The following is a 46,626-nucleotide window of genomic DNA, read 5'->3' as shown; positions in this document are numbered from 1 at the left end:
CTCTTTATCAGAATATTCACCTTCTTGCTCCAGCACTGCGCGAACTGCGCTGAGCTTATCTTCGGGGATAAGCATGAGTTTGCTTTTAAGGCCTTTTGCTATCAGTTCCAGGGTATCCAGTCTGGGATTTCCCTTGGATTCCAGGCGTTGGTATTGCTGGCGCGAGACCCCAATGCGTAGCAGCATATCGCTTTGGTTAAGGCCGAGCGCCAGTCGTCGCTTTTTGAGTTGTTGCAGCAGTGGGTTCATTTTTGTAAACGCATAGGTTGCTTTTTAGATAATAAGCAACAGGTTAGATGCTTTTCAATGCCGTAGCAACGGATATGTTGCTATATTATCCATTGTTTATCCGTGGACAGGCACAGTTTGGCCTCGCTTTACTAAAAGGATTGATCAAGACCCATCTGCCAGAAGTCAATTTCAAGCCGAGTGGCATTGCTAAATATGGTGACCAGCTCATCGAAGCGCTCGTCGGTTACCGTGGATAGCCGTGCATCCAGCCAATTAACTTCATCGTGCATGGCGGCCTGAAAATCGTCGCTTTCGTACATGGCAATCCAGGCATCGAAGGGGTTTTCTTCGCCGCGCCGGGTATCGCTTTGATCGTTTAGCCAGTTGACGATTTCGCCGTAACCCACCAAACAAGGGGCGAGAGCCACGTGCATATCGAGCAGGTCGCCCCTGCTGCCGGTATCCAGCACGTAGCGTGTATAGGCCAGAGTCGCCTTGGCTTCCGGCAGTCGCGACAGTTCGTCTTCGGAAATGCCCCACTGCTTGCAATAGTCCACATGCAGGCCGAGCTCCACGTCGACAATCATCTTCAAGCCGTCAAAGCTATGACGCAGCTCTGCCATGTTGCGGCTCTTGTACACTGCCAGGGCATAGGCGCGGGCAAAGTGGATCAGAAACAGATAATCCTGCTGCAGGTAGTGGCGAAAGACAGGTTGTGGCAGGGTGCCTGCGCCGAGCTGGCTCACGAATTCGTGTTGGGTATAATCCTGCCAATCCTTCTGGCAAGCGGTCTTGAGATCATCAAAACGGTAGGCCATAACGTCCTCCAATGAAAATGTGGTTATCCGGGTTTACCGGTGCCCCTTCAGGCAAGTTGATGTAGCCTAACAAACCCTGTGGTGCTTGCCAGTGCTTGGCGCATTTATAGGCAGACACTCTCTCGGGCAATATGTAGTATCGATCACGGTGAGCTGTTGGTTTTGGTGCTGAAGGTTGGTTCAAGAGGAGATGTATACAAATGAGTGCACAAATTATTGAGCGCGGAGGAAAGCCGGAGTATGCCGTGCTGCCCTACGATGAATACTTAGCACTGTTAGAGTTGGCGGAAGATGTGCGGGATGCAGAAGATGCCAGAGAAGCGATACGTGAGCTCGTCAGCGGTGAGGACGAAGCGATACCCGCTGAGATTGCTGATCGTTTAATTGCCGGAGACGAGCACCCACTGAAAGTCTGGCGGGAGTATCGTGAGCTTACCCAAGAAGCACTAGGTAATGTTGCCGGTGTCGGCAAGTCTTATGTCAGCCAGATTGAGGCGGGTAGTAAGACCGGTTCAGCCAAGGTGCTGAAAGCATTGGCGGAAGTTCTGCGCGTGGATATAGGAGATCTATTGGTAGAGTGATCGCCAAGTTATCTATGCGGGTATGAATGGGAAACACTTCGGACATGCCCAATCAATCAAGCACTTCACTGATTCGGCGCTTTTATTATGTGCTCAGCTACAGACCGGCATTGGTCAATATCTCCAAACCACAAAAAGGCCCTGATGCTTGCGCAGCGAGAGGTGTCAGTTTTTGTATATGACGCTGTTCAATTGGAGGGGCTTAACTTCACGCTGCCTGAAGTACAAACGTTGATGCAAGGAGTAACTGTTGGTGGGCACCGGTTCAGTGACCAACAAATAGCGGTTAATCAGGCGGATGCATGGAAGGAGCTGTTTCGGTTAGTTCGAGATAAGCAGTTTGAGTTAACGCCACGCTGTGCTTGCAACTTGCACCATATCGCCGGAAAGGAGGAGGCGTTGGAATGGGGGCAGTTTCGGTCTGGAGGCGTACTCATTGCAGGAACGGATTATGAACCTCCTGCTGCCGGTGATCTCCCTGGTCTTTTTACTCAAATGATCGACAGGCTTGCGCGCTTTGATGACGTGTACGATCAGGCCGTTCATCTATTCCTTACCATGGCTCGCTGTCAGTTTTTTTACGACGTCAACAAGCGCATGGGCCGCTTTATGATGAACGGCCATCTTCTGAACCATGGGTACCCGGCCATCAATATTCCAGCGTCTCGCGAACTGGAGTTCAATGAACTGATGTTGGAATTTTATGGTTCGAGTGACCAAGAAAAGATGAACAGATTTGTGCGAAGTTGCATGGATGAAAGAGCCGTACGGATTATGAAAGAGAGCTGATTGCACATGATCGTCATGGACAGGCACAGCTTAGCCGCTCCAGATTGAATTTGTATGCGGCCTCACGGCAAAGGGATAGCCTGCTGTCGTTACGTTCCCCCAGGATAAGCATTGCCTGTGTTGCGATTCCTGTTGAGCGGGGTTGTGGGCAAATGTCGTAGGCAGGTGTGAGCGTCAAGCTATTCCCATCCCAGAATACAGCATGGTTCCTGGCGTGGTCATCGGTAGTTCCGGTGAATATATTGGAATGGCATCCGATCGTTCCAGATACGAGCCACCGTAGTTGAAGTTATAAACGCCTGAGTTGCTTGAGTCTCTATACAGCGCCCGGCGACCACGGGCTCTGTCGCACCGGGGAGCCAGACCCATACATACAGCTCATCCACTGAGCCTTTAGAAGTCATCTTTCACTTCCTCCCTCGGCTTGCGAACACTTTTAGGGAGTAGGGTGGCTTTTGCCTCAGCTTGCGCAATCAATGAATTAAGTCTTGCTTGCGCCTTTGTGCCTGAGGCTTCAGGTGTAAACAAGTTGACTCCTGCAATAGAGGCGACTTCAAAGGCGATTCCCATTTCCCCCTTAAGCCCCCCTTTTTCGAGGCGACGAACAAAGCTAGGCGATGTCCCGGCCCTCTCTGCCAGCTCTTCAACAGACATGCCTTTCTGCTTACGGCCATTGCTAATAAGCAGGCCCAGAAGTCGGCAAGCCTCCCTAGTGTATGTAGAATAGTTTCGCGGCTTTACTTGCTTCATTTCGCTCACCTGTGAGCTTTATAAGCGCTTAATTGGTCGCACATGAACTATGTTAGTCTAATAAGTCTGAGTTTTAATGCAATAACCATGGACAGGCACAGCTTAAATCACACCCCATCCGTCGCCCGCCCCTCCACATAAGGCGACCTGGCACCACCTTCCCCCTCCATCTGCACACTAATTCTGGGCGCCGCAACATCAATATACCGTTCCTCCATCCGCCGTTTGAGTAGCAGATTAAATGCTCTGGATACATCCCACTGAAACTCCGGCTTGGTGCGCATCCGCATCCGTAGCACTGGGCAGCCTTCCTCAAAGGAATGAATGCCCTGCATTTCAAGAGGCGACCAGATCAGCCACCGCATATCTGGCAGTGTGCGCAGTTCTTCGGCGGTTTCCGTCATCAACAGTATTGCGTCATCAATGGGCAGCTCCCGGGGAATTCGGATCTTGAGCAGCGCAATACCAAACTGGCGCGACATGTTGTGAATCGAACTTATCTTGCTAAAGGTAATATGGTGAACAACTCCTTCAAGATCCCGCAGGCGCACGGTACGTAAATTGAAGCCTTCAACCGTGCCCATAAAACCATTAATCTCCACAAAATCGCCGACCGACATGGAGTCCTCAACCACAATGAACAGGCCGGTGATTAAATCCTGAACCAGCGTTTGAGCGCCGAAACCAACCGCCAGGCCGATAATACCGGCACCCGCCAGCAGCGGCGTTACATCAACACCCAAAGTGGATAGTCCCACCAGTGTGGCAACGATCAGAATGGTGATTAGCAGGGTGTTCCGTGCAATGGGTAGAATCGTCTGCGCTCTTGCCGGGTTGATCCTTTTTTTGCGATCCCCGCCGCGCATGGCTCTTTCCAGGAGCTCGTCTATAAAAATCCAGGTGAGGTTGGCAATGAACCCAGTTAGAGCAATGCCAATTAGGCTGCCGGCCAGGCCCAGGCTCACCGGTGGTTTTTCGCCCAGGCCGAATAAAGACAAGCCCCATATTTGCAAGATCAGCTCGAAAAACAACAGCCAAGCGGCGGTTTGGATCAAGCGGTAGCCGAATCGCACCAGCCGGCGGCTGAACGTGCTAAGGGCGTGATGCTTAGGCCGGCTTTCCTGTATGCCGATCAGTCCTTGAAGGGCGAGTGTCAGGGCCAGCAATAACGCGCAAACCATGGCCTTACCCAAGGCTGCATCCGCCTCCCCGCCATTCACAAAAACGGCGACGACAGAGGCACTGATAGCCAACAGCATGGGGATATGCCAAAGCCGCGCAAGCAGCGCAGTTACTTCCCGCCATACGCCTTGGTTCTTGCGCTGATTGTAGGGGCGGTTGCGAATCAGGTGAGTAACAGGGCGTCGGTTTCGGACAATAAGGTAGAAGCTCAGAAGAGCAGCGATAACGCTGAAAACCAGAGCAAGAGCGCTAGCCAGTTCCGGGCCTATTTGCTGAGTCAGCTCGGTGGTGCCCAGTGCGTCTTCAAGGGCGAACAGCACGCCAATCACGAACAGGGGCCTCAACATTCTGCGGCGCAGAATCAGAACGGCCGCCAGCCGGTGGCCGCTTGAAAAAATGGAAATCAATACATCAAAAAGCGAGGTAAGCCCGCGGGCGCTCAGGGCCGCGTATGACAGTATCAAGATAGTGGTTTGAGCCCCTTCAGACATGCCGAAGGTGGGCAACCCCGCCAGCAACGCAGTAAAGGTGACCAGCCAGGGCGAAATCCGCCGTACAAAATGGGCGATTAACATCCACGGCCTGGCATGCCTCGGCATTTGCAGCGGCCAGCCTCGCCATAAGAAAAACATTGTGGCCAGGTGGGTGAGTCCCCATAGCGCGGCAATCCATAGAACAAGCCCGGCGGTGGTTTCCGCGATCACCCGAAACGACGCGCTCTCCATAAGCTTTTCAGCCGCGCCGTATGCGTTACGAAAGTTCGCTTTCCATTTGCCCAAGGGGTTTTTGGAGGAGCTGTCTGCGCTGGCTGCTTCATCAAAGAAAACGGCAAGAGCGCCCAGCAAGCCCTCTCCACCGGAGGCCTTTTGGGCAGCTTTTGATGATTCCGCCTTTAGCCCCTGCTGTATGGATTTGAGTTGTTGCACTAATGCGTTTCGGCTCTCATCGTTTTGCAGGGCCTGAATGGTTACCTCCAGCGACGCATCAAGCTCTTCGGGCGACGCTTCTTCTTTTTCTGCCTGCCCTGAAAACCCGGGTATGCCGGGGAGCGAGAAGGGTTGTGCCTGGGCGGCGCCCACTGCAGAAAACAGCAAGATAAAGCCGAAAAAAAGTGGGGTTAACCTCAAATCTCTACCTCTTTAAATAAGTTTGGTATCTCGGCGTCTCACCGTGGGTAACATACACTTTCTCTGGCCGGCCACCAATATTTGATACAATGCAGCAATACCCGCAACGCAGGATGCAAAGCATGCACTACAGCTCAATACTCACAGACGTGATTAAAGTGGCGGATGAAGCCAGCACCAGAGTGCTCCATATCTATCAGTCTGATTTCAAAGTGAGCTACAAGGAAGATGAATCGCCCATCACTGCTGCGGATGTTGCCAGCCACGAAATTATTGTAAAAGGCCTGCGCAATATCAGCCGGGATATTCCCATTCTCTCCGAAGAGGGCGCCCAGGCAACCTGGGAAGAGCGCAGGCATTGGCGCCGGTTCTGGTTGGTTGACCCTATTGATGGCACCAAAGAGTTTACCCAGCGCACCGGGGAGTTTACGGTGAATATCGCGTTGATTGAAGATGGCGAACCGGTGATGGGCGTTGTTACCGCGCCCGCATTAAAAGAAGCGTTTTGGGGCATTAAAGGTGAGGGTGCCCATAAGCGCGACCGAACCGGGCGCATTCACGGTATTCAAGTGGCAGAGCCCCAGGCAACCAGGCGAGTGGTTGCCAGCAAAAACCACCTGAACGACGAAACCCGGGCTTTTATTGAAACCCTGGGGCCGCACAACACAATTCAGGCTGGCAGCTCTCTTAAATTCTGTCGTATAGCCGAAGGCCATGCAGACATCTACCACGCATGGGGCCCACCAGCGAGTGGGACACAGCGGCAGCACACGCTGTACTGCTTGCGGCTGGCGGTAATGTGAATGCTCTGGATGGCAAACCTTTGCGGTATGGCAAAGAAGATGTACTCAATCCGTTTTTTATCGCATCAGGTAAATAACCCCCACCATCCGCAGGGAGAGCAGATAATGAAATGGTACGCACTTCAACACAAGCCCACACAAGGTGATCGTGCTGTTGAGAATTTGCAGAACCAGCGCATTGACTGCTTTTACCCGAAGGTGCAAGTCGAAAAAATTCGTGCTGGCAAACGGGTATCCAAATTGGAGCCACTGTTCCCGGGTTATTTATTCGTTCATTTGAGTGAGAAAGACCCTGCCTGGGCAAAACTACGCTCCACCCGCGGCGTACTTCGCATCGTAAGCTTTTGTAATAAACCGGCTTTTATCGCGGATGACATTATCCAGGTGATCAAAGACAGCCTGCGGCAGGTTGAAGAGCGGGGCGGCATCAAAAGTGGTGAAAAAGTAGACATTGACGACGGCCCCTTCAAAGGCCTGAATGCTGTTTTTCAGAGCTATGACGGCGATGAACGCGCCATCGTGCTGATCACGTTCATGCAAAAACACCAGGCCATCGCCGTGCCTCTGACTAATATAAAACGATAGCGTCTGGCTTGTCTTTTTCCTGTTGCAATGCTTCGATTTCGGCTTGGGGGTCGTAATGTTGGTGTTGCGACCGGTGAGCAACGTAGTGGGTGACCACCTCCCGAATGGGCTCACTGATCGTGGTATCTGCCAGCGCTGAGAATTCCTTCTTCAGCTTGTTGCTGATCTGGCCATTGTTCATTTCGATGGACCGGATTATTCGGTCAATGTGTTCGTCCGGCCCTTCAAGGAAGTCCTTTACTCGTTCCCGGGCCTTCACATGGGCTTGATGTGACTGGATCTGGTTGCGCATTTCATATTCAATTGTTTCGTGGATGATATGGAACAGATATTCCGACTGCTCCGTGAGGTCTGGATACCGCCAGGCTGGCCGCAGGGTGTCGCTGCCTGAGAATTCGAAATCCGAGACCACACCATCTGGATAGGTCTTACGCTCACCAAATCGAATGTCGCTGGTAGTTTGGTCCATCAATGGTCGGGAATACTGTTCCAGTATCCGGTCATAGGAAGAGCGGCTGGTAGTGCTCTTGGTGATCGTGGCCGATATGGGCAACAGCAAGGGCTCCGGTAGTGCGGAATCGCGCCGCAATGTGTCATTGATCAGGAAGCGTGAAATACGGCCATTACCATCCGCCATTGGGTGAATAAACACAAAACCGAAACTGGCGACAGCTGCACGAATGATTGGATTTTTGCTCTTGGTCTTCTCCATGAAGGTTTGCAGGCCCTTGAGCATCGGTTCCACGTCATCGGCATCAGGTGCAACGTAGTGAACATAGGAGCCCATTTCCTGTGTACCCGACCCCACGAAGACAGGTGACTGGCGCAGTCCATGCCGAATGGTGCTGGTGCCGAGTATGTTGTCATGCAGCTCGGTCAAAGCCGCCGAGGTCAGGGGCGCTTCAAACCGACCGCAGTATTGACCCATTGCCAGTGCAAACCGATGAATTTTGCTCTTTTGGTCGCCTTCATGCTCGATGGCAAAACTGGCGCGACTCTCGCGAATGGTCAGCCAGACTGCGCTTCGGGTCATCATATCCGCGCCGTAATCGTTTTCCATGTCCTGAAGACGTTCGGCGCAGTTGTAATCTTTGATCAGATCCAACATTTTGGTTCGTCGGATGATTGGGCAGAAGTCCGGTGTGCCAGGGAGGTTGTCGTTGATCCGCCAACGGGCGTTTTTGATTGGCGTGTCGGCTGTAACGACTTGGTCTGGGTTAAGCAGGTTGCGGTAGCCGCCGGATACTTGCGGCACCGGTAGAGTGTCACCCGTTAGCCATTCGTAGAGAAAGCCGGCCTTGCGTGCGTACTGTCCGCTCGGCTCAGAGGCAATCCAGGTTGCCAGGGCCTGTTTGTCGATGTTGGCAAAGGCGTGGCTTAGCAACTCAAGGTGTATGCCTTCGTGCTTGAGGGCAAACGCCAGGTGAGCCACCGGGTTGTTGTCCGGTTGTGAGCTGGGCCGATAGGTTTCATATCGAACGCCATCCTGGACATTGGTTTTCCGATCACGTCCGATCTGGCTGAGAATTGACAATCTCTGGGTAACCGGTAGTTTGAAATGGTCTTTCAGCCATGCGTAGCCTGCCCACGAATTCACACTGTTCACCTTGCCGTTTGGCGCGTCATTCCCGTTATTTTGATCATACTACCGCAATATCAATTAGATTCTACCGGGAAACCGTTATTTTGATAATTAACAGGCCGGTACAGGCCCGGTAGATGAGGATGGACTTCCCTTCATAAAACGATAGCGTTCAAGTCGTTGTTTCAGGAAGCGCTTCGTCTGCTAAGTTTTAACGACATTTTACAGACTTTAGTCCCAGTTTCGTGCATTTTTTAACCTGTATTAACCTATGTCACTTGTCAGACCCTCTCAGTACCGTACAATTGGCGCGATTTTTGTGAACCAGTGCCGGCTTGTACTGAAACCCGACAGGGAAACGTTGGGGCAGTAGCGTGCCTGATGACCGCTTTATCAGCACAAACAGTGCACGCATCCCCCTGGTTTGAGCCAAGTGATAGCTACGCACGTTTTAAGCTTCAGCAATCCGCAGACCGTGAAGATTTGGATGCGACAGTCACAACGTGGCCGTTAGCCCGTAGCAATGCGAAATCCGACTGGGCAACGAATCCAATTGGCGGTACGGCCTCATTTTTTATCAACGGCAGTACTGATCCCCGTTTTGTTCGCGGGTTTGATGGTGGCGTGCGTGAAGCTGGGCAGGTTGGTGTTAATCTCGAATATATCGGAGACGCCGTCGCCATAGGGTTAAGCCCCTCCTATGCGATAGACCCAACCGATGATGAGGCCGTGCGTTTTGATGGCAGCTACCTGGCTGCAACGCAATATAACTGGACCGTAGGTGCCGGCTTTATTGATCGCTGGTGGGGGCCGGGCTGGCAATCCAGCATGATACTTTCCAGCAATGCCCGCCCAGTTCCGTCGGTTTGGCTGAACCCGTTCGAGGGCATCAACGCGGTTTTTCAGGCTTACGATGGGGAAGAGCGGGCAATTGTATTGATCAACTTCATGCAGAAACAGCAACGGGTGAAAGTGCCGGTGTCGGCAATACGGAGCTAAGCTGGGAGCCTTAACGCCCGGTAACGGAAATGACCAGGCATGCACTGTATAGTGGCAGTCTTTCTGACTCTGAAATGGATGTCGCCAAACTCTACATGCTTATCATAAGGCATTTCGCCGGACTTTAGTTTAATGAATAACACGCAAAACATGATTCCTGGTGGGCAACGGCCAGATTATTCTGATGAAATCAATCTGGTTGATTTGGTTGCCACGTTTATCCGCAGGCGCCGGGTTTTTTACGCTGTTTTTATTGCTGTCACGCTAGCGGGTTTAGCGTACGCATTGTGGATGCCAGACGAGTACGAGTACACAAGCCTTATCCAGATCGCTCAGAAAGACAGCGAAGGGTTTGTTCAGTCACCAGAAACGACAATTGCCACACTGGAGAGCCGCTGGTTGCCAGAAGTGCAAACCCTCTATCGCGAAAAACACGGCAAAAAACTGCCCTTTGATGTGGCTTTCAATAATCCCGAAAGCACCGGCCTCATTCGTTTCAACAGTCACGCAGCGAAGGAAGAAGGCAAAGCCGTTGGCGCAGCCCACAGCGCTTTGATAAGCAGCGCTAAAGACCATCAAGATGTGCTGATCAAGAGTGAGCGGCAGAGCCTGAAACGCCAGATAGAGTCTCTGGAAAGCGCCATTAAAACATTGCAGGGTGAGAAAGACGCTGGGGGAGCCATTGCCAGTGCCATTGAGCGGCGCTCAAAGCTGGAGGGTAAGCTTGAGGGGCTGAAGGGCGTTGAGGTGCTGGTTACCGGCCATCAAAGTGCTGAAAAAGTAGCCCCAAAGCGTAGCCTGATTGTTGTGCTGTCAATATTGCTCGGTAGCATGATGGGTGTTTTTGTGGCCTTTATGAGCGAGTTTGCCGCCACAGTGAGAGAACAGTTGGCAACCGAGAGCGCTGACTAGCTGTTATTCGGGATGGATAACAGCTTGGCTTTTTGACAACCTTTGACAACCTTTGACAACCTTCAGCGCGACATGTCGGTTCTAGCTCATATATCAGACCTTTTGTCACTTGCTTGTCACACAAGATGCCGTAAAATCGCCACGCTTCAGACATGGAACATTCACACACTGACAGGGATGAAGTTGGGAGCCTTTTTTCTCCTCTTTGGTTTTCCTGTTATTGCTGGCAGTTTATTTCTATGACCTTAAAACACTGGGCCTTGGTCGGTGGGGCGGTAGCGTGCCTGAGTAGCAATTTAACCGCAGCCGCGCCTTGGCTTGAGCCGGGCGACGCGCGTGCCCGGTATGCGGTTCAAAAGCTTGCCGACCGTGGGCACCTTCAGCGCCCTGTGACCAGTTGGCCAATAATGTGGGGCTCCATAACCAATGGCCTGAATGAGGCAAAGAGCCAGCCCGGCTCAGTGACCGGGCTGGCGCGTAATTACCTGGAGTTCGAGCGTAGCCAGCAAGCATCTCCTGGTTTTCGTGCCGAATTTGAAGTGTCTGGCACCAATGAAGTGGCCATGGTTCAGGGCTTTGACCGCGGGCCAATGGCCGAGGGCGCAGTAAAGCTTGATGTGCAGTGGCAGGGGCAAAACTGGGCATTTGGCCTTAGCCCAGCCTATGCCCACAACCCCGATGATGATAAACATGCCCGATTTGGTGGCTCCTATCTCGCAGCAACCGCAGGCAACTGGGTGTTTGGTGCGGGTGCTATTGATCGCTGGTGGGGGCCCGGCTGGCAATCCAGTCTTATTTTATCCAACAACGCCCGGCCACTGCCCTCCGTATGGCTGAATCGCAAAGATGCCTCTGCGCCTGAAAGCCGCTGGCTGAGTTGGATTGGCCCCTGGCAATTCACAGTCTTTGCCGGGCAGTATGAAAAAGAACGCACAGTGCCAGAAGCCAAACTGATCGGCATGCGCTTGAACGTCCGACCGCTGGATGGTCTGGAATTGGGCTTCTCCCGGGCGATTATGCTTGGTGGCGAAGGCCGGCCCGAAGGCGCCTCTACCATCTGGAATGCGCTGATCGGCAAGGACAACGGCCAACTGGAAGAAAATGACCCGGGTAATCAACTTGCCGGCATAGATGCCCGTTATGGCTTCGCCATAGGCAGGCAGTCTATGGGTGTGTATGGCCAGATGATGGGCGAAGACGAAGCCGGCGCTTTCCCCGCACGCAAATCCTGGCTTCTGGGCACAGATTGGACCAGTCAACTGTTTAGCGGCGATCAGCAATGGTTTATAGAGTACGCCAACACCCTCGCTGATGACTTCCTGGGCGACGCCATGCCCAACATCACCTACGATCATTCTCGTTATAACAGCGGCTACCGCTATTACGGTCGCACCATGGGTGCCAGCTTTAGTGGAGACGCAGAGGCCATTACGTTAGGCGGCTTTCACTTCTTTGATGATGGCCGCAATTTGTCAGCCAGCCTAAGCTTTGTAGAGTTCAACAAAGATGGAATGAGCCGGACACCGGTGATCGATAAAGACATCAAGTTGATGGTTCCCGCTGAAAACGCCAAACAGGTGATTGCAAAAGCCGGATACGGCACCGAATTGCTAAACGGCTGGCTCGATATAAGTGCGCAGTTTGCTGATAAGAAACTTGAGCTGGTCAACCCGGCAGACAATAAAGCAGGCCAGTGGTCTGTTGGTGCCAGTTGGCGCTACCGTTTTTAACACGTTTCATCGAATCGGTAATTTCAAACTCTTTTTCAAAACATACACTGGATACCCGCTGTGAACTTTAAGCGCTTTCTCTTTTCTTTGGCATTATTCATGCCGTTATGTGCTTCCGCTCAATCGATAACACCTGCCCAGATCCAACAGTTTAAATCTTTGCCCCAAGCCCAACAGGAGGCTTTGGCTCGGCAATACGGGGTGGATCTGGATCAGATTCAAGGAGGGGCTGCGCAAACCCGCCCGGAAGTGAATCAACAAATTTCGGTTGTCGAGCCACTTGAGAAAGGCGCAGGGCAGAATGAAGAAGATCAGGGGGCCAGCAATCCATCTAAAGAAGAGCAGGCTTTCAGCAAGAAAAACTATGGCCTGAAACCGTTTGGTTACGAATTGTTTGAAGGAAAGCCCAGCACCTTCGCGCCTGTGACCGAGATACCGGTGCCTGCCAACTATACACTGGGCCCTGGTGATGAGTTAAAAGTTCAACTTTGGGGCAACGAAAATCGTCAGTTGTCACTGACCGTGTCCCGTGATGGCACTATAGAGATGCCCGAAAGAGGGCCGGTTAATGTCGCGGGCATGAGCTTTCAGCAAGCCAGAGAAGAAATCAGCAGGCTGGTTGCAGAGCAGTACATTGGGGTGAAAGCGGCCGTATCTTTGGGCGAGTTGCGCAGCATGCGAGTGTTTGTGCTTGGTGAAGCACGCACGCCGGGGTCGTTCAGTGTGAGCTCCCTGTCGACCATAACCAACCTGCTGTACGTATCTGGCGGTATTCGCTATACCGGCTCTCTGCGTAATATACAGTTGAAGCGAAATGGCAAGGTTGTCAGCACTCTGGATCTTTACGACTTACTCCTTAAAGGCGACACCAGTGGCGACGCACGCCTACAGCCTGGAGACGCAGTATTTATTCCGGCAGTGGGCCCGCGGGTAGGGATAGATGGAGAAGTGTACCGCCCCGCCCTTTATGAAATTAATGGCGCAACCACTCTGGAAAAACTGGTGAATCTGGCAGGAGGCCTCACATCGCAAGCGTATCCGCAAATTACTCGCATCGAACGAACAAACCAGGATTTCCTGCGCATAATTGCTGAAGCCGACCTAACCAGCACAGAGGGCAAGGGTGCAAAGGTAAAAGCCGGTGACCGAATTTCTGTGGCGTCTATTGCTGATGTAACAGGCCAGTACGTTGAAATAACCGGCGCTGCGACCCGCGAAGGCAAGTTTGCCTGGCTGCCCGGCATGCGAGTGAGTTCCATAATCCGCAACCTGGACGCGGATTTGCTGCCAATCGCCGACACTAATTTCGCAGCTTTGGTCAGAACGAATCCCGAGTCCCACAAAATTTCCGTGCTAAGCCTGGAACTAAAAGCCGCCATAGCCAACCCCGGCGGCGCAGAAGACCTGATGCTGCAGGAAAAAGACCAGCTGCTGTTATTCGCTGATGAGGGAAGAAGTGAACTCACGCAAGGCACGGGTAGAAAAGCGAACGAAGTTTACCAGAGCTACAGCCGAGATACCTTGTTTAACCCCGTAGTGAAGCGCCTGAAAGCCCAGGCAACGCCTTCGGCGCCTCAGCAAACGATGATCATCAGTGGGCCGGTTCGCTACCCAGGTGAGTACCCATTGCCAGCAACCGGAAAAGTGAAAGATGCCCTTGTTATGGCCGGTGGGTTGAAGGATTCTGCACTGATGCTAGATGCAGAGTTAGCCCGCAGGAATCTGAACAACGATGGGGTAGAACACACTCAGCTGCGCACAGTCAACTTGGTTGATGCGATGAACGACCAAACTGACCTTCAGCTTCAAAGCCGTGATCGGTTGATGGTCAGATCCATTCCACTGTTTGGCGCCACACGCACCATCAAACTGGCAGGTGAAGTGGTCTACCCCGGAGAGTACACGTTTAGCGACGGCGAGACTCTCGTAGACGTTCTTAAACGCGCCGGAGGGCTTACCAGTAATGCGTTCCCACGCGGGTCGGTATTCACCCGTAAAAAATTACGCGAACTGGAAGCGCAACGCCTAGCGGAAGCTGAAAAGCGCCTGCAAGGCGACCTGTTAGGCGTCCAGCTAGAAGGAGATAACCTCGGCGGCCAGACTGCACAGCGTGTAGAGCAGGTTCAAGGTTTGTTGGGCGATGTGCAAAATAGCCGACCAGTAGGGCGCATGGTGATTGATCTTGCTTCTGTGTTGGAAGACAGCAGTTACCAGTCCATTCGCCTGCAGGATGGCGACACGCTGCACGTGCCCATTATTCCTCAGGCCGTGAGTGTGTTCGGTGAAGTGCAATTCCCCACCAGCCACCTGCACACAGCGGGCTTAACCGTGGACGATTACCTGGAACGCTCGGGTGGCCCTACCCGTCAGGCAGACGAGAGCCGGGTGTACGTGGTGAAAGCCGATGGCTCCGTGATGTTGCCGGAAAAAAGCGCATGGTTCGGTGGGCGCAGCCAACTGTTGCAACCCGGCGATACGGTTATCATGCCGATCGATGTGGATCGCCTGAACCAGCTTGAGCTTTGGACCAACGTTAGTCAGATCGTTTACCAAATGGCTCTGGGTGCTGCGGCTGTGGGGAACCTCTGATGAATCAGCGCGTAGAGTTCGAGCAGACAAGCCAGTACGCAGATGATGAAATCGACCTTAGGCAGCTTTTCGCCACCTTGTGGGCTGGAAAGTGGATCGTTATCGCGTTTACAACCCTGTTCGCAGTGGGCGGCGTGGCCTTTGCCCTTATGAAACCGAATATCTACCAGGCGAGCGTGCTGGTAGCTCCGGCTAATGATGAAGGTGGCGTTAAAGGCCTGAGTGGTCAATTGGGAGGCTTGGCCAGCTTGGCAGGCATAAATTTGGGCGGAGGCGGTTCCAATCAAACGGTTATCGCTAAAGAAGTACTGCAGTCCCGTGCATTTTTGACTGATTTTATACGCCGACATCAACTTGCGGTTCCATTGAAAGCCGTTGATGGCTGGAACAAAGAAAAGCAGCAGTGGCAGTACAATCGCGAAGTATACAGTCCAGAGGCGGAAGAATGGTTGAAGGACGACAAAGGCGAAAGCTTTGCGCCCACTGATTGGGATCTTGTGGAGGCCTTTAAAAAGAATCACCTGAATGTGAGCGAGAACAAGGACACTGGAATGCTCACTATCAGTATCAAAAACCTGTCGCCAACCGCTGCAAAAGATTGGGCAGGATTATTAGTAGCCGATATCAACGAGCACATGCGCCGGGAAGACGTAGGCACTTCCGAAGCACGTATTGCCTATCTGGAAGGCAAGCTGGAAGAAACCAGTATCGCCGGTATGCAGCAAGTGTTTTACCAGCTCATCGAAAGCGAAACCCGAACTGTTATGCTCGCCAATGCCCAGCCTGAGTATGTATTTAAAACTGTAGATCCGGCTGTAGCGCCGCAGGAAAAAAGTGAGCCGAAAAGAGCTTTGATTGTTGTGCTGGCTGTCATGCTTGGTGGCATGCTGGGTGTATTTTTTGTTTTCGTCCGTGCCTTCATAAAATCCGATAAACCTGAAGAAAAACTATGAAACTCCTGATCACCGGCGGTGCCGGCTTTATCGGCTCCGCAGTCATCCGCCACATTATCAAAAACACCCAAGATAAAGTGGTCAACCTCGACAAACTTACCTACGCCGGCAACCTGGAAAGTTTGCGCGAGGTGAGCGAAAGCGAACGCTACACCTTCGAACAAGTAGACATCTGCAACCGCGCCGAAGTAGACCGCGTACTGGCCCAACACCAACCAGACGCCATCATGCACCTGGCCGCCGAAAGCCACGTAGACCGCTCAATAGATGGCCCAGCAGAGTTCATCGAAACCAACATCGTAGGCACCTATACCCTGCTGGAAGCCACCCGCCAATACTGGCAGGCCCTGGAAGTCGAAAAGAAAGCCAATTTCCGCTTCCACCACATCAGCACCGACGAAGTCTACGGCGACTCCCCACCAGCCGATTACGCGAGCGCTGAGGCCAACTTCCCCTCTCCCCCAGCGGGAGAGGGGCCAGGGGAGAGGAGAGCAATCTCTGCCTCTCTTCACAGAAGAGACAGCCTACGCCCCAAGCAGCCCATACTCAGCCAGCAAAGCCAGCTCCGACCACCTTGTAAGAGCCTGGCAACGCACCTACGGCCTGCCGGTACTGGTCACCAACTGCAGCAACAACTACGGCCCATACCACTTCCCAGAAAAACTCGTCCCGTTGATGATCCTAAACGCTCTGGAGGGCAAGCCGCTCCCGGTCTACGGCAAAGGCGACCAGATTCGCGATTGGCTCTATGTTGAAGACCATGCCCGCGCCCTCTACAAAGTGGTCAAAGAAGGCAAGCCAGGCGAAACCTACAACATTGGTGGCCACAATGAAAAACAGAACCTTGAGGTAGTCCACACCATCTGCGATATCCTCCAGGAACTCCGCCCGCAGGAAACCAGCTACCGAGACTTGATCGCCAACGTAAAAGACCGCCCCGGCCACGACATGCGCTACGCCATAGACGCAACCAAAATCCAGAAAGAACTCGGCTGGGCCCCGGAAGAAACCTTTGAAACCGGCATCCGCAAAACCGTTCAGTGGTACCTAGGTAACTTGGGCTGGTGCCAACGAGTACAAGACGGCACCTACCAGCGAGAGCGCTTAGGGCAAACAGGCTAACGTTAATATTATCGGCAAACATTCCCTCTCCCCCGGCGGGAGAGGGCCAGGGAGAGAGAGCATCTTTAAAACTTCCACCCCCGCATCAAAATCCCAAAGGAGCAAAATTTGAAAGGCATCATCCTCGCAGGCGGTTCCGGCACCCGCCTGTACCCCATAACACTCGGCACCTCCAAACAGCTCCTGCCAGTGTACGACAAACCCATGATCTACTACCCGCTCTCCGTGCTCATGCTGGCGGGCATCCGGGACATCCTCATCATCACTACCCCGGAAGATCTGGCAGGCTTCAAACGTGCCTTAGGTAACGGCGAACAGTTTGGCGTTAACCTCAGCTACGCTATACAACCCAGCCCGGACGGCCTGGCACAAGCCTTCATCATTGGCGAAGAGTTTATCGGCGACAGCAGCGTATGCCTGGTACTCGGCGACAACATTTTTTACGGCCAGGGCTTTACCCCAAAATTGAAACAAGCCGCTGAAAGAACAGAAGGCGCCACCGTATTCGGTTACCAGGTAAAAGACCCGGAACGCTTCGGTGTAGTAGAGTTCGATGACCAAAAACGCGCCATCTCCATCGAAGAAAAACCTGAAAAACCGAAATCTCACTACGCCGTAACCGGTCTCTACTTCTACGACAACCGGGTAGTGGATATCGCCAAACAGGTAAGGCCCAGCCACCGAGGCGAACTGGAAATCACCGACGTAAACCGTGCTTATCTGGAACAAGGCAATTTAAATGTAGAAGTACTGGGTCGTGGCTTCGCCTGGCTGGACACTGGCACTCACGAAAGCCTGCTAGAAGCCGGTCAGTTTGTAGAAACGATCGAAAAACGCCAAGGCTACAAAATTGCTTGCCTGGAAGAGATTGCTTTTAACCAAGGCTGGCTCGACAAAGAACAATTTCTTCAGCAAGCAGACCAGCTCAAGAAAAACGGCTACGGCCAATACCTTCTGGACATATTGGAAGACGCTGAATGATCCCCGTCACCAAGCCCTACCTCCCCAGCCGAGACAAGCTCAACCAGTACATAGATGGCATCTATGAGCGCAACTGGCTGACCAATAACGGCCCACTACTGCAGGAACTCACCCGCCGGCTGGAAGACTACCTGGGCGTGGAAAACTTGCTGCTTGTCTCAAACGGTACCCTGGCACTGCAGATTGCTTATCACGCACTGGGTGTCAATGAACCCGTAAACGGTAAACCGTCTGAAGCCATCACCACACCCTTTACCTTCATAGCCACTGCAAGCTCCCTGAAGTGGGACGGCATAGAGCCAGTGTTCGCAGATATCAACCCGCAAACCTGGTGTCTAGACCCGAACAACATCGAAGCGGCCATCACCTCGAACACACGCGCTATCGTACCGGTACACGTATTCGGTAACGCCTGCGATGTAGAAGCCATCGATGTCATCGCTCAGAAGTACAGCCTAAAAGTCATCTACGATGCCTCCCATGCCTTCGGTGTGAAGTATAAGGGCGAAAGCCTGCTCAAACACGGCGATGCCGCCACCCTCAGCTTCCACGCAACCAAGCTGTTCCACACCGGTGAGGGTGGGGCGATTGTGTTTAAGCGCAAGGAAGACCTAGAGCGGGCGAAGACGATGATTAACTTCGGCATCACAGGGCCGGAGGCGATTGATGATTTGGGTATCAACGCCAAGATGAATGAGTTGCAGGCGGCGATGGGGCTTTGTGTGCTGGATGAAATGGACCAAATTGGTCAAGATCGGCAGGAAGTAACTGAAACGTATGATAGTCGCCTGGTTGGCAAGGTTCAGAAACAACAAACTCAACCCAACACAACCTACAACCACGCCTACTACCCAGTTGCATTAAAGGACAATGAACGCTTAACCAGAGCAATGTCCTCGCTACGTGATTGTGGAGTACTAGCGCGCCGGTATTTTTATCCCTCGCTCGAATCCGTAACCTGCTTGGGTGTTGGCTTCAAAGATTGCCCTGAGTCTAGAAATTTGGCCGAACGAATTGTGTGCCTGCCGATTTATTCCGGGCTGAGCACTGAAGACATCAGCAGAATCGCACAAAAGGTTGTAGAGGTGGGGGAGTGAATAAACCATCGTCCGGAGCTTTCTTTAGAAATTCAATTGGCTCGGCTCAGGTCATTGCTTTCCTGGAGCAAAAATACTCTTTCCAGGCAGAGCTTGCCGGTCTTGGTGATGTGCCATTAGAAGGCACCTGTGATTCGCGTAACGGCGGCCACAGACAATTGGTTTTCTCTACTCGTGAACATTTTTCCAAGGCTAAAACGCTGACAGAATCGTTAGTTTTGATCGATGATATTCCGGATGAAACCATTCAAGGGTCTAATCAATTCTGCCAGATATCTGACCCAAGAGCTGCATTCATAGATGTGCTGGAATGGCTAATCACTTCTGAAGGTTTGGATGCCCACCAACGTGGTTTCACGAAAGAAGCGACCATTTCAAACGACGCACAAGTAGCGAGCTCCGCAGTTATTGAGCCGGGGGTAGAAGTAGGTGCCGGAAGCATCGTCAGTGCCGGTGCGGTGATTAAAACCGGCACCCGCATTGGCAAAAATACGGTCATTCGGGAAAATGTGGTAATCGGCAGTGATGGCGTCACTGTATACCGTGCGAAGGATGGCAGGCTACTGAAGTTTCCTCATGTGGGCGGTGTGTGTATTGGTGACAAAACTGAAATTGGAGCCAATACCGTGGTGGCCGAGGGCATCTTGGCACCAACCTTTATTGGCAGTGAGGTTGTCATTGGTAATCTGTGCAACATTGGCCATGGCGCGATTGTAGAAGACAGTGTTTGGATGTCTGTAGGTACACTGTTAGGTGGACACACGACTGTTTGTGCCAGAGCCACCATAGCCATGGGCGTTAGCGTTCGTGACAATTTGGTGATAGGTGAGGAAGCGTCGCTGGGTATGGGGAGTGTTGTGGTTAAGGATGTCGAAGCACAGCACTCTATGTTTGGTAATCCAGCTAAGCGAATGGTAGGCCTGAAAACCGGCCCCAAGCGATAGATCAGGAGTAGTTATGCCCGAGAGCCTGAAGTTTGCCTTCAAAGGCAACAGGAATTATGTCCAAGGAACCAGTCTATTTAACGCATTGGTTCATGCGGCAGGCCAACGAGGTCTGACTGAGGGCATGATCAATGTTTCTTTCAAACGCATGATTCACAGCCCAGTCTGTGTGCTGGAGCAACGCTCACCCACCACGGACGATCCAGTAGCTGCAAAAATTTCTGGTAAAGATGGCGAAAGTTTTGGGCTATGCATCAACGAATCGTCGGAAACAGAGGTAGCTGACCGGCAGGAGTTTGATGAGCCAGAGGTGTGCCGGGGTGCAGTGCTAGGAGAAAAAAGCATCGTGCAAGAAAATCCCCACCATCAAGATCGAATTGAACTGTTGGTATCACTCTGCAAGAAGGTGCACCAGGAGTGTATTGACGATTCCAAAAAATGGGTTTTCTCCCGATATGATGGCCAGTTTCCCATTCCAGCTCCGGATAAGGTGGAACTCCGAATCACGAAACAGGTGGGTACGCGGCTGACATGCAGTGATGTACTGGTTAATGGCGAGAAAATCGGAGATATGTACTTCTCATGACAAACTCAGTGACTAAGGGGCAAACCATGCTAGGCATTCAGTCTATCGCCAGTTACCTTCCGAAAGGGCGCGTTGATAATCTGGAACAGGCGGATCGGTTTGAGACAGATCGGGAGTTCGTGGAACAAAAAATTGGTGTGACCACACTACCGAGATTTGAGGCAGAGGATTCTGTTGTTAGCGCGAGCATCGCCGCCTTCAAGAGCTTGTGTGAGAAAGTGAGTGTTGACCCAGCCGACATTGAATGTGTGGTTTTGTGCACCCAAAACCCGGATAACGGCGGCTTGCCTCACAACTCGGCTTTGGTTCATGCCGAACTCGGTTTATCGGAAGACTGTGCCTGCTTTGACATTGGCCTGGGATGTTCCGGATACGTGTATGGCTTAAGTGTGGTTCAGGCGTTCATGGCGGCGAACGGCATGAAAAAAGGGTTGCTGTTCACTTGCGATCCTTATTCCAGAATCCTGAACCCTGAAGATAAGAATACCTGCCTGCTGTTTGGAGACGCGGCATCCGTTACGCTCATCAGCGATTCACCCCGTTACACATTGTCCAGCGCTAAGTTCTCAACCAAAGGCGCTGGTAGTGAGGCGCTTCAAAAAAACAGCAACCTGCTCGAAATGAATGGCAGGGCTGTTTTCAATTTTGCTTTGCAAGATGTACCCAAACAGATCAAGCGAGTTCTGGAAAGTGCAGAGTTGAAGATGGAAGACGTTGATCTTTTTCTCCTTCACCAGGGTAGCCGCTTTATGCTGGAGAACACCATCAAGCGGGCTGGAATACCGGCTGAAAAAGCACCTATTAAACTAGCTGAAACTGGTAATACGGTATCCTCCTCCATACCACTGCTACTCGAAAAAGAGCTCGATAGCAGCCCGGGAACGATCCTTATGTCAGGATTTGGTGTTGGGCTGTCTTGGGCGACTGCAATTTACACACAGGTAAAGTAAGAGCTAAAGGAAACTGTTATGAATCGCGAAGAAGCTGTAAAGGTTGTTATGTCGATGCTGGAAAAGAATGTCGAAGGGCTGGAAATGTCTGAAGACAAAATGGGCGAAACGCTCGAAAATCTTGGTGTGGACTCTCTTGATGTGATGCTGGTGGTTATGGATGTGGGAGAGGCTGCAGGTGTAACTATCAGCGATGATGAAGCTGAGGCTTTGGATACGCCTGAAAAGATTGTTGAGTTTATTGCAAAACAATAGTTTTTGTTCACTAGCGGGGCATGTCACACGCCCCAGTGTTTCTCAATTTTTTTCGGGACTAAAGTTTATACCGTAAAAGCTTTCTTTAAACTGTGAAAATAGTACAAAAAGGTTAAGTGACGGAAGTCAGTCGCACCCCCTATAGAAGTATCTCGGAATTTCTTGACATGTATATTTTATCAAGCCCAATTATATCTTCCTTTGGAAGATAAAGGCATGAGTTCCCTAGGCTCCAAAACCACCACCGGAATTCTCTGGAATTTCAGCCAACAACTGGCCACACGCGGCGTTGGTATACTCGTCACGTTGCTACTGGCACGCTTTCTAGTGCCTGAGGATTTCGGGCTAGTGGCCATGATGGCGGTATTCCTGGCACTTGGTGGCTCCCTGATGGATTCCGGGTTTCGAGAGGCTTTGATTCGCCTGGAGAGCATCACTCAGGAAGACTATGCCACCGCATTCTATGCCAACCTGCTGTTGGGCCTGATTTCTTATGGAGTGTTGTTTGCAGCTGCCCCAGCCATCGCGGACTTTTATGAAGAGCCCCGGCTGGTAGATTTAATCCGGGTAGCATCGCTGAGCGTCATCATTATGTCGTTTCAGGTTGTGCAGGTTGCGAGCCTTAGCCGCACGCTCAACTTCAAGGCACAACTCAAAGCAAGTTTCCCGGCAAGCGTGATATCCGGTGTTACTGCGGTATACCTTGCCTATATCGGGTGGGGCGTGTGGGCGCTTGTCAGTCAAACTCTACTGAATGCATTTTTGCACACAGCATTGCTCTGGAAGATGGAAGGCTGGCACCCAACTAGACAGTTCAGTTGGCCTTCTGTAAAGGGCATGTACAATTTCGGGTATAAACTGTTTTTGTCTGGCGTGCTGGATACGGTTTTTCAGAACCTGTATGTAATCGTGATAGCAAAGGTGTTTTCAGCACCGATTGCAGGCCTGTACTTCTTTGCCAACAAGCTCAAAGAGCTGATCGTTCAGCAGTTAGTTCGTTCAATTCAGGCAGTCACTTATCCTGCGTTGGCATCGGTCCAGAATGACAATGCTCGGCTCAAGCAGGGCTACAAGAAAATAGTCATCTTGATGACCATGATGCTATTTCCCGGCATCCTGTTTACCGCCGCTGTGGCTGGCCCTATATTTGATATATTTCTGCCTGAAAAGTGGTCGCCGGCAGTGCCATATTTTCAGCTGCTCTGCGTTGCATCTGTCATGCTACCATTGCATTCAATTAATCTGAATATATTGAAAGTAAAGGGGCGGTCGGACCTGTTCCTGTATCTTGAAGTTATCAAGAAGTCGATAAGCGGTTTAGTGCTGATTGCAACCTATCGCTATGGTGTTCACGCAATCATTATCGGACAAGTTGTCACATCAGTAATCAACTATATTCCAAATAGCTACTTTTCGAGCAGACTTCTTGGTTATGGTGTAGGTGAGCAAGCGCAAGATTTTGTTCCTACATTGGTGATTAGTTTTATCGCTGCCGGTGTTGGCTATGCTTTTGTTAGAAGCTTTGAATGGCACTCTTTGGTGCTCATTATCTGCAGTTCGCTTTTAATGCTGTTTGTTTTCCTGATTTTCAATGTGCTGTTCAATAAACAGCGGTTTGAAGTAACAACTCAGTACATTTTTAGTGTTTTTCCTTGTAGGAGGTTCAGAAAGGCTTAATGGACACGTTAGAACTGAAGATTGGCTCTCCAGTACTCAGGCCGCCAAAGCCGCCGAGTGAGTCAGAAATTATCGGCGGTTGGAAGTCATTCAATAGCAAACCTGTTGTGTCGATTCTCTGCCATTGTTTCAATCATGAAAATTTCATTGAAGATGCGCTGAACAGTTTCTTGATGCAGAAAACGGACTTCCCCTGGGAAGTGATTGTTCATGATGATGCATCAACCGACAATTCAGTAGCGATCATAAGAGAGTATGCAGAACGGTACCCAACCATTATTAAGCCGGTACTTCAGGAAGAAAATCAGTTTAGCAAAGGACTAAAGCCGACCTTTTTTACCTCAAAAATGGCGCAGGGTGAATTCTTCGCGTTTTGTGAGGGTGATGATTATTGGCTTGACGAAAAAAAACTGCAGGTTCAGGCCGACTTTCTAAGAGCTAATCCAGAGTATGCAGTGTGCGGACACGATGCATTTATATTCGAAGGTGATGAGATAATTAAAGCATCGAAGCTTCCTGAGTATGCTAAGCGAGACGCAACTGGCGCGAAGCTATCTCGTGGATGGTTTATCCTGACGTTGACCGCCATGTTCCGAAGCGATTTTGATGTTTTCCCGGAGGAGCACTCCAAGATCCTCAATGGTGATGCTTTCTTGTTCAGCCGACTTGGTAAGATCGGTGGTTATAAGTATATGCCCGAATTGTTGCCAGGTGGCTATCGTACCCATGCCGACGGTATTTGGTCGCTGGTGGGCGAGCAAAAAAGAACTGCTCATAGTTTGAACAGTATGTTTTGGATTTCACAGTACTATCGGCGAGTTGGAAGTCACAAGTTAAGTATTCACTATGCGCAGCGGAGCGCTTTGTATGCTCTTGAGGGGGCCGAGGGAATGTCGCTGCTGGAGTTTCTTGCTTTTAATTACAGCCTGTTAAGGCAACTACTTCGAAAAAAGGCTGGCTGGTTGTATGAGTATTTGAGAAAACTCAAGCATGGAAAACTTCTTTAGCTGACTGTCTCCGACTAGCGAACGTTCAGCACACCATGGACAGGCACAGCTTCTTGATGGACAGGCACAGCTTCTTGAAAGGCACCGACTTCGCCAAGGTGTCCAGAAAGGCAATCAGGCAAACGGTGAACAGACTGAATAACTGACTACGAAAACGGCTGGGTTATCACACACCGGCAAAAGTTTTCTGGGGCGAATACTCAGGAGGCTTGGATACGAGCGGTGCTGCACTTAATACTTGAATCCAGGGGTGAAAGTGTATTTTTTCTTCTGGTAATGTTTATTAAAGTTTAAGGTTGTAAAAGTTAGGCTTTAAGCTTAGTGAGTTTATCTTTGATAATATATTTTTTGTTTTATATCTATACAATTAGTTGTTATGCAGTCTATCGGTTCTCTAGTGATCCTAGGAGAGTGTATTTTCTATTATCTTCGTTTTCTTGTGTTTGGCTATTTGCAGGTCTGCGCGGGAGTGTCGGCCAAGATACACTTAACTATACGAGACACTTTGAAAGGTTAATTTCTTGGCCTGAGAGGGTGGAGTATTTTGGTTATATGGAGCCATTTTTTGCGTCGTTAATGATTGTTTTTTCGGCGGTTTTTGATGATGTTTTTGCTGTATTTTTGTTTTTTTCATTTATACAGGCAGTACTTATTTTTAAGATTGTAGGAAAGATGCATCATGGTGTTTTTTTCTTTTCTTCTTACATCTTGATATTTTATGTTTCTTTGAATCTTAATGTGTTGCGAGCAGGGCTTGCATTACTACTTTTCATTCAATCCCTGTTGTTTTGTAAAACAAGAAAAGGAGGGGTTTATCTAGTCCTTGCTTTGGCGACGCATGTCAGTGTTTTCGCTTTATTACCTTTATATCTTATAAGATCTAAGGCGAGGGTTAGGGATTATTTTTTTGTTATTTTGACTTGTGCAGTTTTTGGTTGGCTTGCATGGATTTTTATGGGTGATTACCTCATATTTAAAATTCAGGTTTATGTTCTAGATATAGATTCTGGTTTTCATGTTTCCGTCTCAATGATTGCTTTGATATTTTTTGGTTTTTTTATGCTTCTTCTTGATCGTAATTTTTCATCAGAAGCAATTTTTGCCTACGTTATAATGATGGTGTGGATGGTTTTAACAACAAAGTTCTCGGTTTTTCATCGATTCTATCAAATGGCCTTTCTTGTGTTTTTATTTTTGGTGTTTGAGAAAAGAGTTTTTCGTTTTTCTGAGTTTAAGGTGAGACCATTTTCTGTGTATGCTATGTTGCTTGTAATTTATTTTACTGTGTCAACCGCAATTGGAATGCTGAATGAGGGGCAGCGGGTATACGATAGTGGAAAAGGAGATTTTGAATACACAATTGTGCCATACAGCCTTTTTTGGTTGGACAATTGAGGTTGTTGGAGATTTGACCAATTTGGCATATATGGTGATAAATAATAGTTTATCTAAGCCCCATTAGGTAGATGCTGTGGGAAATTTTAGTAACGTTATTTTAAATCTGTTACTTGTAAATTCGAATAAATTAAATTCGCTAGTTTTGGGCTCATAATAATGGAAGAAAAGGCCTCAGTAATAATTCCGGTCTGCAATCGTGAATTCGAGTTGTGCCGCGCAGTGCTCTCTGTTTTAAACCAAACGCATCAGAATATCGAGGTTGTTGTCGTTGAGAACAACTCCAAGTACCCTGAGCTGTTGCGTTCTGTTGTTGATGAATTGAACGATGAGCGCATCAAATTTCATTCACTCAAAGAATGCAAAAACGCAAACGTTGCGCGCAACTTCGGTATGTCGGTTGCAATGGGTGATTACATAGGCTTTCTGGATTCTGACGATGAATACGAGTCTGATCATATCCAGGCATCTATTCAGTTCATCAAAGAAAACGACCTGGATTTTTGTTTTGGCTCTATGCGAGTGTTTGATGGCAAGAGATTCAGATTAGGGCCGTCACGGCCCCTTGATCCAAATGAGAGTGGTCCGGATTACCTTTTTGAAGGCAAAGGATTCGAGGCTCAAACCGCTACCTATGTTTTAACGCGTAAAGCAAGTGAAAAGGTTCATTGGGATAATCATCTGGATCGACACCAGGACTGGGACTTTTTCTTTCGATTGGTTGAGGTTTGTAGAGGCGACGCAAAGATTGATCCTACTGTTATCGTCCACTGGGCGCCGGGGCGAAAGGTTCGGCTGCCTGTGAGTTCTGTGGCTCGATTTTATGGGCGGTGGTGTGGGGAGATGACTCCGGTAATGAAGCAGCGGTTTTTGTTTTCTAAGGTGCGTCAGTCGATTAGGTTGAGAAATCCTGGACTTCTGATGTGGGCTGTACCTAGATTGGTTTTTATGTTCACACCTTTTTCCGATAGATGCGCTGACCGGCGGCTATGAAGCGTCGAGAGTTCGGTTCCTAAAATTCACGCTTGTATAAACGCAGTAAAATAATCCTGTCTATGAAAATACTCCATGTTATATCCTCACCTGCAGCTGGCGGTGCGGAGACGTATGTACGAGATCTTTCGATTCTAATGCGTCGAAAAGGGCATGAGGTTCACATCGTGTTTTTGCAAACTGCGGCGGAGAGCGGAAGGGATCCTGATTTTGAGAGAAAGTTTCTGAGCTCGTTGTCTTCGGAGTCGATTACCTATTCCTTCATAGGCAAGGAGACTCGCAGAAAGCCTTGGCTTGGAGGTCTGCGGCTTCGTAGGGCTGTACAATCTTTTAACGCAGATGTCATTCACTGTCATCTTTACTATGCCCTGCTGTTCTCATTCTTTGTATTTAGAGTTCCTGTTCTTTATACGCATCATAGTTTCAAGCTTGGTTTGTCAAAGTTTGTTTATCGTCTGTTTGATCGGAAAGTGAGCGCTTATGTTGCAATCTGCAGCGCATGCAAGAAATTATTGGAAGGGCAAGGCAGAAAGGTAGTTCAGATAAATAATGCGGTTTCGAGGGGGCGAATCGCAGTAACAGAGTACCCCTGTCCGAACCCTGAGTCTGAAATAACTTGTGTTTTCGTGGGTAGCTTGCGCGCTCCGAAGAATTTGTCGCTAATGTTGAATGCTCTTAGCGCACTTGAGAATCGTAACGTTCGATTATTTGTTGTCGGCGAAGGGCCGGATAGAGATATGTTAAAAAAATTGGCCACCTCGCTGGGTATCGATCATCAAGTGAAGTTTCTTGGGAATAGGTCAAACGTTAGCCAAATTTTGGTTAAGAGCGATGTGTTTCTTATGTCCTCGGTCTGGGAGGGTTTACCGATCGCATTGATTGAGGCAACCCTGACTGGCTTGCCGGTGATTGTCACGAATGTTGGTGGGTGTGCAGAAGTGGTACACCAATGTGCTAATGGATTTGTTGTGGATAGTCTGGAAGTTGAGGACTACGCGAGTGCGTTGAAAAAAATGGTCGGAGATGCGGAAGTGAGAGCGGCTTTTTCTCGCAATGCTTTGGCGTTCTCTTCAGTTTATGAAATCGAACGGGCAGTTAACCGGCATTTGAATCTGTATAACAGTTTGACGTTGTCCGTTGTTCGTTAAGAGTGAATTTTTCTGTGGTGTCACTTTGTTAATTCTTATTTTGGCGCTCTTTTTTCTGGCCTTTTAGGTATCTTCATTGTTTTGAAGACTAGAAACTATATGGGTTGGCCGATAGCGGTTTTTCGGTTTGTATAAAAGTTATTTTTGGGGTGTTAGGCGTCTATATCAGCCTGTCTTGCTCAGATGCGGATGCCCAAAGATTCGAGTGTTTAGCATGGGAATGGTCACAGTCGCCATTTTTTGAAATTTTAATGAACATAAATGTTTCAAAGTTATATCTCATAAGCTCAATCACAGCAATTTTCTACAGTTTGCTTGAACGAAATATTGCGATCCCTATATTTATAAACGTTTCCCTGTCAATCCTGATGTTTTTTTATTCTCTGGGCCCTGCAAGGCGATTTTGGGTGATCATAGGCTGAATGGCTTTTTCGCCCGGATACTGGCGGTGCATCCGGTTATAAATATTAATTCCGCCATCGTACCAGGTTTTTTGTGATTGCCTGGGTTTTGGTTTATCCCTTTTTGCCAAGATTCAGATTTGGCAGGGCGGGCCAACGAACATTGATGATACGTAAATCTTAAGGGTTATCGAATGACGATGGTTAAAAGTGGATTTGATGATATTGCTGGGAGCCAAAAACGCTGGCTAATCACCGGCGTAGCGGGCTTCATAGGCTCCAACCTCCTCGAACACCTTCTTAAGCTCAACCAAAAAATAACAGGCCTGGACAACTTCGCCACCGGCCACCAGCACAACTTGTATGAAGTCCAGTCTTTGGTAACCCGGGAACAATGGGCCAATTTCACCTTCATAGAAGGCGATATCTGCAACCCGGAAGATTGCGCCAAAGCCTGCGAGGGCGTGGATTACGTTCTGCACCAAGCCGCCCTGGGCTCGGTACCGCGTTCTATAAATGACCCGGTTACCACCAACGCCGCCAACATCACCGGCTTTCTCAACATGCTGGTCGCTGCTCGGGATGCCGGGGTGAAGAGCTTCACCTACGCCGCCAGCAGCTCCACCTATGGCGACCACCCGGCTTTGCCAAAGGTGGAGGAGAATATCGGCAAACCGCTGTCTCCCTATGCCGTTACCAAGTACGTAAACGAACTTTATGCGGATGTGTTTGCCAGGACCTACGGCTTCAAAACCATTGGTTTGCGTTACTTTAACGTGTTCGGCAAGCGGCAGGACCCGAACGGTGCCTATGCCGCCGTAATCCCGAAATGGACTGCGGCTATGGTGCGCGGTGAAGATGTGTTCATCAACGGCGATGGCGAAACCAGCCGGGATTTTTGTTTTGTGGAGAATGCCTTGCAGGCCAACCTGCTTGCGGCCACGGCGGATGATTCTGCCAAGAACGAGGTTTACAACGTGGCGGTGGGGGATCGCTCTACGTTAAATGATTTGTTCGCGGCGCTGAAGATTACGCTGGCGGAAAATGGTGTGGTGTATGAGAAAGAGCCGGTTTACCGTGATTTTCGACCGGGGGATGTCCGGCATTCCCAGGCGGATATTGGGAAGGCGGCGTGTAAGTTGGGGTATGCGCCGGAGTATCGGATTGGAGAGGGGATAGCACGGGCTATGCTTGGTATTTGCAGAATTGAGTGTAAGACTGCATTAATTTTTTCTGCTTTATCGGGACATAGTTCACACTACGCTTGTACACCTTTAGAACTCTTTAAGCCGAGAAACAATTATGAGCTTGAAATATCGGCCAGAAGTGGATGGTCTTCGCTGTGTTGCTGTAATGCTGGTTATTCTCCATCACCTGAATTTGCCGGGTTTTAGTGGCGGCTTTGTTGGGGTAGATGTGTTCTTCGTGATCTCAGGTTACTTGATCACGGGGATCATTCTGGCGGAAGTGAAAACAGGCAATTTCACCTTTGGTAGTTTCTACAAACGCCGGGTTATCCGCCTTGCTCCGGCCTACTTTACGGTGCTTCTGGTAACGGCTGTTTTTGCCTGGCTATTGATGCTGCCTGCAGAGCTGGAGAATTTCTCCGTTAGTGCACTGTATTCCACCTTCTTCGGTGCTAATTTTTATATGTGGGATGCCGTAGGTGGGTATTTTGGAGCGGGAGCAGATACTACACCACTGCTGCATTTATGGTCTCTAGCTGTAGAAGAACAGTTCTATGTGGTTTGGCCGGTGACTTTGTTGTTGCTGTACAAACTTCTCGGGGGAGGGCGATATCTGTTTGCCGCAGTGGTGGTTGCATTGATACTAGGTTTGGCGGTGTCTGAGTATGGTGCAGTTCATTATCGAGCGGCGGCATATTATTTGATGCCAACTCGCGCCTTTGAGCTTCTTATTGGTACAGCGTTGGCATTCGTGCCGCTTTCATTGCTTGATCTGGTGCCCCGGTTAGCGCGTGTTGTGTTTGGTCTGCTTGGGCTTGGGCTGGTCATTTATGGGAACGTATTTTTTACAGAAGCTACCTGGTTTCCGGGGTTGAATGCTTTGTTCCCGTGTGTTGGAACTGCATTGCTGATTGCTTTTGCTCGTTTTGATGACCCGTTGCTCGGCAGACTGCTGGCCAGTAGAGTGGCTGTAGGAATTGGTAAAATTTCATACCCTGCTTACCTATGGCACTGGCCGATTATTGTGTTTCTGAACCTCCAACTGGTGGAACTGACACCATTAGTTTGTATCGCAGTGATTATCGGAACGCTTATGCTTGCGGCCCTGACGTATCAGTTTATTGAAAAGCCAGTGAGGGAGTTCCGTCGGGTTAGCTGGCCAAAGGTGGTGGGGATGGGGTTTGCTCTACCAGCAGTGTTGTTTAGTTCTGCGGCGTTGTCTGCCATTCATTGGCAGGGTATTCCTGAGCGGTTTGATGAAGAACTCAATCGAAAATCTGCTGCGGTACTTACCTATGCTGATGCGGTGCGTGGGCGATGTAATGAAGGGCCCGTAAAGTCACCGCTTGGGCCTGACGAGTGTGTTCTGGGAGCTGAGAAAACTGCGGTGGATATTCTCCTGGTGGGAGATTCACACGCCAACCATTTCAGCGGAATGGTCTCTGTGCTGGCTGGTGATGCAGGGCTACGAGGATACGACGTAACGCAGAGTAATACGGCATTTCTGATTGGCGTTGAGCGGTTCTATCGCCAAGGTGATCAAGTAGTGAGACAGGGTGATTTCAGAGCGAGAAATGTCGTTATTGAGCAGGAGCTGTTGCCTAACCGTTACGATTATGTGGTCTTGGGCGGTTCGTTTTTGGGCCACTACAGCGGCGGTTTGTTCAGTGTAGACCTGACAGCCCCCGAAACACCGACGCCGGCGGTTTTTCGGGAAGCGATGGTTCGCACAATTACGGAGATTATCAGGCATGGTTCTATACCGGTTTTGATTAAGGGTAACCCCGTCTTTAGTTTTGATGTTTCCAACTGCACTTTGAATAACCTTCGGTTTGGCCTGGACAAAAACTGCAATTTGGCACGAGAAGATTTTGATGAGAGGTTCCGTGAGTGGAGTCAGTTTGTTGGCGAGTTGTCGGAACAGTTTGACCCTTTAGTGGTGATTGATCCGGCACAGGTAATGTGTGATAAACACCGGTGTTATTCTGAATTGGACGGTGTGCCGCTCTATAAGGATAGTGGGCACCTGAACTACGAGGGGTCGAAGCTTACTGGGAAACTGTATGTCGAGCAGTTTGGAAATCCATTTACTTCTGTACTTAAAGGCGATTCCGACCAATAAGTAGGTGTTGAGAGTAAAGCGTGACTTAGGGGTGAAGTGGAAAGCTCTGTTAATTATAGGTTTTTACGGATATTACCTTTAGAAGTATCTGCTTGCGTGGCGGATCTTTCGAGGGAAGAACTCGCTCTCCTCATAGATATAATCTGTAGAAATTTTGAACGAAATGGACTTAAGCATGAAAAAAATTGCTGTTATCGGCCTCGGCTACGTAGGTCTCCCTCTCGCCGTAGCCTTCGGCGAAAAACGCCCGATTGTAGGCTTTGACATCAACGCTAAGCGCATTGCCGAGCTGAAGCAGGGTGAGGATTTTACCCGCGAAGTATCCGCCGAAGAACTGGCCGCAGCCTCCCAGCTGTCGTTCACCGATTCCCTGGGTGACATCGCAGACTGCACGGTGTTTATCGTTACCGTGCCCACGCCCATAGATGACTTCAAAACACCGGATCTCACGCCGCTGGTAAAGGCCAGTGAGAGTGTGGGCAAGGTGCTGAAAGCTGGTGATATCGTGATTTACGAATCCACGGTTTATCCCGGTGCCACCGAAGAGGTGTGTGTGCCGGTGCTGGAGCGGGTGTCTGGTCTGAAGTTCAACCAGGATTTCTACGCCGGTTACAGCCCCGAGCGGATCAATCCGGGGGATAAGGAACACCGGGTGACCACGATTATGAAGGTCACCTCCGGCTCTACCCCCTCCATTGCCGAGGAAGTGGACGCCCTGTACGCGGATATCATTACCGCCGGTACCCACAAGGCCAGTTCCATCAAGGTGGCGGAAGCGGCAAAGGTGATCGAGAATACCCAGCGAGATTTAAATATTGCCTTGATAAACGAACTGGCGATGATCTTTGCCCGATTGGGGATTGATACCCACGAAGTGCTGGCTGCGGCTGGCACCAAGTGGAACTTCTTGCCGTTCAGGCCTGGGCTGGTAGGTGGCCATTGCATAGGGGTAGACCCGTACTACCTGACCCATAAAGCCCAAGCCATTGGCTATCACCCGGAAATTATCCTCGCTGGTCGAAGGGTGAACGATGGCATGGGGTCTTATGTGGCCGCTGAACTGGTTAAAGCCATGATCAAAGCGGGTCACACCATAGCCAAGGCGCGAGTGCTGGTAATGGGCTTCGCTTTCAAGGAAAACTGCCCGGACTTGCGGAATACCCGTGTAATTGATGTGGTGAAAGAGCTACAGGATTTTGGTTGTCAGGTGGACGTCACTGACTGCTGGGCCGACAGCGCCGACGCAGAAAACGAATACGGCATTAGTTTGACAGAGCAGCCAGGGCAGGGTGACTACGACGGTGTGATTGTGGCGGTTCCACACAATGAATATGCCGCGTTGAGTGCGGGTGATCTGCGCGGCTATCTGAATGAGAACGGGGTGCTTTTTGACCTCAAAGGTGTGTTGCCTTTGGGTGAGGCGGATTTGCGTTTATAAATCACAGCCCGGAAGTCTGGGCCAGATAAAGTAAGTGCCCAATTACACTCCAGTAGGTAAGGCGAACACGCGTTGGCAGACCATTCCAGAGTAATACTGTTTGTAGTTAATGCCCCTGAGTTTTTTCTGTCGCATCGGTTGCCGATAGCCGTTGCTGCTCAAGCGGCGGGGTACGAGGTGCATGTTGCCTCGGCTCCAGGGGATAGCGTCGAGACCATTCGGGCGAAAGGCTTTACTCATCACTTAATTGGTTTTGCGCGAAGTGGCCAGAACCCGTGGGTGGAACTCAGAACTTTGGTGAGTTTGGTGCGGCTCTTTCAAAGAGTTCGGCCAGATCTTGTTCACCTTATAACCATCAAGCCGGTGCTTTATGGGGGTATAGCGGCGCGGTTGGTTTCGGTACCTGGCGTTGTTTCAGCGGTTTCGGGGCTTGGTACGGTGTTTTTGGCGCAGTCCACGGTCGCAAAGCTTCGCCGTTGGTTCATCGCCAAATTATACACGGCAGCTTTCAAGCAGAGGCGGTTGGCCGTTATCTTTCAGAATCCGGATGACCGCGATACGTTGATCTTGTTGGGTGCTCTGCAGGTTGGTGGTACTCGTATGATACGTGGTTCCGGCGTTTCGCTGGATGATTATCCCTGTGTGCCTGAGCCTGAAGCGGATAAGCCGATGGTGGTGATGGCTGCTCGCCTGTTGCGAGATAAAGGCGTATTTGAGTTCATTGAAGCGGCCAGACTCTTGCGAGATCGCGGTGTAAAGGCCCAGATGAGGTTGATTGGTTCTGCTGACCCCGGAAATCTTACAAGCGTAACTGAGGCGGAGCTTGATCAGTGGCGTAAGGAGGGTGTGGTCGAACTAATGGGGTTCCGTTCTGATATTGCAGAGCAATATGCTGCTGCGAATATCGTTTGCCTTCCTTCTTATCGCGAGGGGCTGCCAAAGAGTCTTGTGGAGGCGGCTGTTTGTGGGCGGGCTGTGGTAACGACGGATGTGCCGGGTTGCCGCGATGCGATCACGTCTGGTGAAACGGGGCTGCTGATTCCCGTTAAGGACTCAGTTGCCTTGGCGGACGCGATTCAAAAGCTGATTGAGGATTCCTGTCTTCGAAGACGTATGGGTGAAGCCGGTCGCGATTTGGCGGAAGAAGCGTTCTCTATTGAAAAGATTGTCGCCCAGCACTTGAAAATCTATGACGAGGTTTCCGTTAATGGTTAACTATGGATGGTTGAGTTTGTGAAGGTTCTGGTAACAGGTGCTACAGGGTTTGTTGGAAAGAGTCTTGCTGTCCAAATGGATCGTTTGGATGATTTTACGTTAGCGTGTGCGGTTCGCCGATCCGGCACGTGTGACATTGGTGACGAGTTTGTTGTTGGTGAGCTGGAGGCGAGTACGGATTGGTCTGCAGCGCTAAGTGGGCAGAATGTGGTGGTTCACGCAGCGGCCCGCGCCCACATTATGCGGGATGGGGCCGAAAATCCACTGGGCGAATACCGAAAGGTTAATGTGAATGGCACGCTCAATCTCGCCCGCCAGGCAGCCGAAGCGGGCGTTCGTAGGTTTGTATTTGTCAGTTCTATCAAGGTGAATGGCGAGCAAACCGCTGAGGGCCGGCCTTTCAACGCTGACCAGACGCCTGCTCCGGAGGATGCCTACGGCATCTCGAAGCTGGAGGCAGAACAGGCGTTGAAGGCTTTGGCAAAGAAAACCGGCATGGAGGTGGTTATTATCCGCCCGCCGCTGGTATATGGCCCTAGTGTGAAGGGTAACTTTGCCACCATGATCAAGCTGGTTGACAAAGGCTTGCCTCTGCCCCTTGGGGCAATCCATAACAAGCGCTCTTTGGTGGCTCTGGGTAATTTGGTGGATCTGATTATCACCTGTATTGATCACCCCGTCGCCGCCAACCAGGTGTTTCTTGCTGGAGATGGCAAGGATCTTTCAACGCCTGAGTTACTACGTGGAATCGGTAAAGCGATGGGGAAACCTGCCCGCTTGATTCCCGTTCCACCTGGATTGCTGATGTTTGGTGCAGGCTTACTGGGTAAAAGGGCCGTTGCGCAACGCGTGCTGGGCTCTTTGCAGGTAGATATTTCGAAAGCCCGTCATTTATTGGGCTGGGAGCCGCCCATTTCAGTTGAAGAAGGCTGCGCCGCTGTTTTGACTCGGAGAATGCATGTTGATTCGTTTTTTTGATTTTTCTTTTCCCTGCTTGGGTTGGTGTTCGGGTTTCCGGTTTTGTTGATTCTCTGGGTGGTGGGCTACTTTGATACCGGCTCGCCGCTCTTCCGGCAACAGCGGGTGGGGCGCAACAAAAAGCCGTTTACTTTGGTGAAATTCCGTACCATGAAGAAAGGCACCGCCTCGGTTGCCAGCCATCTGGCCAGTGCGGATGCGATCACGCCGTTCGGTCGCTTTCTCCGGCGAACCAAGTTGGATGAGTTGCCGCAGCTTTGGAATGTACTCAAAGGGGAAATGAGTTTGGTAGGGCCGCGCCCTTGTTTGTTTAATCAGGAAGAGCTGATTGCGGAACGTGAACAGCGTGGTGCATTGGAGGCCCGGCCGGGTATCACTGGTTTGGCGCAGGTAAACGATATTGATATGTCGACGCCGAAACTGTTGGCAGAAACGGATGCAAAGATGCTGGCTAGCCTGAATATCTCGGCTTACTTTAAATACATCTTCATGACAGTTTTCGGTAAGGGTTCAGGTGATAGAGTACCTGGCAAGGATTGATTTTACCCCCCTCTCCTCAACCCCTCTCCCGCGGGGGGAGAGGGGCTTACTGATTTTTAGGGATTGAAAACATGGTTAAGAGCTTTCTGGGGCTACCTCGCCTGCAAAAGCGTCTCGTTTCTGTTTCAGTGGATGCGGTGGTTCTTTCCTTCGCCCTTTGGGCGTCTTTTGCACTGCGCCTGGACCAGAGCCTCTGGTTACCCAACCAGGGGCAGTTGATTGTCTCTGCTCTCACGGTTGTTTTCACCTTGGGCGTGTTTGTGCGCCTCGGTCTTTACCGCGCTGTTGTGCGTTACATGAGTGATCGGGCTTTCCTGTCCATAATCATAGGTGTCGGCACGTCCGCTTTGTTATTGATCATTCTGGGCTACAGCCTCCAGGTTCAGGTTCCACGTTCCGTTCCGGTAATTTACGCAGCACTTGCGTTCATTTTCGTGGGCGGCAGTCGAATGAGTGTGCGCATGCTGGTGCACCACACATCTAACCGGGGCAAGGAGTGGGTGGCGATTGTGGGCGCGGGTGAAACCGGGGCTCAGCTTGCCAAGGCTTTGCAGCAGGGTACTGAGTACCACCCCGTGGTGTTTATTGGTTTGTTGCCCGCTAACCACAAGGCCCTTATTGCCGGGGTGCCAGTACTTGCTTTGAGCCATATTGAGGAAGCGGTTCGTGTGCATCGTGTAAAACGGCTGCTGCTCGCGCTTGATACTGACAAGCAGGTAGATCGCCGGCAGCTTCTTAAGCGGTTAGAGGCGCTGAAACTGCCGGTTCAAACGGTTCCTTCCATGTCGGAGTTGGTTGCAGGGCAGGCGCGGATTAACGATATCCGCGATCTGGAAATCGAAGACCTGTTAGGCCGGGACCCAGTGCGGCCGGATAACGCCCAGGTTGCGGCTAGTTTGTATAACAAGGTGGTGATGGTAACGGGTGCCGGTGGGTCTATTGGTTCTGAGCTTTGCCGGCAGATCATTAATCATCGCCCCCGGGCCCTGGTTTTGTTTGAGCAATCTGAATATTCCCTATACGCCATTGAGCGTGAGTTGCAGGCCATTAACCGGGTTGACGGGCTTGGTGTTGAGATTCACCCCCTTCTTGGCAGTGTGGTTCATCGCCGCCGTTGTGAGATGGTGATGCGCAGCTTTGGTGTTCAAACGGTTTATCACGCCGCCGCTTATAAGCACGTGCCGCTGGTTGAGCACAATGTGATTGAGGGTGTTCAAAACAATGCGTTTGGCACGCTGCACGCGGCGGAAGCGGCTATTACGGCGGGCGTGGAGCGGTTTGTTCTGATCTCTACCGATAAAGCCGTTCGCCCCACCAATGTTATGGGTGCCAGCAAGCGTATGGCAGAGTTGGTGCTGCAGGGCCTTGCGCAGCGGCAAAGCAAAACGATTTTCTCGATGGTTCGTTTTGGCAATGTACTGGGCTCGTCTGGCTCGGTTGTGCCTTTGTTCCGTGATCAGATTCGCGATGGCGGGCCGGTTACCGTTACGCACCAGGATATCATTCGCTATTTCATGACCATTCCTGAGGCCAGCCAGTTGGTGTTGCAGGCCGGAAGTATGGGCCGCGGTGGCGAGGTGTTTGTGTTGGATATGGGTGAGCCGGTGAAGATTGCGGATTTGGCTCGCAAGATGATTCATTTGATGGGGCTTGTGGAAAAAACGCCGGATCAGCCAGAAGGCGACATTGAGGTGGTCTTCACGGGATTGCGGCCAGGTGAAAAGTTGTTTGAGGAGCTGTTGATTGGTGATAACCCCCAGGGCACCTCTCATCCGCGTATTATGATGGCCCGGGAAGTTTTGATGCCCTGGGAGGATTTGGAGCTTGTATTAAACAAGCTTTTGCGGGCTAGCCAGGAGTTTGATTGCTGCCAGATTGTTGAAACCCTGAAAAACGCGCCAACGGGGTTTACGCCGAATGGTAATGTGGCCGATCTTGTATGGTGCAATGGGGGGCATGATGTGACGGTTGCCCATGAAAACACCGGGAAGGTACATCGCCTTCCGGTTTAATGAGAGCATTGCAGATGCTTACCCCTCTCCCCCGGCCCCTCTCCCGCAAGGGGTGAGGGGAGCTACACATCCGAGGCCTGAGAGTGTGCAATTAATCCAGCCCCCCCCTCAGCCAGAGGCCAAGGCAGTAAAAGCCCCTCGCCCCTAGCGGGAGAGGGGTTGGGGAGAGGGGGCATCACTCACCGCCGCCGTTGAAAGTAAACACTCAAATTCTGCCCCATCAAGCTCTGCACTTCACTCCCCAGAACTTCCGCCTGAATCTGCGTTTGCACGGGCTTGGTTGCCAAGCTATGGCCATCCTCATCACGGGCTTTAATTAGCTTCCACTCCACCTCATTACTCACCATCGCCATCAGGTCTTTAAGTTGGGCCTTATCCTGTGGCCGAAACCAGCGATCACGGCAGCCGCCCAGGCTATAGAAATCATCCTCATGGGCGAGTTCTTGCCAGGTGGCATCTTGCCGGTTGGTTAGCACCATTTTACGAAGTTGGCGCAAGGTAGGGCGGGTTGGCTGTAGGCCGTGTTCTGCAATCAATTTCCGCATCTGGCGGTCGCCTGTTGTTTGTTCAGCTATGGCCGTATGCAGATGCACAATGGCGCCAGAACCGGCTGCGCTGTTCACCAGGGCAGCTAAAGAAAGTTCGATCATGGCTGGCGAGGGGAGGCGGCCGACTTCTACCCAGTTTACTTGATGGCCATCTGCCACAAACTGCTGGGCGATAGACCAGGGCCAGAACACAATGTTGTTGATCTCGGATTCCGCGGCCATGCGTGTGGCTTTGGCGATGTTGGCCAGGGATTCATCCACGGCGATGACTTCCACATCTGCCAGGTAGCGGGCGAGTTCCATGGCTCGCTGGCCGGATTGGGCGCCACATACGATAACGCGTAAGGTGTCTGGTAGTTTGTCTGTGGCCAATCCAAGCTCTGTCGCCATCAGGGTTTTCAGGCTGCTTTCGGTGCGATAGGCCAGTTTCGACCAAGCTGGCCAGGCTTGCGGCACGTCTGTTTTGTCCAGGCACAGTTCTTCTGCTTTTTCATCAAAGCACTGTTTGATGCCTTCTTCTTCTGCTCGGTGATAATAGCTGGCGGCAAGTACCGGCTGAAGCGACAGCGGCCAGTCCACCAGGTTCCACTGCCCTAGCTGTACGGCAAAATCCTGATGAAATAGGGCGCCGTACATGGTGCTGATCATCAGTGAGCCGGTTAAGGCGTCTTGGGATTCACCCATTACCAGTTGTGCTTTCAGGCTGTCGTTAACGGCTTCCACGACGCGCTCTTCGTCATCCTCTGCGGTTAATGCATAGCCTGTGCGGTCTGCGTATTCTGCAATGGCGAGTGTGAGTTGCTGAAGTTCATCGCGCAGCTCTACCGTTTTGGCCACTTCTGCCAGAATGGCTCGGCGCAGCATGGCTACAAGTTCTTCCACGGCTGGGTCTGGCATCAGGGTTTTTTTCAACGCCAGGATCAGCAGCTCATCTTCGCTGGCGGCATCGAGAAAAATTTCGGCCTGTGGGTTATCCAAATCGTATTGCTGACGGATAATGGCCGCCACAAATCGCCCGATTTCCTGGTGGGGCAAGCCTTCGTGTTTTAGCAGGGCAATAGCATCGAGAGCCAGGTTACTATCTGCTTTGTGTACGGCGAGATGTTGCGCACAGGTGAGCATGCCGCTGTATACCGAATCCCATTCCGCGCCGGCTTCGAGCAGCTTACGGTAGTGCAGGTAGGCTACATCAAACTGCCCTTGCAACCGCTTGGCGTGGGCCACACCGCAAAAAGCGGCGGCGGATTGCCGGTCGCAGTCCAGTGCCTGCAGGAAGTGCTGCTCGGCCAATGCGGGGCGCTCGGTTTTCAAAGCCCAGTAGCCCAGGTTGGCGTATTGCTGTGTTTGGCCAGGCTGCATGTCCAGGCTTGCGCTGAACAGGATGTGGCTTTTTCAAGCTGTCCGTCGTCCATCTCCACGCGCCCTAACAATCCCAGGGCAGAGGCGCTGTGTGGTTCAAGCGCAATCACCTCTTCCAGATACCCACGGCATTCCTGCCGCGCCTGCAGGCGCTGAATATGGCTAAGCGCACCGCTGTTGGATTCGCCGTACGCAAGGTTGGCTTGCAGAAGCAGGCGAGCCGCCTGTGCCTGTTGGGTATGGAATTCCTGAGTATGATGTTTGGCTTGCATGGGATACCTCATTTACCTGCCGCTGCGCTAAAAAGTTGCGGCAAAGGCCTGCAGTTTTTTGGTGGTTTGCTGTGCTTTAAGTGGGGTGTTGCGAAAGATGTGCCAGATTAGAGGTGTTCGCCAAAATCCATGGATTTGTGCAGTAGGCGCAGGATTACGATTTTTCTTGTCTGATTTTCGGTAACTGTTTTAAAGAAAAGGATGTGCTTTGCCCTATGTCCCTGTCTTTGGATGTGCATGCTTTGAGTACCAGCGATCAATTCCGAGCGATCCTGCGCTAGAGGATGGCTCGGGCCCGATTCAGACAGTTCCTGAATACTATGGCCGATTAGCTGACTGTAGCCTTTGGCCTGGCGCTGCCCGAAGTTTTTAAAGGTATGTCGAATGATATCGTCGAAATCATTGGCTGCTTGTTGAGAGAATTCCACCGTCCATAGTGGGAGCATAAAAGTCTAGTCCTTGCGGGTGAGTTCAGAGGCCCTGCTGGAGAGGTAGTTGGTGATCTCCTCACCAACGCCTAGGCTGATCGTGCGGCCTTCCTCGGCATCCTGTAGGCCCTCTGCCACTGCTTCTCGTAAAGCCATGAGCTTTTGCTGGTGCTGGAGCTCCTTTTCTTCAACCAAGCGAAGTCCTTCCCGAAGAACCTCACTGGCATTCTGATAGCGGCCGACTTTAACAAGAGTGCCTACTAAGTGTTCCTGATGATCCGTTAAAACTATATTTCTAGTTGCCATGTTGAAGCTTCCGATTCAGTGATTGGCATATACTGCCATTCCCTGGGGGGCTTGCCAAGTTTCACATGGCTAGGAAAGCCAAAGGTCTACACAAATGTCGTTTTTATATACATGTTAAATATAGGGATGTGTGATGTATTTTGAGAGAGATGCCTCAGGAGAGAGGCCCGGCGAGAGGTGAGGTTATATGAGAAAAACATCTAAAACAGACTGGAAGCGGTTGGCTGAAATGGACGATGAGGCGATTGATACAAGCGATATTGCCGAGCTAGATGATGATTTTTTTCAGAAGGCCGAGTTCTGGGTGCCCTAATTTCCATTGCCAATGGCTTGAGTTAGGCTCAGGATCATCATGGCACACAGTGCGAGAACGACATGTCTAATCTGGACATGCAGCGTGACGTTTTTGAAGCACGCATTTGGCGGCCTGATTTATTTGACCACTACAGAAGGCTTCATGACAAAAAGCAGTAACAACCTATACCAAATCAAAGTATCACTCACCGGCGCGCAGCCACCCATCTGGCGGCGCTTATTGATTGAGCCAGGCACAACCTTTCAGGATCTTCACCGGATTATTCAGGTGGCGATGAGTTGGCAGGCTTCGCATCTGCATTTGTTCCAGGCTGAGGATGGCAGATTGGTAGGCGACCTGGCCGAAGATTTTGACGGCATGATGAATTTTGTGGATGAATCCACAGTGCCGGTTTCCAGTTTGCTGGCCTGGGAAGGGCAAGCGCTGAAGTATGAATACGATTTCGGCGATTCCTGGGAGCATGAGATCACGCTTGAGAAAATACTGCCGGCTAATTCCTCCGAACCCGTGCCCCAGTGCATAAAGGCCGTGCGGCAGTGCCCGCCGGAGGATATCGGGGGTTTGCCGGGGTTCTATAACTTTTTAGAAATTATGGAGGATATGGCGCACCCAGACCATATTGCGGTACGGGAGTGGCTGGGCGGTGAGTGGTTTGATCCGGAGTTTGTGGATCTTGGCGAGATTAATGAAGACCTTCTCGAGCGCCATGCCCTGTTTGCTGAAAGCGCTTTCGATGCGCCGCTACCAGCCAGCGACCTCTGTGGCCTGAGCCCGAACCAGGTGCACGAATTATTGCAGAACCCTCTGAATTGCCCTTCTGTATTCAAACCTCTTTTCAATGCAGAAGCCGTGAGCCAGGCACTTGATACCGCGCCGGTTATTCGCATGGCCAAGGTGTTGATCGACGCCATGGGCGACAAAGGCATTCGCCTGACCAGCAAGGGCAATTTACCTTTGCGGCAGGTTCAAGCCATGATTCAGGCGGGCGGGGAAGAGATAGTTTTTCCCATGGCCAGATTTGGCAAAGCGCGTTCAGAGGAAAACGTTCTGGCCGTCCACCTTTCCCGTGTGCTGCTGGAAGTTGCTGGGTTTACCAAAAAGCAGAAAGGCTACCTGCTACTGAAAAAGACCGCCGCAACCCGCCTGGCAAAAAAAGGCTGGCTGACTTTTTATCGAGACATGTTTTCTACAGCACTGTCTCAGTTTAACTGGGCCTGGATGGATTTCAGCGAGGGCCTGGACGATGTGCAATACATTGGCCCGTTCTGTTTCTGGCTGCTTTCTGAAAAGGGTGGCCAGTGGCAGCCGGTACAGGAATACCTTACGGACATGCTTAAAGCCTTTCCACGATTACCTTTTGCTGCTTATCCCGTGCCTTATGCGAGCGAGGAAGACCAAGTGAGATGGGTGCTGAGTTCCAGAATGCTGATCCTTTACCGGATATTTGGGCTTATAGAGTTGAACCCGGAACAGACCCGGTTTCGCCAGGAAGATAAACAGATGATGCGGCGGACGGCGTTGTTTGAGGGGATGTTTGTTCGGGTGTGATGTTTTTTTGAGGGGCTTTGTGAGTTTGGTGTGGCTAAAAAAACAACCGGGCGCTTGGCCCGGTTGTTTATGGTTCTGTGCTTCTTTTAACCCTGTAGTAACTGCAGAACCTGCTGTGGCCTCGCATTTGCCTGGGCCAGTACCGAGAGACCAGCTTGCTGGAGTACCTGGGTACGGGCAAGCTCGGCGGATTCTGCGGCGAAGTCGGCATCGCGGATTCGGCTGTTGGCGGCTGATAAGTTTTCTGCGGTTGTGGCTAGATTTGCGATGGTGGACTCGAAGCGGTTTTGAACTGCACCGAGTTCGGCGCGGAAACCGTTGATTTGGTCAATTGCGAAATCAATCGCGATCATGGCCTGATCGGCGCCTTTGGACGTCGAGATATCTGTATCATTTAATGAGATCGTGTTGGCGGCGGCCGTATAAGGCTGGGTGAAGCCGATGTCATCTGCTGCGTCACCGTCAAGATCTGCAGCTATTGAGACATCGAAATTTTCACCGAGCGCTGATGAGAAGATAATTTCTTTGTTGGTCTTGTCCAGGTTGGCTTTGACCCCTGTTTCGTTTGATTGAGCATTTACTGCGCCGACCAAATCGTTCAGTGAGCCAGTGTCTTTTGCTGAAAATGCAACGCCATTTATCTGAAAATCAAATGTGGCCGTGTTGCGAGCTTCGAAAAAGGCGTCGAGACCACCGCCTACTACCTTGATGCTTTGCTTGAATGTTTTGGGTGGGGCGCCAGCATCTGTCAGGTCGAAGGACGCACTGACCTCCTCTCCAGATGCATTGGTAAAGGTGAGCGCTCCTGAGTCTGCAGAGACAGAAATATCATCAAGGCTATCGGTGGAAAATTGCGTTTCCAGTGCCGTCGCAAGGCTAGCAAGGTCAGTAAGGTCGCCAGAATTAACGGTAAGGACAGAACCCCCAACAGTAACTGATCCTTCGGTAGTTGCAAAAGCCAGGTCAATGGAGCTTGTGCTAGTGGGGATGGGTTTTGTCTCGGTAACAAAGTTCTCAGTCTGCCCAACCACGGCGCCCAATTGACTCCCGCGAGAATCCAATCCACTAATTCCGATGGTTTCCCCTGTATTGGCTCCCACCTGAAACGTTTGAACTCCAAATGTTCCGTCCAGAACTTTTAGCCCGTTGAAGGATGTCTGGCTGGCAATACGGTTAATTTCCTCAACTCGTTGCTGCACTTCTTGGTTCAGTGCCTGTCGGTCAGAAATGCTATTGGTCGCGTTAGCGGACTGAACCGAAAGCTCACGAATGCGCTGCAGGTTGTTGGTAATCTCATCCATTGCGCCTTCTGCAGTCTGCGCCAGGGAAATGCCGTCGTTAGCATTGCGCTGAGCCTGGTTCAGGCCAGATATCTGGGACTGGAACCGCTCGGAGATGGCGAGACCCGCAGCATCGTCTTTGGCTGAGTTAATGCGTAGGCCGGAAGACAATCGCTCCAGTGCCGTGTTGGCCTGAGTTTGCGAAGCGTTCAAATTACGCTGCGCATTCAGCGATGCAATGTTGGTATTAATGACCTGTGGCATATCTAATCTCCTTACTCAGAGGTGCCGGGTCACATTGCTCATGTAGATTTAGGCAACATACCGGCAAAGAATCGTTAAAGGATCGTTTGGAAAAGGTAAAGCGAAGTGTGTGCCAGCTTTTGGTTTTTTTGTTTAACTGTTTGATTGCCTGATGTTTTTGTTTTGGCGTTTGATTAGCTTGAGAGGTGCCAGCCAGAGTTTTGGCGGGGCAGGCAGGAATTAGATTGCCGCTTTTCTAGGTGTGCGACTCTGTAGCTTCAGAAATTTTGGAGAAAACACTAAAAATAAAAACCAAATAAAACATAACGTTATGTATTTCTGATTATTCTTTTACATTCTTTTACAAAATCCCCCGCTCTTTTTCTAAAGCACCTGATAGCCCTGCCGTTAAGTGAAGTAACAGGGCGGCGCTCCAAATCAAAAAAGAGAACGCCAGACCTTATCCATGAAAGAACGACTTCAGTCGAAGGGGAAGTAATATGGCTCTCGGAATTAACACTAACGTCGCTTCATTGAATGCTCAGAACCAGTTGAGCAAGTCCCAGGGTATGAACGATCAGGCACTGCAGCGTTTGTCTTCAGGTTTGCGCATTAATTCGGCCAAAGACGATGCCGCTGGTTTGGCGATTTCCACCCGGTTCAGTTCGCAGATCTCGGGTTTGAACGTAGCTACTCGAAACGCTAACGACGGCATTTCTTTGGCTCAGACTGCCGAGGGCGCTCTCAATGAGATCACGAACAATCTACAGCGTATTCGGGAGTTATCGGTGCAGTCGGCTAACTCGACTAACAGCACATCAGACCGTCAAGCTCTGAACGATGAGGTAAAGCAGCGAATCGAAGAAATTGATCGGATATCGTCTCAGACTGCCTTTAACGGATTGAAAGTTTTAGACGGTTCCTTTGGTGAAACCGGGTTTCAAGTAGGCGCAAATGCTGGAGAGACTATATCAATTAATTTGGGAACTGATACCAGCACTCGTAGTGCCGATATCGGCAGTAAAGCGACGGTAGGCGCGAGTGACCTCACCGGTGTTTTTGAGGGAACTCCAACGACCCAAGCGCTCGGTGTGCTAACAGAAAGCGCAGGAGGGTCTGGTGATGCAACCTTTACAATTACACTTGCAAGTGCTGCTGCTACAAATGATGTTACCGTGCAGGTTTCTGGTCCGGTAACTGATGCGTCGATGGCTGCTGCATTCGCAGCGGAATTTGGGGCAGATGGGCAAACTGCGAAAGAAGGTTTCACCCTAGATCTTGGAACTGGTAACACGACGATTGAGGCGGCAATCGCAGCTGACGCACTCTCAATCGTTCGTGCAGATGGAAATGATTTTACTTCCACCGAAGCTGTAACTGGAACTACTGCTTATACAACAACTCCAGAATTCGCGGGAGTAGGTGCGGCAACTGGAGGTAGTGCGGCGTTGGCGGGTAGCTTGGCGGATGGTAATTTCACTATTAAAGTTGGGGATCGTGACGCAGTTTCTATTTCTGGAACGTTCGAATCGGCTGATGATTTTGTTAAGGCGGTTAACTCTCAGGCGGCGGGGGTTTTTGCCACTTTTGACGAAGATAACAACTCTTTCAGAATTGCATCAGCTGATGAGATCGTGCTCGGAGGGGATAACGCTGACTTGTTAGCCAAGTTTGATGAGGCTGCTACAGTTTCCGGAAGCTTGGATGACATAAATATTGGCACAGTTGATGGCGCAAACGATGCAATCCTTAGAATTGATTCCGCGCTGACATCTGTCAACAGTCTGAGAGGAGAGCTCGGTGCCATCCAAAACCGCTTCGAGTCCACCATAGCCAACCTGAGCACTTCTGTAGAGAACCTCAGCGCTTCCAACAGCCGTATCCTGGACGCTGACTTCGCGGCAGAAACTGCTAACCTGGCCAAGTCTCAGGTACTGCAGCAGGCAGGCATCTCCGTACTGGCACAGGCTAACGCCCGTCCACAGCAGGTTCTGTCTCTCCTGCAGTAAAAAGCTAGCGGCAACAACCGGAACCTTCGGGTTCCGGCTTTACGCCGTTAAAGCATAGTGAGGTGAGCTATGAATGACGTTAACCTGAATAACCCGGAATTAAGGCTTGTGCGCTCTGGCGCTCAGGTTCCGGCAAAGGCAATGTCGTCATCTCAGGCCGAAGGCAGAAATGCTTCCGAGCTTGCGGCTTCATCAATTGGGCGTGTTTTACCGAATCAATCGACCACTCAAGCTCAGAACGTTTCAAAAGCTGAACAGCTTCAGAAGCGAAATGAGGCGCAGCGAGAGGAATTGGATGAGGCGGTATCACAACTGAACGACTATGTTCAGAATGTCCAGAGGGATCTGCAATTTGAAGTGGATAACGAATCGGGTCAAACCATCGTGAGGGTGGTTGATCAGCAAACCCAAGAGGTTGTCCGGCAGATGCCCGATGAAGTGGCGTTAAGGTTGGCAGAGAAATTGCAGCAGGATGAACCGCTGACGTTGTTTAACATCAAGGTTTAGAAAGTGTAAATAGTTGCCGCTTTTGATTTGATGTTGGCAATGGTTGTTCAGCACCGCTGTTCCCGTGAGGGGGCTGGCGGTGTTTTGGGTTTTGGGTGCCCCTCCTCCCCCGGCCCCTCCCCCGCAAGGGG

The 46,626-nt window shown here is 50.9% G+C and carries 37 protein-coding genes and 5 pseudogenes; 32 read left to right on the top strand and 10 right to left on the bottom strand.

Features of this window, described 5'->3' with window-relative positions:
• Together BCA33_RS12630 and tenA are read right to left on the bottom strand one after the other, a co-directional pair.
• A partial coding sequence (locus BCA33_RS12630; RefSeq protein WP_071266359.1) for a helix-turn-helix domain-containing protein occupies positions 1-249 on the bottom strand: 249 nt, incomplete at its 3' end.
• A 131-nt stretch (positions 250-380) separates the two neighbouring features.
• Positions 381-1,049: a thiaminase II gene (gene tenA, locus BCA33_RS12625; RefSeq protein ID WP_071266357.1), complete on the bottom strand. Its 669-nt coding sequence runs from the start codon at positions 1,047-1,049 to the stop codon at positions 381-383.
• A 200-nt stretch (positions 1,050-1,249) separates the two neighbouring features.
• Between tenA and BCA33_RS12620 the strand changes: the two genes are divergently transcribed.
• On the top strand, positions 1,250-1,630 hold the full coding sequence (locus BCA33_RS12620; protein WP_071266355.1) for a helix-turn-helix domain-containing protein: 381 nt from the start codon (positions 1,250-1,252) through the stop codon (positions 1,628-1,630).
• A gap of 162 nt (positions 1,631-1,792) precedes the next feature.
• A complete protein-coding gene (locus BCA33_RS12615; protein ID WP_254774373.1) occupies positions 1,793-2,419 on the top strand; it encodes a Fic family protein in 627 nt (208 codons plus the stop codon).
• A 13-nt stretch (positions 2,420-2,432) separates the two neighbouring features.
• Here BCA33_RS12615 and BCA33_RS19840 read toward each other — a convergent pair whose 3' ends face one another.
• The 3 genes from BCA33_RS19840 to BCA33_RS12605 form a co-directional block, all read right to left on the bottom strand.
• Positions 2,433-2,660 carry a HipA domain-containing protein gene (locus tag BCA33_RS19840; RefSeq protein WP_254774374.1) on the bottom strand — a complete coding sequence of 76 codons (228 nt, stop codon included), beginning with the start codon at positions 2,658-2,660 and terminating at the stop codon, positions 2,433-2,435.
• A 152-nt stretch (positions 2,661-2,812) separates the two neighbouring features.
• The gene (locus tag BCA33_RS12610; RefSeq protein WP_071266351.1) at positions 2,813-3,169 is read right to left on the bottom strand and encodes a helix-turn-helix transcriptional regulator; all 357 of its coding nucleotides are present in this window, start codon (positions 3,167-3,169) and stop codon (positions 2,813-2,815) included.
• Between the two features lie 107 nt (positions 3,170-3,276).
• Positions 3,277-5,478, bottom strand: coding sequence for a mechanosensitive ion channel domain-containing protein (locus tag BCA33_RS12605; protein ID WP_071266349.1), 2,202 nt, complete (start codon positions 5,476-5,478; stop codon positions 3,277-3,279).
• 89 nt (positions 5,479-5,567) lie between these two features.
• On the opposite strand from BCA33_RS12605, the pseudogene cysQ reads away from it, so the two are divergent.
• Both cysQ and rfaH read left to right on the top strand, forming a co-directional pair.
• Positions 5,568-6,358, top strand: a pseudogene (cysQ, locus tag BCA33_RS12600) (3'(2'),5'-bisphosphate nucleotidase CysQ).
• A gap of 28 nt (positions 6,359-6,386) precedes the next feature.
• Positions 6,387-6,866, top strand: coding sequence for a transcription/translation regulatory transformer protein RfaH (rfaH, locus tag BCA33_RS12595; protein WP_071266347.1), 480 nt, complete (start codon positions 6,387-6,389; stop codon positions 6,864-6,866).
• On the opposite strand, the gene BCA33_RS12590 is transcribed toward rfaH, so the two are convergent.
• Positions 6,850-8,463, bottom strand: coding sequence for a Fic family protein (locus tag BCA33_RS12590; protein ID WP_071266345.1), 1,614 nt, complete (start codon positions 8,461-8,463; stop codon positions 6,850-6,852). The genes rfaH and BCA33_RS12590 overlap by 17 nt on opposite strands.
• A 366-nt stretch (positions 8,464-8,829) precedes the next feature.
• Here BCA33_RS12590 and BCA33_RS12585 point away from each other — a divergent pair, with 366 nt between their 5' ends.
• The 24 genes and pseudogenes from BCA33_RS12585 (at position 8,830) to BCA33_RS12470 (ending at position 37,679) form a co-directional block, all read left to right on the top strand.
• The gene (locus BCA33_RS12585; RefSeq protein ID WP_071266343.1) at positions 8,830-9,447 is read left to right on the top strand and encodes a capsule assembly Wzi family protein; all 618 of its coding nucleotides are present in this window, start codon (positions 8,830-8,832) and stop codon (positions 9,445-9,447) included.
• A 132-nt stretch (positions 9,448-9,579) separates the two neighbouring features.
• The gene (locus tag BCA33_RS12580) at positions 9,580-10,359 is read left to right on the top strand and encodes a Wzz/FepE/Etk N-terminal domain-containing protein (RefSeq protein ID WP_071266341.1); all 780 of its coding nucleotides are present in this window, start codon (positions 9,580-9,582) and stop codon (positions 10,357-10,359) included.
• A gap of 239 nt (positions 10,360-10,598) precedes the next feature.
• Positions 10,599-12,089, top strand: a complete 1,491-nt coding sequence (locus tag BCA33_RS12575; RefSeq protein WP_071266339.1) for a capsule assembly Wzi family protein — start codon at positions 10,599-10,601, stop codon at positions 12,087-12,089.
• Positions 12,090-12,248: 159 nt separating this feature from the next.
• Positions 12,249-14,678: an SLBB domain-containing protein gene (locus BCA33_RS12570; RefSeq protein WP_254774372.1), complete on the top strand. Its 2,430-nt coding sequence runs from the start codon at positions 12,249-12,251 to the stop codon at positions 14,676-14,678.
• Positions 14,678-15,631 (top strand): Wzz/FepE/Etk N-terminal domain-containing protein, encoded by a 954-nt coding sequence (locus tag BCA33_RS12565; RefSeq protein WP_071266337.1) that lies wholly within the window; start codon positions 14,678-14,680, stop codon positions 15,629-15,631. The genes BCA33_RS12570 and BCA33_RS12565 overlap by 1 nt, the downstream gene beginning before the upstream one ends.
• Positions 15,628-16,753, top strand: a pseudogene (locus tag BCA33_RS12560) (dTDP-glucose 4,6-dehydratase). Before BCA33_RS12565 ends, BCA33_RS12560 begins: the two are co-directional and overlap by 4 nt.
• Positions 16,754-16,861: 108 nt before the next feature.
• Positions 16,862-17,734, top strand: coding sequence for a glucose-1-phosphate thymidylyltransferase RfbA (gene rfbA, locus BCA33_RS12555; RefSeq protein WP_071266335.1), 873 nt, complete (start codon positions 16,862-16,864; stop codon positions 17,732-17,734).
• Positions 17,731-18,831: a DegT/DnrJ/EryC1/StrS aminotransferase family protein gene (locus tag BCA33_RS12550; protein WP_071266333.1), complete on the top strand. Its 1,101-nt coding sequence runs from the start codon at positions 17,731-17,733 to the stop codon at positions 18,829-18,831. The genes rfbA and BCA33_RS12550 overlap by 4 nt, the downstream gene beginning before the upstream one ends.
• Positions 18,828-19,775 carry a hypothetical protein gene (locus BCA33_RS12545; RefSeq protein ID WP_071266331.1) on the top strand — a complete coding sequence of 316 codons (948 nt, stop codon included), beginning with the start codon at positions 18,828-18,830 and terminating at the stop codon, positions 19,773-19,775. Before BCA33_RS12550 ends, BCA33_RS12545 begins: the two co-directional genes overlap by 4 nt.
• Before the next feature lie 13 nt (positions 19,776-19,788).
• A complete protein-coding gene (locus BCA33_RS12540; protein ID WP_071266329.1) occupies positions 19,789-20,361 on the top strand; it encodes a hypothetical protein in 573 nt (190 codons plus the stop codon).
• Positions 20,358-21,311: a ketoacyl-ACP synthase III gene (locus BCA33_RS12535; RefSeq protein ID WP_217632661.1), complete on the top strand. Its 954-nt coding sequence runs from the start codon at positions 20,358-20,360 to the stop codon at positions 21,309-21,311. The genes BCA33_RS12540 and BCA33_RS12535 overlap by 4 nt, the downstream gene beginning before the upstream one ends.
• Before the next feature lie 18 nt (positions 21,312-21,329).
• Positions 21,330-21,566, top strand: coding sequence for a phosphopantetheine-binding protein (locus BCA33_RS12530; RefSeq protein ID WP_071266325.1), 237 nt, complete (start codon positions 21,330-21,332; stop codon positions 21,564-21,566).
• 216 nt (positions 21,567-21,782) lie between these two features.
• On the top strand, positions 21,783-23,243 hold the full coding sequence (locus BCA33_RS12525; RefSeq protein WP_071266323.1) for a lipopolysaccharide biosynthesis protein: 1,461 nt from the start codon (positions 21,783-21,785) through the stop codon (positions 23,241-23,243).
• Positions 23,243-24,250 (top strand): glycosyltransferase, encoded by a 1,008-nt coding sequence (locus BCA33_RS12520; protein WP_071266321.1) that lies wholly within the window; start codon positions 23,243-23,245, stop codon positions 24,248-24,250. The genes BCA33_RS12525 and BCA33_RS12520 overlap by 1 nt, the downstream gene beginning before the upstream one ends.
• 411 nt (positions 24,251-24,661) lie before the next feature.
• A complete protein-coding gene (locus BCA33_RS12515; RefSeq protein WP_175469778.1) occupies positions 24,662-25,645 on the top strand; it encodes an EpsG family protein in 984 nt (327 codons plus the stop codon).
• A 159-nt stretch (positions 25,646-25,804) separates the two neighbouring features.
• On the top strand, positions 25,805-26,638 hold the full coding sequence (locus BCA33_RS12510) for a glycosyltransferase family 2 protein (protein ID WP_071266317.1): 834 nt from the start codon (positions 25,805-25,807) through the stop codon (positions 26,636-26,638).
• 62 nt (positions 26,639-26,700) lie between these two features.
• Complete coding sequence (locus tag BCA33_RS12505) at positions 26,701-27,786, top strand: glycosyltransferase family 4 protein (RefSeq protein ID WP_071266315.1); 1,086 nt, start codon at positions 26,701-26,703, stop codon at positions 27,784-27,786.
• 595 nt (positions 27,787-28,381) lie between these two features.
• Positions 28,382-29,377: pseudogene (locus tag BCA33_RS12500) on the top strand (SDR family oxidoreductase); the annotation flags it as partial.
• Between the two features lie 112 nt (positions 29,378-29,489).
• A complete protein-coding gene (locus BCA33_RS12495) occupies positions 29,490-31,496 on the top strand; it encodes an acyltransferase family protein (protein WP_083394739.1) in 2,007 nt (668 codons plus the stop codon).
• Positions 31,497-31,671: 175 nt separating this feature from the next.
• The gene (tviB, locus tag BCA33_RS12490; protein WP_071266311.1) at positions 31,672-32,934 is read left to right on the top strand and encodes a Vi polysaccharide biosynthesis UDP-N-acetylglucosamine C-6 dehydrogenase TviB; all 1,263 of its coding nucleotides are present in this window, start codon (positions 31,672-31,674) and stop codon (positions 32,932-32,934) included.
• A gap of 72 nt (positions 32,935-33,006) precedes the next feature.
• On the top strand, positions 33,007-34,149 hold the full coding sequence (locus BCA33_RS12485) for a glycosyltransferase family 4 protein (RefSeq protein WP_071266309.1): 1,143 nt from the start codon (positions 33,007-33,009) through the stop codon (positions 34,147-34,149).
• Between the two features lie 75 nt (positions 34,150-34,224).
• Positions 34,225-35,127 carry a UDP-glucose 4-epimerase family protein gene (locus BCA33_RS12480; RefSeq protein ID WP_368087248.1) on the top strand — a complete coding sequence of 301 codons (903 nt, stop codon included), beginning with the start codon at positions 34,225-34,227 and terminating at the stop codon, positions 35,125-35,127.
• A gap of 12 nt (positions 35,128-35,139) precedes the next feature.
• Positions 35,140-35,667, top strand: coding sequence for a sugar transferase (locus tag BCA33_RS12475; protein ID WP_071266307.1), 528 nt, complete (start codon positions 35,140-35,142; stop codon positions 35,665-35,667).
• A gap of 71 nt (positions 35,668-35,738) precedes the next feature.
• Positions 35,739-37,679 (top strand): nucleoside-diphosphate sugar epimerase/dehydratase, encoded by a 1,941-nt coding sequence (locus BCA33_RS12470; RefSeq protein ID WP_071266305.1) that lies wholly within the window; start codon positions 35,739-35,741, stop codon positions 37,677-37,679.
• A 179-nt stretch (positions 37,680-37,858) separates the two neighbouring features.
• Here BCA33_RS12470 and BCA33_RS12465 read toward each other — a convergent pair.
• From BCA33_RS12465 to BCA33_RS12455, 3 genes and pseudogenes are all read right to left on the bottom strand, one after another.
• A pseudogene (locus tag BCA33_RS12465) lies at positions 37,859-39,858 on the bottom strand (hypothetical protein).
• A 107-nt stretch (positions 39,859-39,965) separates the two neighbouring features.
• The gene (locus BCA33_RS12460) at positions 39,966-40,304 is read right to left on the bottom strand and encodes a type II toxin-antitoxin system RelE/ParE family toxin (protein ID WP_071266303.1); all 339 of its coding nucleotides are present in this window, start codon (positions 40,302-40,304) and stop codon (positions 39,966-39,968) included.
• Between the two features lie 6 nt (positions 40,305-40,310).
• Entirely contained in the window at positions 40,311-40,592 is a 282-nt protein-coding gene (locus tag BCA33_RS12455) for a type II toxin-antitoxin system ParD family antitoxin (protein ID WP_071266301.1), read from the bottom strand.
• Between the two features lie 187 nt (positions 40,593-40,779).
• On the opposite strand from BCA33_RS12455, the pseudogene BCA33_RS21855 reads away from it, so the two are divergent.
• Positions 40,780-40,902 (top strand): annotated as a pseudogene (locus tag BCA33_RS21855) (3-oxoacyl-ACP synthase); the annotation flags it as partial.
• A gap of 87 nt (positions 40,903-40,989) precedes the next feature.
• Complete coding sequence (locus tag BCA33_RS12445) at positions 40,990-42,456, top strand: plasmid pRiA4b ORF-3 family protein (RefSeq protein ID WP_254774367.1); 1,467 nt, start codon at positions 40,990-40,992, stop codon at positions 42,454-42,456.
• 86 nt (positions 42,457-42,542) lie between these two features.
• Here BCA33_RS12445 and BCA33_RS12440 read toward each other — a convergent pair whose 3' ends face one another.
• Positions 42,543-44,000: a flagellin gene (locus tag BCA33_RS12440; RefSeq protein WP_071266299.1), complete on the bottom strand. Its 1,458-nt coding sequence runs from the start codon at positions 43,998-44,000 to the stop codon at positions 42,543-42,545.
• A 479-nt stretch (positions 44,001-44,479) separates the two neighbouring features.
• Here BCA33_RS12440 and BCA33_RS12435 point away from each other — a divergent pair, with 479 nt between their 5' ends.
• Positions 44,480-45,988: a flagellin gene (locus tag BCA33_RS12435; RefSeq protein ID WP_071266297.1), complete on the top strand. Its 1,509-nt coding sequence runs from the start codon at positions 44,480-44,482 to the stop codon at positions 45,986-45,988.
• A 69-nt stretch (positions 45,989-46,057) separates the two neighbouring features.
• A complete protein-coding gene (locus BCA33_RS12430) occupies positions 46,058-46,495 on the top strand; it encodes a flagellar protein FlaG (protein ID WP_071266295.1) in 438 nt (145 codons plus the stop codon).
• Positions 46,496-46,626: the final 131 nt, after the last annotated feature.

The organism is Marinobacter sp. AC-23 (assembly GCF_001858325.1).
Classification (GTDB): domain Bacteria; phylum Pseudomonadota; class Gammaproteobacteria; order Pseudomonadales; family Oleiphilaceae; genus Marinobacter.
Note: the sequence above shows the minus strand (reverse complement) of the source record. Positions and strands in the feature narration are given on the sequence as shown.

Excerpts from the sequence above, each read along its gene's own strand:
- BCA33_RS12470 (WP_071266305.1), top strand. The coding sequence starts at position 35,739 with ATGGTTAAGAGCTTTCTGGGGCTACCTCGCCTGCAAAAGCGTCTCGTT.
- BCA33_RS12525 (WP_071266323.1), top strand. The coding sequence starts at position 21,783 with ATGAGTTCCCTAGGCTCCAAAACCACCACCGGAATTCTCTGGAATTTC.
- BCA33_RS12550 (WP_071266333.1), top strand. The coding sequence starts at position 17,731 with ATGATCCCCGTCACCAAGCCCTACCTCCCCAGCCGAGACAAGCTCAAC.
- BCA33_RS12480 (WP_368087248.1), top strand. The coding sequence starts at position 34,225 with ATGGATCGTTTGGATGATTTTACGTTAGCGTGTGCGGTTCGCCGATCC.
- BCA33_RS12620 (WP_071266355.1), top strand. The coding sequence starts at position 1,250 with ATGAGTGCACAAATTATTGAGCGCGGAGGAAAGCCGGAGTATGCCGTG.
- BCA33_RS12510 (WP_071266317.1), top strand. The coding sequence starts at position 25,805 with ATGGAAGAAAAGGCCTCAGTAATAATTCCGGTCTGCAATCGTGAATTC.
- BCA33_RS12505 (WP_071266315.1), top strand. The coding sequence starts at position 26,701 with ATGAAAATACTCCATGTTATATCCTCACCTGCAGCTGGCGGTGCGGAG.
- BCA33_RS12575 (WP_071266339.1), top strand. The coding sequence starts at position 10,599 with ATGACCTTAAAACACTGGGCCTTGGTCGGTGGGGCGGTAGCGTGCCTG.
- rfaH (WP_071266347.1), top strand. The coding sequence starts at position 6,387 with ATGAAATGGTACGCACTTCAACACAAGCCCACACAAGGTGATCGTGCT.
- BCA33_RS12610 (WP_071266351.1), bottom strand. The coding sequence starts at position 3,169 with ATGAAGCAAGTAAAGCCGCGAAACTATTCTACATACACTAGGGAGGCT.
- BCA33_RS12495 (WP_083394739.1), top strand. The coding sequence starts at position 29,490 with ATGAGCTTGAAATATCGGCCAGAAGTGGATGGTCTTCGCTGTGTTGCT.
- BCA33_RS12535 (WP_217632661.1), top strand. The coding sequence starts at position 20,358 with ATGACAAACTCAGTGACTAAGGGGCAAACCATGCTAGGCATTCAGTCT.
- BCA33_RS12440 (WP_071266299.1), bottom strand. The coding sequence starts at position 44,000 with ATGCCACAGGTCATTAATACCAACATTGCATCGCTGAATGCGCAGCGT.
- BCA33_RS12520 (WP_071266321.1), top strand. The coding sequence starts at position 23,243 with ATGGACACGTTAGAACTGAAGATTGGCTCTCCAGTACTCAGGCCGCCA.
- BCA33_RS12580 (WP_071266341.1), top strand. The coding sequence starts at position 9,580 with ATGAATAACACGCAAAACATGATTCCTGGTGGGCAACGGCCAGATTAT.
- BCA33_RS12565 (WP_071266337.1), top strand. The coding sequence starts at position 14,678 with ATGAATCAGCGCGTAGAGTTCGAGCAGACAAGCCAGTACGCAGATGAT.
- BCA33_RS12585 (WP_071266343.1), top strand. The coding sequence starts at position 8,830 with ATGACCGCTTTATCAGCACAAACAGTGCACGCATCCCCCTGGTTTGAG.
- BCA33_RS12455 (WP_071266301.1), bottom strand. The coding sequence starts at position 40,592 with ATGGCAACTAGAAATATAGTTTTAACGGATCATCAGGAACACTTAGTA.
- BCA33_RS12435 (WP_071266297.1), top strand. The coding sequence starts at position 44,480 with ATGGCTCTCGGAATTAACACTAACGTCGCTTCATTGAATGCTCAGAAC.
- tviB (WP_071266311.1), top strand. The coding sequence starts at position 31,672 with ATGAAAAAAATTGCTGTTATCGGCCTCGGCTACGTAGGTCTCCCTCTC.
- BCA33_RS12430 (WP_071266295.1), top strand. The coding sequence starts at position 46,058 with ATGAATGACGTTAACCTGAATAACCCGGAATTAAGGCTTGTGCGCTCT.
- BCA33_RS12540 (WP_071266329.1), top strand. The coding sequence starts at position 19,789 with ATGCCCGAGAGCCTGAAGTTTGCCTTCAAAGGCAACAGGAATTATGTC.
- BCA33_RS12530 (WP_071266325.1), top strand. The coding sequence starts at position 21,330 with ATGAATCGCGAAGAAGCTGTAAAGGTTGTTATGTCGATGCTGGAAAAG.
- tenA (WP_071266357.1), bottom strand. The coding sequence starts at position 1,049 with ATGGCCTACCGTTTTGATGATCTCAAGACCGCTTGCCAGAAGGATTGG.
- BCA33_RS12460 (WP_071266303.1), bottom strand. The coding sequence starts at position 40,304 with ATGCTCCCACTATGGACGGTGGAATTCTCTCAACAAGCAGCCAATGAT.